Below are 56,698 nucleotides of genomic sequence, written 5' to 3' on the forward strand. Positions count from 1 at the left end.
CAGCATCCAGTTGCGGCAAAAATCCGCCCGCAGCTGGGGAAGCCGTACCTGCCATTTCCGCTGCAGCTCCGCGAGGTTATGCTTCTCCGCCAGCTCCCGGCGGATTTCATCGGCCGCCGTAAGCACGGCATTCAGGATCTCGTCGTCGCCGGCCGGCTTCAGCAGATAGTTCATCACCCCAAGCCCGATCGCCGCTTGCGCGTACGGAAAGTCGTCATGGCCGCTCAAAATGACGATTTTGAGCTGCGGCTCCTTGCGCAGCGCCGCTTCCGCCAATGCCAGCCCATTCATCTCCGGCATCTCGATATCGAGCAGCACGATATCCGGCTTGCGCCGCTCCATTAAGGCGAGCGCTTCTTTTCCGTTTTCGGCCAGACCTACGACCTCGATGCCGTGCCGCTCCCACGGGATATTGTGGGCCAGGCTGTTCAAGATGCGAATTTCGTCTTCCACAATCATCAGGTTCATAACTCCGCCCCCTCTCCTCTTTCCAGCCTGCAAGGTTCCGCCGGAAGGTCGATCGTCGCAACTGTCCCTTCCCCTTCCTTGCTCTCTACCGTAAGCTGCGCCGCCCGGCCGTAATAAATCCGGATTCGCGCCTGCACGTTCAGCAGGCCGAAAAACTCGGATTGCTGTTCGGGCGGCCCGTTGAATTCGCCGGTTTTGGCCCGTTCCAACGCCTGCTTCAGACGGGCCAGCCTAGGTTCGGGGATCCCTTTCCCGTTGTCCGACACCTGCAGGATCAGGCGATCTCCGCGAACCTCCGCCGTAATATCCAGCCGGCCGCCGCTCCTTTGCTTCTCAAGCCCGTGCAGGATCGCGTTCTCCACCAGCGGCTGAAGCAGCAGCTTGAGAATGTGCAGGCTGCCGCTATCCTCGGAAGCGCGGTAAGAAACCGCAAATTGATCGGAGAACCGCAGCTGCTGGACGCGAACGTAATAGTGCAAATGTGTAAACGTCTCTTCCACGGTAAAGGCTTCGCGCCCCTTGCTTAAGCTGAGGCGGAAAAAGTGGGATAAATTCAGCACCATCGCGCTGATCTCCTCCGCCTCGTAATTTTTGGCCGTCCAATAGATGGAATCCAGGGTGTTGTACAGGAAATGCGGGTTGATCTGCGCCTGCAGAAACTTCAGCTCGGTTTTCGTCACTCGCAGCTGCTGTTCGTAGATGTCGCGAATCAAATGCTGCTGCTGGCTGGCGGTTTGGTTGAACGCGTCGGTCAAATAACCCAGCTCGTCCTGGCGCTGATTCGGCAACTGTATGTTCAGATTGCCTTTTCGCAGCTGTCTCATACCGGAGACAAGGCTCGAGATCGGCGATGAAATGCCGCTGTACACGACCCAGGAAATCCAAACGGCCAGCACGAAACTGATGGCGATAATGCCATAGGTAAAAATCTGGAGCGGCCGCGATTTCCGGTAAATTTCGCCCTCCGGCTGGATCAGGACCAGGGACCAGCCGCTGCTGGGCGAGTGGACCCGGAGAATCATATCCTTATCCGGCGAGCCGGCCACCTCCCGCAGGATCACTTGGCCCGGTCTGATCTGCGCGAGCGGCATCGGCAACGGCTCCGTCCCGCTATTGCTGACGACCAAGCGCCCCGCACCGTCGAACAAATACACTTTGGACCCGTCGTTCGGCATCAAATGGGCCAGGGAACGCAGCAGCTTATTTTTCGGAACGGACAACATGACGACGTTTCTCCCCCGCTCCGGACTATATAAATCAAGCAGCCTCATCAGGATCAGATTGTTTTGATTGAAGATCGGGTCCGGCAGTCCGGACAGATTCTCTTCGGTACGGCCCGGCATATAATAAATGCCTGCGCCGTTCGCTTCCACGACCTCCCGGTACCAATCTTCGGAGGCGTAGTTTTCCCGGTGAAGCACCCCCAGTTTGGTGGTGACGAGCGAACCCGATTTGCTGTGAAAAATCATCGCGTCGGTCAAATAGTCGTTGACCATGGTGATGTTGGAGATTTGGTCCAGCACCTTCATGAAATCGATGATCGCTCCCGGCGATAACGTCTCGTCGCCGTAATTCAGGCGGGACGTCAAATTAACGTCGGTGGAAATCAGCGTGGACAGGTTCTCGATCCCGTCCAGGGTCAAATCGACGAACTCCAGCGCGGAGCTCATGGCGCTCATCGTCCGTTCGCCCAACTCCTGCTCGAGGATTTGCTGCGAGCGGAAATTGGCGAACATGCTGAAGCCGACCAGCGGAAGCAAGATAAGGATGAAATAACACGTTAGTTTGACCTGAATCGATTGCTTGAATTTCCCGCGAAGTTTCGCCAGCCAGCTCATAAGGTTCCTCCCACGTTCCCGGCGGTTGCTCGCCTTTATCCGTCCACAATTCTAGTTTATCTTATACCGGCGCGGCTCGTCCGAAAATAGAGGAAAACAGCGCTCTTGAACAAGAGCGCCATCCTCCGGCAACAGGGTTATTTGCTGGCGTACCACGCATTGACTTCCTTGGCGATTTCTTCGCCGCCGTTTTTGCTCCAATCGGCGACGTATTGATCGAAAGCATCCAGCGGAAGTTCGCCCATAATGATTTTCGTAAAGACTTCGATTTCCATCTTGGACAGCTTGGCTCCGTATTTGCCCATGGCCGGCGTCGGCACGCTGAGATATTGATCCCGGATGGCCACGGCATCGATTTTGTCGACGATTTCGTTCAGTTTAAACTCCATGCCAAGCGAGTCAAGCCGGTCGCGGTTTTCTTCCGCCATATAGGGAATGACCGTTTCGCTGAGCGTCTGGCGGTAAATGTGTTTGTTATGCTGCTCGAAATCGGTTACGACCTTTCCGTCCTGCAGGCTCCACACCTCGTTCTCGAAGCCCAGCAGCAAGGTGCGGTAGCCGTCGCCGATCATGAAGTCGAGCATGCGGATGACCGCGTCGGGATTTTTGCTCGTAACCGGTACCACATTGTAGCCGGCCACGTAGCTGTTGCCCCAAGTGCCTTGCTTGCCGTCCAGACCCGTCGGGAAGTCCAGCGTGATCCACTCCGCGTTCGGATCGTTGTTTTGGTTAGTGAGGATCGGCCCCCGCGTATCGTACCAGTTCCCGGCGAACAAGCCGACCTTGCCGCTGGCGATCTTCTCGTCCACATTGGCCATTTTGTTCAACGCCCATTCGGGATCAATCAGTTTCTCTTGATACAAGCCCGCCAGGTAACCAAGCGCCTCCTTCATTTCCGGCAGCGTGCTGGCGTTGACCAACTTCCCGTCCCGCTCCGTCCACTGCCCTTTCTGGATCCCCCATGCTCCGACGAAAGGCGCGATTTTGCCCAGGTTCTCCTGCAGGATCAATCCAAAGGTGTCGGGTTTGCCGTTCCCGTCCGGATCCTGCTGCGCGAAAGCGCGAATGACGTTCTTGTACTCCTCCAGCGTTTTCGGCGGCTGCAAGCCCAGCTTGTCGAGCCAATCCTTGCGCGCGAACATGATTTCGTTCCCCGGAATCGGGTTCAGGTTGGGGATCGCGTAAATTTTCCCGTCCACCGTGACCATTTCCCACGCTTCCGCCGGGATGTTCTTTTTCAGGTTCGGACCGTATTGATCGATCAACTCGTTTAGCGGCGTGAGCGCTTTTTGGCGGACATAACTTTCAAACCAGTTGGCATCGTAAGACAAAATCATATCCGGCAAATCGTCCGAAGCCATAATGACGTTCAAAGCGTCGCCGTAGCCGTCCGCCGGAGGCGTCTTCAACTTGATGTCGAGATTGGTGTTCTCGCGAATGTAGTCGATGTACGGGTTGTTGTTCTCATCCATACCTTCCGGGAACTTGCGCCCGGCGTTGTTCAGGACGATCTCGATCGACTTTTTCTCGAGTGCGTCGCCCGAGCCGGAGCCGGAAGCATTGCCCGTCCCCTCGCTTGCGCCGGGCGAGCAGGCCGACACGGCGATCAGCGCCAGCAGCATGAGGACGGACGTGACGCGTTTGGTTTTTCTGTTTGTTTTCAAATGACATTCCCCTTTCGAAATCGAATTGGCCAGGTGATTAACCTTTGACGGACCCCAGCATAATGCCTTTAACAAAGTGCTTCTGCAAAAACGGGTATACCAGCAGGATCGGTACGGTACTGGCGATCAGCGCCGCCGCCTTCAGCGACTCCAACGCAAGCAGCGTGCTGTCCAAATTGGCGGAATAGCCGTTGTTGTTGCTGATGTTCGACTGGTTGAACATGATCAGCTCGCGGAGATAAACCTGAAGCGGGAACAGGTTCCGTTCCGTTACGTAAAGCACGGTATCGAAAAAGGCATTCCAGTGTCCTACCGCATGGAACAGCGTTATCGTGGCGATCACCGGCATGGACAGCGGCACGACGATGCGCACGAGGGTACCGACATTCGTGGAGCCGTCGATCTTCGCGGATTCCTCCAACTCGACCGGTACGCTTTGGAAGAAGTTCTTCATGATGATCACATTAAACGCGCTGACGGCGCCCGGGATGATATAGACCCAAAACGAATCGAGCAGCCCCACGGCTTTCACGACGAGGAAGGTCGGGATCATCCCGCCGTTGAACAACATCGTGAACACGATCATGAACATGATGGCGGAGCGCCCTTTGATGTATTTTTTGGAAAGCGGATAGGCCAGCATGCATGTAATCACGATATTTATGCACGTTCCGACGACCGTTCGCAGCAAGCTAACTTTGAAAGCGCTGAGGAACGCGTGTTCCGATAGCACTTTGCCGTACGCTTCCCAACTGAAGTCGACCGGCCAAAGATGCACCTTCCCCGATGTAATGGCTTGATGGCTGCTGAACGACTGGGCGACGACATGCAGGAAAGGCAGCAGCGCCAGCAAAGCGATCAGCCCCAGGGCCGCGTAATTCAGTTTTGAGGCGATCCGTTCTCCCCTGGATAATTTCATTTTTTCGCCTCCCTTACCATAAGCCCTCATGCCCCATTTTTTTGGCCGCTTGGTTGGCCGCAACGACCAGGATGAAACTGATCACCGACTTGAATAAGCCGACGGCGGTGGTGAAGCTGAACTCGCCCTGCGTGATGCCGGTGCGGTAGACGTAGGTTTCGATCACGTCCGCCACGTGATAGACCAGCGGATTGTACAGCACGAAAATCTGCTCGAACCCGACATCCAGCACGCTGCCTAACCGCAAAACGAACAAAATCACGATGGTGCCCAACAGCGAGGGCAGCGTGATGTGGATCAACTGCTTCCACTTGCCGGCCCCGTCGACGACCGCCGCTTCATACACCTGCGGGTCTATAGACGACAATGCGGCCAGATAAATGATCGCTCCCCAGCCGACCTCTTTCCAGATGTCGCTGGCGACCAATACGGTTCGAAACCAGTCCGGGTTGCCCAGGAAAAAGATCGGCTCAAACCCAAGCATCGTCAATACTTGGTTAATAATCCCGCTGGACGGGGAAAGCACGTTGATCAAGATCCCGCCGATGATCACCCACGACAAAAAGTGCGGCAGGTAAACCAGCGTCTGGATGGAGCGCTTATACAACATATGTCGAACTTCGTTGAGCATCAGCGCCAAAATGATCGGTCCCGGAAATCCCCACAACAGCTTGTATAAACTGATCAGCAGCGTGTTGCGAAATACCGTGTAAAACTCGTCGTCCATGAACATGTTTTTGAAATGTTCAAGCCCGACCCATTCGCTTCCGCGGATGCCGGCAAAGGCGCTAAAGTCCTGAAAAGCAACGATAATGCCCCCCATGGGCAAATATTTGAAAATGATAAAATAGGCGATGCCCGGCAGCATGATCAGGTACAAATCCCAATATTTCCTTAGCGCGCCGGATCCTTTCGCCTTCGGTACGTGCGGCCGAGCGGGCCGAAACCGCCTCCGGGCCGCCCCAGGCGTCCCGGCCTCCGCCAAATCCCGAGCCATAGGAGCCCCCCTTCCCTTTCTTGGTTGCTATAGCTTGTCCTCCGTACGGGACACTTCCATTGTAATCGCTTCCCGTAGAGCAGGGTAAGGCGATGTCGATGACCTTTTTCGGGAGTTTGATGACTTCTTGGGAAGGGGTTGAGGCGAAAAAACGGCAAGACCTATTGAAATAGCTGGTCGGAATAGAGAGCCGATGCTGTGCAGTGGACAAGAAGTTGTAAGTCCGGTCCCAAGCCTTCGTACAAAGGCTCTCGTGCATCGGCCCAATGCAGGGGGGTGTACGAAAAATCGTACAAACCCTGCTGTATGGCCTTGGGTCCAAAGTTGTCCACCATTCATCGTCCGGCCACATAGAGTCCGGAAGCGGCGAAAGCCACCCGTTTCACGTCCCTCCCCGCACGATGAAGGCTAAAAACGCCGGGTTCAAAGAACCTGGCGTTTTGGCAGTTTTGGCAGTTTTAACGTTTTAATCGTTTAACAGTTCCGGTCCTTCTGCGCCTGCTTTAGCGCGATCCGGCCGCATGGACCGGGCTACTCTTTCAAAAACCGGACATCCTGGCGCGCCAGCTCCCGGTGCAGCTCATCGATATGGATCTCGCTAAGCGGAATGTCATGCTCCGCCGCCAGCGACGCGGCGATGCCGGCCGACTGCCCCAAAGCGTAGCAGGTTGCCTGCACGCGCATGGAGGACATCGCCACATGGGTGGCGGAAATCGCCCGGCCGGCCACAAGCAGGCCGCGGATTCCTTTCGGCAGCATACAGCGGTACGGGATATCGTACCCGCTAACTTTGCGTTCGTCGGTCCCGCCGCGTCCATCCGGGTTATGAATATCGATTTCGTAATTCGTTTGGGCCACAACATCCGGGAATCTCCGGCCGGACACGACATCCTCTTCGGTCAATACGTATTCGCCTTGAATCTGGTTGGTTTCCCGTACTCCGGTCTGTCCCGGCACATGGGAGAGGATGTAATTCTCATACCCGTTGCGCTGCAGATAGTCCGCCACCGAAAACACCTGGCGCAGCGCTTCCTTCTCCGCCCGACTCACGTCCTTCACGCTGGCCCCGTTGCCTTTGACGCGGGTCATGTTGACCAGCAGCGTCCCTTCGTCGCCTTGCTCCCAATGCAGCAGTCTCCCTTGCGGCAGCTCCGATACGTCTTCGTAGCGGTAACACCCTTCGGGCAGTTCCCGCCGAACGGGCTTCCCGGTGTTTTGCATCATGAACATCAGCGTCATCGGCTGCGTCATCCCATCGGATTCCCTTCCCGTCGTATAACCGGCCCCCGCGTCAATCGCGACCCGGCCGTCGCCCGTGCAGTCGATGAAGACGTGGGCCTCCAGGGCGATCAGCCCTTCCCGCGTGTTCAAGACCACGGCCTTCACCCGATCGCCTTCCATGACCGTTCCGCAAAGACCGGCGTGAAACAGCACCTCGACGCCTTCCTTTTCCAGCTTCTCGTTCAGGTAATGACGCAAACGGAACGGGTTGAACTGCGGCCAAATCGAACCCTCATGCTGTTCCGGCAGCGCTTGCTCGGGAAGCACCTCGGACACGATTTCCCGGTAAATCCCCGTCACGTTGCCGACCCCCATGAAAATGCTGACGTTCGCCAACGTCCCCATTCCCCCGAGTTGGCCGGAATGCTCGGCGAGGATAACCCTTTTTCCGCTGCGAACCGCAGCGATCGCCGCGGCCACGCCCGCCGGGCCGCCGCCAACGACGACGATGTCCGCCCGGTCATATACCGGTACTTTCCTTTCAAACGCATAACTTTTCATTGAAAACGCCTCCATCCTTTTTGCTTTCATCTTAGTCCGGGATGGAGGCGCGAGCTAGTTCCATTTTAGTTTCATTTCCTGCGGATCAACAGTCGATACGATACGGCGGACGGTGCTTCCCGCATGCCAGCGGCACTGTAGCCGCGAATGCTCAAACGGCAGATGCGGGTTGGCCAACCGCCACAGCATCCGGTCCGCCGCGCGAGTGCCCGTCTCCCGGACGGGGAGCTCCGGCCGGGTCAGCTCGGGGAGGAAGGCGTTTTCCGACGTTTCCAGGCTGACCAGCGAGACGTCGTCCGGAATGGACAGGCCCAAGCGGCTGCAGGTGTAATAGATCCAAGGCAGCAAGTATTCGATGGCGCAAAGGACGGCCGTCGGACGAAGTGCCTCCCATTTCTCGACGAACGCCTGCGTCCATTGCTCCTGCGTCCCCGCCGGCTTGAGCAGAAGCTCCTCCGCCGGACGCGGGATCCCGCCTGTTTTCAAGGCTTCCCCAAACGCCTGCCACCTTTGCCTGAACCCGCGCTGGGTCTCGATATCGCCGACGTACATGATCCGGGTATGGCCCGCTGCGACAAGGGTGTTGACCGTTTGGGCCATGGCGTCGTTGACGTCCCAAATCACGCTATCCACACGCATGCCCGGTTCGGGGTAGTTGAGCATGATTTTGGGGAGCGGTAGCCCCATAAGCTGGCGCTCCAGCGCGGGCGGTAGCGCCGGCGCGATGAATATGCCGGAGGCATACGGCAAACCCGCCCGTTCAATCCACTCCCGCAGCGGCCCCGGCCGGGTGATTTGGCCGGGAAACAAGGTCAACTCGACCCGGTGGCCGAACTCTAGCAGGCGGTCCTGAATCGCGGCAAACAACAGGTTCGTCACCTCCCCGCTCCACCCGGCCACAAAAGCGAACCGGTGCGCCTTCTGCGCCAAGGGGGCCAGCTTGTCCGCCAGGACCGCTTCCTCCTGGGCCCGCGTCCGATAGCCCATTTCCCGCGCCGTGCGGAACACTCTTCTGCGCGTCTCCTCCGACATCCCCGGCTTTCCCCGGAGCGCCTTGGAGACGGTATGAACGGTTAATCCCAGCCGAGCGGCCAAATCCTGCAGCGTAACGTCTTTTTTTCGGCCCATTCCGACCCCTCCAGATATTCCTTAACGATCATTTCTCTCCAACTAGCTATCTATTATGATTTCTTTTATTTTTCCAATCACCTCTTCAATGCCGGTTTCACTTGTATCAACTTTAGTGGTATCCATATTCTCATACATGCTTAACCGCTCGATGCTCAACTTGATTTGTTCTTTCGAACGATGATCTTGATTCATTCTTTGTCGCAATGCAGCTTCGGAGCACATCAAAGTCACTTTCTTAACCTGAAAATCTAAATCACCAAGACGATCCAGCAAATTATTCAGAATCTCTTCACGATGAATAACCCAATTGAAAATAACATAGTCGAACATGGAGTTTGTCAAAAAGCTTCTAAGTAAATAGGTTATGTTGCTCTCTACCATTCTGATGTTTTCTTCGTTGACTACCCAGGGATTCATCATCCAGCACCAATCCCCATCCAGCCATACCGCTTTATCCAGTGACTTATATAATTCTTTACAGACTGTGGTTTTTCCGACTCCCATTGTTCCGTTGATTACGATCAGTTTCTTCATCGAGTACACCTTCATTGATTGATTTTTCAAAGTATCGAACTACAATGAATATGATTTCACAGACGACTTTCCAAATCACAACCGCGATTAAAAACAAAATTACGCCTTGGAATATACCTAGAGGCAAATTGTTGACTTCTTCTCCAGTATACCAATCGCCAACTTTTATCGTCTTTTGGTAGGTATGGGTTAAATACACCGTTTTTCCGAATAGGACTGATTTATATAGGATCGGGATGAATCCAGTATAAAATAAAACTGTGATTAAAATCTTTGAAGGAATTTCTCCAATTTGGAAAACCTTTTTCCCCATATCATTCCACACCCTTTAGCTTGATTTGCGTTGAATTTTCAGGTTAAAACTTGTTAGTTTGAAGCTCTTGTTATCTTGGATTAACTTTCAATAAAAGCAGTCAAATCAATGGTCTTCAAATCATGGTGTAATCTTGAAAAAGGATAACCGCTGCAATAGCAATTATTAGGGGTTTTGTATAAATCATTTCCAATCCTCTCCGCATTACAGATATTGGAAGCTCGTAACTCTACTGGGATAGATTATTGTTGCGACCTTTGCAGCCATTGTTCGAATTCGGCAGGTGTTCGCACCTGATCGTCCAGTACGGCCGTATAGATGTCATAGCTTTTTACTTGTATTCCGTACTCGCTTCTCGATGCCCAGACGGCTTTAATACTCAGGATAGAAACGACTGCTTCCGAAGTAAGACGACCTGGAATGGTGCGAATATGCTGTAGATCGGGCTGCTTTTCAGGCTCATCTATAAACCAAATATCCAGTCGCCATTCGTTCCCGCGCCGGGATTGATAAACCAGACCGATATAATAACCGTCCGGGTAGACCGGATCGGTGTTCCAATCGCCGGTATCGTTCAGCCATTTCAACTGCCGAACCCGAGGGTTGGACATCAACTCCGAAACCACACTGGTTATTGCAGCGATGTTCAGCTCGGAACAAATCACCGTCATATCGAGATCTCGCCAGACCATTAAACCAAGCGCCGCACTCCCTACTTTTACGGGAGTACCGACGGTCTCCAGCAATCGTTGAAGGTTCAACTCTTCCACAAGCTCAGCCGCTTCAGCTTGCAGGCGCATTTGGCGGGCAAGCAATTCTTCACGTTTCATCATTTCTCGTTTCGCCCCTCTAGATGTCCTTAATTACAAGGACCGCAATTGATGTTAGGTAGTTGCTACAAGAAACTCCTCTCCGCTTGGTAGCCGAAGTCCATCTGTTCGGCCGGTGAAGTAGCGGTTGTTCAGATCGGCCGAAGATACGTGCCTGACTTCTCGAAAGCCGGCTTCACGGGCCATCTCCAACATTTCCGGCGGTGTAAAGAAGCTGATGAAAGGTGTGCCGCTTGCCCTGGCTCCTTTCTTCGCCGTTTCGACCTCGGAATGCTCCTCGGACCCTGTTTGCTCAAACGGCAACAAAAATGTCATGGCCAGAGTGGAACCGGGGGCGAGCCGCGCAACCTGACGAAGCGTCGCAGCGATTGCGTCCTTGGTGAGATATTGCGTGACGCCCGTGGAGGCTACCACGGTTGGACGGCCTGTGTCAAAACCGGCATTTTTCAGTTGCTCCCACCAGAACCAGCCCGCTTCAAAATCGACCGGAACGAGGCGCAGCCATTCTGGGACGCCAAAGCCAAGATCAATTAAACGTTGTCTCTTCCAGGCCTGTGTGCCCGGTTGGTCGACCTCAAAAACCCGCATCCTGGAGGCGATCTCCGGCCGGCGTTGGGCAAAGGTATCGAGGCCGGCCCCGAGGATCACATACTGAGTGACTTCTTGCCCGAGCTGTTCGACGACCAAATCCTCAACGAAACGGGCGCGGGCCACAATGGATGCTCTAAAGCCGCTGCAGAACTGAGGATCCATGTCGGGGCGTTGGTGCCAGTCGTCATCCGGGTCAACCAGCTGTAGGCCGACCTCATCTTCAAGCACATGCGGAGGTGAATCGACCTGCATATGCAAAGCCCGCCACAACGCAACCCGTACTGCCGTATGGTCGGGTTCTGTAAATTGCTTATCATACATGATGTTCTCTCCTTTCGAGCGGATCACTCGTTTTAATATCTTTTGTTGAATTCAATAAATTTTAGTATAATTTCTACTCTTTCATTAACGGATTGATTTCCCTCTATTCGCAATACAGGACAAGTTAAATCTGAAACCCAGTGCGCGTGTAAGGCCCTACTCCTAACCTCAAGCCCGGCCGTGTCATAGAGAGCGGCCCATTCCAAAAATGCCTTGGATGGTTCGTGCTTGTCCCCCCCGGGCCTCCATCAAAGTTCACATGGGGTAAATGTTGAGATAATTCTCTGCCTAATGTCGTTGCACCCAAGCCGGAAGCTCCAAAAATGTGTATCCGATTATACATAAAATCCTCCGGATTGTCCTCCATATTTACTGCAAACTTATGCTTCAGTCCATGTAGTTCTTATGTAACCGATCTATGAAAACCCGACTGATAGAGAAAGTGCGCATCTACAAGCGTCGGGACAATTTCAAATTGTATAATAAATTCATTTCGATTAACTACCAATGGATATATCCCGACTTCTTTAAGATCTTATAGGTCATTGGATTCAACTCATGGATGGGCTCTTTTAAACTAAAATAGTTCAGCTCAAGTCCTTCATCATCATTGATGGTTGGAACCCCGGATACCTTGTGAGCTTCATAAACAATGATTGCATTGTATACTTCATCGCCATGAGGATATTGGTAGTACATATCCCTTCCGGACAAGACCGTTATAAATTTCAGTTCTTCTGCATGTAGACCCGCTTCTTCATATAATTCCCTATATCCTGCTTCTTCAAAAGTTTCAGCCAATTCTAAAGCTCCTCCAATGACTCCCCAATCTCCTGTATCCGTTCTTCTTTGAAGGAGTATATGCTTTTCTTCGTTCAAGACGATAACCGTCACGCCAGTCAAAATTAAAGGTCGAGTACCAACCAATTTCCGGAGTTCTGAAATATATCCCATCTGGATTCCTCTTTCTGTTATTCTTTTTCTGCGATGTCGGATAACTGGGGCATTGTTGGCCGAGCTTACTTCCTCGTTTATTCGTATTAACTTTCCGAATACCATTTCGGTTTAATAAGTCTAAAATATTCATGGTCTTCTAACACTCTATCTATTTTATCCATCATGATATCGGTTTCTTCTGGTTTAACTTTTCTTATCCATACAACCGATGAAATAAGACACATAGCTAAATAAAGCGAATACAATCTCCAGAAAAGATCATCAGGTTCTGAGTCTTGATGATATCCTTTAATCTGACCAATTGAAAATGGAATGCTTACTTCCGAACTAAACATTCCTGCCTTCAGAAATTCATGAATGGGATCTCCCCAATCGTATCTATCAAAATCGATCACTCCCGAAAGTTGATTATCCTTTATTATAAGATTTCCAACATGAAAATCGTCATGCTGAAATAGATTGGGTCTATCCTTCATTAGATGTAAATGATCTTCAATAAAAGATAAAAAACTTGAATCCTTCTTAATTCTAACATCTAACTGGAAATACTTATTAAGGTATTCATTATGCTTCTTAAGTTTTCGCTCATACCAAGGGGTAATATTATTTGGAGCTATATAGTTGTGGATTTTTTGCAATTCTCTCCCTGCTTCAACTCCAATATGGAATTGCTCTGTCAACGAAAGCTTAGAAAGAACTTCAGCGGCATCATCCCCTTCTATGAAAGATAACACCATAAATCCAATTCCCAAGTCTTCTAAAATGCCCACCTCTAGCGGCCTTGAGCATTTCACGTTATATTCCTTCATCCTCAATAAAACCGCAAATTCCATTACTTTTGAAGAATAGTGTTTAGGATCAAAAGTTCTGAGAAGAAACTTCTCATCATCTCTTAAAACAATATATTTCTTATCACTTGAATATCCTTGATGTATTGGTTCAATTTGAACATCGCCTTGTAAAAACGGAATACGTTCTATTAGTAACTGCTCCATGAAATCCCCCCTCACAGGTATATCCCACTTCCTTGAATTGCCTCGGTCAGGCCAAAGAGCGGTAGCCCCCTAGCGTGATTACGGTATTAGGTGATGTCAAATGCTTCCAATCATCTCTCACTCGGGTTTCATATGCCTTCTCCGCATCTACGACGCGACCCGGCTTAAGATACCTCTTATCTTAGGCCGGGTCGTGTGTTGTCTGAACCTTCTATTTGACTTTTGATATTGTTTCATTAGGATTTTTTGGAGAAATGTATTTTAGTCTATGTTTATCAAATAGTTTTTTTTCGTAAGAAATTATATATTCTTTATTTTCCTCTATCAATTTAGATATATCAACAGGTAATAAAACAGTTCTTACTCGGTTGCTTAAATTTACTACAGTTATTTCATTCTTGCTTACATTCCGTATGGTTACTGCTTCAAAAGTTGAAGAACTATATGAATTCCAAAACATGAATAATGCTACAATTATCAAGAATACAATTCCACAATTTTTATATGATTTCATTGTTTACCGCTCCTTTCCGTTTGACGACAACCCCTCGCAGTGAGTGCAGTGTTATGTACCGTTGGGGCTATCAGTGAATTAGCTTCCCAAGCTCTTGTCTTATCTCATCATTGATTCCATTTTGCTTTAGTAGTTCTTTTATTAGATACGCATTTGCTTTGTCTTTATTGGCGTTTAGATATTTCAGCAGAAGATTCGCTTTTTCTTTCCTGCCCATCAGATCGTAAGCCACATACCAAATCTCTGGATTCGATAAATGTATTCCATGCATCTTTACAAAGCTAGAAACCGGTAAATTTATGATATTATCATTAGAATAACAAGCAAATTTTCCTATAAAATCTATATGAAGTGCATTTATGCTTAACCTATACTCACTGGCAAAAGGGGAGTCTCCACTCCTTTGATCAACCCAATCATATCCACGGATGGCCTTAATTAATGTGTCTTTTGGGCACTCAACCGTAATATCCCAATCATGAATTGAATCCGTCAACCCCAAAAAATAGAGCAATCCACTTCCGCCAAGTGCGTATGCAATATTATTCTCTTCTAATCTATTTAGAATTGGAATTATCGCTTCATATGTCATTTTGAATCTCCTCACACTAATGAGTATCGTCCCAATTACACTTCAACGATTCCTCAAACGGAAACTTTATAAGGAACGGATTCAGCAGTTTGGAGCCATTCCACGAATTCAAGGTCTTCTTTCAGCTTTCTTGTTCCCATTCCACCAGGAAGGAACACGAGGTCGTATTTAGACAAATCAGGTTTTATAACATTCACTTTGACTTGCATTCCAAGTTCATCCGTTACTTCCTCGGTTAGCCCACAAATATCCCATGTGGTTTCCCTGGTTTTATCGAACTGTCGTAGTCGATAGATAACGTCATAAAATCCGATAAAATCAAGAAAAGTGAAAATATAATGTTTGTTCTATAAGCAGAACTTCTGCCCCTCTCCGAATGTACTTTCAAAATACGGTCCTGGAATCCCCTTCATATAGTATTCAATTATCCTTCTCATGGGTAGAGGAAGTAGATTATGTTTATCCATCTCACTTATAGGTATCCAATAAAATTCCAAATGACTTTCTTTGGATTCCGGATTTTTTCTATTGTCAACGTTCTCCAACTTAGTCATAAAAACGTGATTGATCTCCTGATGATAGGTTCCTTCATCTTCGTGTTCAGCTTCTACTGCTCCAAGATATGGACCAACCTCGCTTATGAATCCAAGCTCTTCATATATTTCCCGATGCAAAGAGGTTCGAATACTCTCATGAAATTCAACATGCCCTCCCGGTAAAAATGTATTATCCATTCCAATGCAATGAGCAACTAACAGATGATCATCGACTAATATGACTCCACGAGCCAGCACGTGATATTTAGCTGCTTTTTCTTGCATGATTAGTCCGAAGTCTCCTTCTATTATAATCTAAATTCACTTATGCTTAGCGGCTTAGATCCGATCCCCTTTTTCCGGAAATCCCCTCGTACTTGTACGAGATTAATTGATTTGATACTCATATATTTCAAAATCATCATCATGATCTTTCAAATAAATGAACCCACACTTTACGAGACAGGCCTTGCTTGCCAGGTTCCCTTTTTCTACCATTATATTTATCTTACTGCAATAATTACTTTTCAAAATATTATTCACATTGACGATAAAATCTTTAAGTACAGCTGTGCCGTATCCTTTGCCCTGAAGATCAGGGGCAACAATAATAGGGTTAATATGCATCGTCTTATCAATAGGATTTAAATATATACTCATGGCTGCAACTAGCTTGTCTTTCTCAAATACTAACTTACAATAATAATCGTCGTTCAACTTGTAGTAACTCTTTTCTCCATCTTTACCATTCGAATAGTAAAAATCTACGCCATTAATAATATTCAAATATGCAGAATGCCAATCATCAATTTCAAGAAATTTATTAGTCTCCTCATGGGTCAACCAATTATTTATTTCGTTTGCAAATTGATCATTATAGTCCAACCAATTAAGTTCCACTCAGGATCGCTCCTTCTTCTATGAATATGCTCCAATAAAGTCCTTAATCGTCTTATTATTTGCTCCAATCAAATCATGTTTCCGATCACCTATCATCACGGTATTGTCATGTCCCGTAAATTCCATATTCCTTAAAATACTCCCGATATGCTGTTACCGATTCCCATGCTTCTATTTCATTCATGTGATAATACAATGAAAAAGATTCTTGTAATGGAGGTCCAATAAAGCATTCTAGTTTAGTTAAAATCATTCACTATTATGCCTTTTTGTAACAAAGCGTATTGTACTGCTTTAGTAATTCCTTCATAGTAGCTCCTTTTTATACGTCATAGTATTCGTGAAACGCCTTCTGCCATAATTATACATCCGACAACCAAGGGGCGGCAGTATTCGATAATCGTAACCTTTGACGTTAACGATGAACATCGCCATCCTCCATCTCATCTTCAAGCTCGCAAGTCGTACCGCTCACTGTACCGCGCGTCTCCGTCAGTCCCAATTGCAGGCAGAGTCCGTACAACGCGTAAATGCCGTGTGCCTGCGCTTCGTTCATCCGGTCCATATACGCGATCGTCTCCTCTGCGATTTCCCTTAACCGGCTTGTGTCCCCGCTGTCCAGTTCGGCGACCGTTCGCCGAAGCCGAACGACGTTCGTCGAATATACGGTTGCACGCAAAGCACGAATGAGCAGCAGCTTGCGAATGTCGGCCGATCCGTACCGCCGGTAACCGTTCTTCGGGTCGCGGGTCGGCCGCAGCAGTCCCTCCCGTTCCCAGAACCGGATCGCCGTCCGGGATACGCCGGCCGCTTCGGCCGCCTCGCCGATCGTCTTCCACGCCCCCGGATCATCCGCATCCCGGTCGTCTTCCGCAGCGCGGAACGCGTCGATCGCCTGTTCGGCTTCCCGCTTGTCACGGACGAGCGCCGCCTCCCGTTCCTTCAACAGCCAGAGCGCGCCCTGTAAATCTCCGCTGCGTACACGGCGAAGCGTCTCACCCGCGACGTCAGGTCCGAATCCGGGGGAAAGCGCCTGCATGGCCGCCACGTATAACGCGTGCGTTTCCAAATATACCCGATATCCGCTTTGGGTTCGCTCGGCAGGCGGTAGAATCCCTTGCGCTTCATAATTCCGAAGTGTACTGGGGCTGATGCGAAACCGTCTCGCCAGATCAATTGGCCGCATGGGCTCCTCCTCCTGTTTCCATTTAATTATAACATTACATCATAATTGCAAACTTTACGCAATTCTCGCGGCAAAACGCCTTGAAATTTCGCATTCAGATTCGACCAAGCTTCTAATTTGCTTCACTGTTATACAATCAATTTGCAATTGAATTTTAGGTTCTGGGAGGCGGTTTGCAGATGACATTCGTACAATTCGAACAAGGGATGACGATCAAGGCCATCGGCACGGTTTGCGGGGAATACTTGGAGAAGGAATGGCAGCCGTTGTACGAATCAATGCATGAGGCGTTGACGGCCGCATTCGCGGAAATCGAGGATGCGGCGTACGGTCAATACTTGGACCGGCTCATGCCGCCGCTGTTCGTAGCGCTCGAACAAGCGGGATATGCGTTCGCGGACGAAGTGCGGGAGGACGATTTCGTCGTCGGAGGGCGGTTGCTGTTCCGGCAATCACTCGAGAAATGGGGCACGGAGGACAATCGGTCGCGCGTGTTCTGGAACGTCATCCGGGACGCCGATGACCGGACGATCGGCACGCTGCTCACGGAGATCCCCCATTCGCACTTGTCATTCGATATCCCCCGCGGGCCCCGCGTCTTCGCGATCGCCGAGGCGACCAAAACGGTGATCGCCGAACGGATCCACGCGCTTATGGAAGCGCGCTGATTCACGACAATCCCCATTTACGAAAGGAAGATTCCGTATGCTAGGTCCAAACCCTAATGTGAAATACCCAATCCCTGGGGACACGAACGTGCAATTTATTCGAAACACGATTACGAAACCCAATATTATAGTTGGAGATTACTCTTATTACAACGCATTGCACGGGGAATCGTTTGAAGATCAAGTGTTGTACCATTATGAAGTGATCGGGACGAAGTTAGTGATAGGCAAATTTTGTTCCATTGCTCCGGAAGTCAGATTCATGATGGACGGCGGCAACCACCGAATGGATGGTTCGACTTTTCCTTTTAACATCTTCGGAAACGGTTGGGAGAGACATACCCCTTCCCTGGACCAACTGCCGATCAAAGGAGATACGATTGTCGGTAATGATGTCTGGATCGGTAGACGCGCCACGATTATGCCGGGGGTGCGAATCGGCGATGGCGCGATTATCAGCGCGGAGGCTGTGGTCGTAAAGGACGTTGATCCTTATACCGTAGTCGGTGGAAATCCCGCCAGGGAGATCAAACAACGTTACCCGTATGAAGTCATTCAAGAATTATTGGAGATCAGATGGTGGGATTTCGATATCGATCTCATCAATCAGTATATCGGCGCAATCGTAAGCGGAGACATGGCTACTCTTAGAAAAATGAAACAACGTTAATGGTTCAGTTGTTTACTACACCGAACCGTACTCAGATTATCTTTGTTGGGGAATCCTATAGTTTGATTTCAACGGTAAGCGGCCTAATGGGTCAGTTGCCGTTTTTTCTTTTATCTGACTCTTCGATCTACATTACAAGTTATTGTAGCATCTTTATGTAAAATCCCTTCCAACGCCACATCCTAAATCCAATACATTGATTGCATTACTCTTATCTTAGGCTGAGGCGTTTGTTGCCTGAGCTTCTTCCACGATTATGCATCCGGCTCTTCTTCGAGTCTTCTCTTAAGAATTCTTTATCCAATATCTTCTTATTACATTGCCGTCTTCCTCAATGTAATCACGTTGAGTCTGAAACCCATCCCTCCGGCAACCCGACGCCCTTCTCATGATCTTCCAGAAATTCAAGCATTGCCTCAAAGTTTTAAGTCACTCATGTCCTTCCTCCTTTTAGATGTATCTTCAAATATTCTTTATTTCTTCTCTATCATAGTCTAATAATTCCGATTTTTTTAATATTAATTATTATCGTTAAAATACAATTCATAGAAGTGAGCCCCATCCAAATAAATATTGAATACGACATCCACACCCTTATCATCAAATAATTATTGCCTAATAGATAAGGCAAGATCAGTACTAATACCAAAAGGACAATGCTTAAGATTAGTACGATCCTGCTTCCTGTCATTTTTCTGAACCTTGTCTTTTCATCTTTAAGATTTAGCTTTACTCCTCTAACGAGTTTAATGGTTTGGATACAAAAGATAACGACGCCTATTATTACTAAGAATGAAAATACCAAATCAATGAATAGATACACGTCATTATAAATAAATTTTTTCATAGGATTTCCATTCATATTCTCATAAATGTTATTGGCTATTTGCGATGGTGCAGTTGAATTCGAATTAGCCAGAACAAATATGGCCTGCTGATTTTCTAATTCAATAAGAACCTGTGAGGAATAATTCGGATTAGATCCATTATGACTAACAACTCTGTTTTTCGTATCGATACTCCATCCGAATGAGTAGTATTGATTCTCGGCTTCGTATCCCGCCGTTTGGAGGTCGACTTGATGAGATTGTTCGATCGCTTTTGATAAATGACCCGGAATATCGCCAATCCCCATTTGGGCATTGATCCAGCGTTCTAAGTCTTTTGAATTCGTTACCAAATATCCTGCAGCGATATTCCCATAATATCTAGGGGCGTCATATTCTATGCTTCTTCCAAAAAATATGCGATATCCTTTGGTAAGTTTATCCGATCTCTTTTCCTGACCCGTTGAAAAATAACTATCCGTCATTCCTAAAGGAATTAGTATGTTTTCAGTCATGTAATCCTGATAACGTTCGCCTGTAACTTTTTCAATAATCATCGCTAAAATATCATAATTAACTGTGGCATAATTATAGGCTGTCCCAGGATACGTATCTAATACAATGTCTGACACATTATGTATCGTTTTTTCAAGCATATCCTCCGTGGTACCTTCAGGAATTAACCGAATACTCCACGGTGGAATTCCGCTTGTATGAGCTAACAACTGATGAATCGTAATACTAACTTTTTCCCCCTTAATGGTGGGCTCAAACGATGGAATATAATCTGTAATCGAATCTGAAAGAGATAAGTAGCCCTCATTTTCTAATAAAATAACGGCTAGAGCCGTAAATGCCTTTGTAGTCGACCCCAACTCAAATAATGACTCCTTAGTTACCCTCTTCTTATTATGAACATCCGCATACCCGTAATTCTTATATTCTGTCTTGCCCTGCTCTGATACTACCACAGCCACGCCTGGAGTGGCTGATTTGGCCATTATGGTTTCCACCATATGATCCTCATTCTCATAATTTCCTTCCCTGAACAAGGTTCCAAGTTCATTCCAACAAACAATAGTAGTAATTATCACGGCAAACAGGGTGGCACATGCTATCGATGAACCTGTTCTACTTAGCCATTTCTTCATGGTAATTCTCCCATTTTGTGTAGACTTCTAAAAAAAGTTATGCCTAGTTCTTAAAGACACTTCATTCTTTGCGCTGATTTCCGGTAACGTCCTTGTATTCACTGGATATGTTACTGACATCTTGAACTCCTTACGGACCATTCTTTGTCTATTGTGATTATATTCCAGCCGCCAACTTGGGCTATAAATCCACTTACTTCACCAAGTTCTACCCATTTAGTTTGAGCATGATGAAATCTCATCTTCGTATCATCACGAACCTTGCACTTTATCACTTTTATCAACATTGAATGAATTTCCTCACATAGTTAAGATGTCTTCGCCTACCATTGAACCACTGGTTTCAGAACTTCCTTCGGATTTCATTCCGGCATTCCCTTGGTTTTTTTGCAATTGAAATTTCTACAAATAATCCAGACTGCTCATCACGAGGATGACCCCGACAATGCACATCACCCAAGAGAGCGCCGAGCCCGAAAGTTTGGCCACCTTCACCCGCAATCGATCCAGCATCCCCTCCATGCTCCGTCCGAACATCGCGTGGAGCACATACAGAATCAGCGGCGGCAGCACCATGATCCCATTATAGCCGGCTAGTACAGGCATCCATTCATACACCTGCAGACCGGAGTTCGTCATCAGCCCGATCGCGCCGAAATATGGGAAGGCCGTGCCCGACTCGATGAAGGAAGTCGTCAACCCCAGAGCGACCATGGACAGGAGGCTCTTCGATTTTGGCTGCGGCAGCTCGTGTTTCTTCTTCTCCGGGACATAGAAGCTGCCGATGAACAAGACGGCTCCGATGATAAATAGGATCCAACTGACTACCCGATTCTGGAACCAAGAGGCCAATGTATTAAACAAAACATCCAGCCCGAACATCAGGCCGACGCCTAGCACGAAATAGACACCCGCTACCACGCTTAGATACACGAGAAGCCGCGAACCAAGCCGGCCTCTCTCCGTCAGAAGCAAATATACCGTGACCCCGATCGTCGCGGGGCTAAGGGTATCCAGCAGCGCCAAGCCGCCGATAATCGCCAGCAGTTCGATACTCAAGACCCATGATCCTCCCTTTTGCTTTGGCGGCCGGAAGCTCCCCCGGCAGCAGCGGTATAGATGCGCCAAGCCTCATCCATAAATTCCAGCACCTCCGGCTCAATCGGATACAGTCCCAGCTTCTCCGAATCGTCAGGAGATTTTCTAAGCTCCCACAGCTTGTTTATAAATTCCGGATCATTGCCGAACGCTTCGTCTTTTTTCTCAATCATTCTTCTAATAATGCTTTGTATCTGCGGCGAAGCAGGTCCGTCCGGCATATAGCGCTTGATCTGGCCGAGCAAGGCAATCCATTCGAGCGCTTCCGGGTCCTCGCCATTCATGCTCGGCAGGCGCTGCCACATTTCCAGTTCCTTCTCGTTCAGAATAGTCGCCCTATAGGAGCGGATCAGTTCCTTGTCCCGATGGGACAGTTGGATCAGCTTCTGTAAGGCGGTAAGATTTTGCCCCCCTTCAACCGCGATTCCATGGATCAATCCACGCAATGACTGCTCCATCAATTTCAATCTTTTCTGTTCTTCCAGAATGTAGGACAGCTGGCTTTGGAGCGCAGTGGGCCATTTCCATCCCGGGTCCCCCAGCATCGTACGGATCTCCAACAGCCGAAATCCCAGATCCTTCAGGAACTCGATCTGCTGGAGCTTCTTCAGATCTTCCTCGGTGTATAACCGATGGCCGCCTTCCGTTCTTGAGGATGCCTGCAATAACCCGATCTGATCATAGTGGCGCAGCGTCCTGACCGTAAGCCCGGTCTGCTTCGCTATTTGCTGAATGTGTATCATCGACGCACCTCTTTCCTGTCACCCTACCCATACGCATGACCGTCAACTACTCTTTGCTTATAACCTGTTTCAGCAAGTATCCTACGCCGAGACCGATCAAGGCGCCCGGAAACGCAAAGTCCAAGATGAGTCCGATTCCCGCTCCTATGATAACACAAGCGTATATCACGATATCCCCTTTGTTCACAGGTATCCCTCCGTTATTTGTCATGAGTATCACGACATCACATCCCCTGCCTTAGCCGAGCTTTTTCCATTATACAAAATGACGCAACGTCACTTTCAAGACGAAATTCGCCGGTTGAAAATGACGTTGCGTCAACTGCTACAACATCAAGAAATTTATATTATGTGCGGATCTGAATATGACCGACACTGTATACGACACTTGTGACATTCTCCATTACATGTCCGAAAACGTTTAGGACTGCTTAATACTTTTTGCTTTTATACTTTGGTCTTCGTTCTTGTTGGGTTTCTTTTTCCTTATGAAATAAACAAGATAGGTTACCAGAAATACTCCATAAATACTTGCAGTGACAATGTATATTGCTTGATAAGATACGGCTGCTGCTATGAATCCTAGAATTAAGGAACCTCCACCGATGCCTAAATCGAAGAAGTTGAAGAAAGAAGCCATTGCAGCTTCATGCTCATGTTCCTCAACTAAGTTTATACACCACGTTTGAATAGCTGGAAATATCGCACCAAAGCCAAATCCGTAGAAGATAGCTGCTATGAAGAACATGGTCTCGCTATTTGCGGCATAAAGTATCATCATTCCGATAATCGCCAATACGGAGCCTGGGATCAGGATAACAGAGGGTCCGTATTGATCATACAGCTTTCCCGATACGAGTCGTATAGCAAAGCTTGCTGCTGCAATTACTAAGAAAAACAACCCTACTTGATTAAAATTCTTCTCAACTGCATATAAAGAAAAGAAAGACATGATCCCTCCTGCCGCAAGTCCAGTGAGAAGAACTAGCATCGCAGGAAATAGAACTCGTGTTTCCAATATTTTCGCATTATGATGGCCTTGTTGATCTAACGTTTTTGCTTCAGGCGCTCTCCTGATAAAAATGGCCATGATAACAGCTAGGAAAAGTACGGCCATTCCTCCAAAGAATAATCTTTGAAAGTCGTATAATTCCAGGGTCATCATTCCGATCATTGGACCGACTGATATGGCTACCGTTTCTCCGACACCAAAGTAACCGATTCCTTCCCCTCGACGCTCCTTGGGAATGATTTCAGCTGTAAGTGTTGCAAAGTAAGTGGTCGCCAATCCAAACCCAGCCCCATGAATTAACCGAATAATCAATAATACTGATACATGGTTAGACAGATAATAAGCTCCTGTTGATAGAGCCATGACCATAACCCCTAATATCAACAGAACCTTCTTATCCACTTTCGAGGCCAGATATCCCGCAAATGGGCGAATCAGAATAGCAGATAACATAAAGATTCCGGTAACTAACCCAACCTGGTTCGCTCCGCCCCCAATAGCTGTAACAAATAAAGGGAGAGTGGGTAACAACATTTCAAAAACCATAAACACCAAAGCATTGGAAATCAGCACGAATATGAAAGACAAAGACCATATCTTGTTGTTTGTGTGAGTCATTATTTTAGCTCCTTTAGCGTTGAAAATCCCTTTTAAAACCCACACAAATAATAAACCCTCCCGTAAGGGTAGGGTCAACACTTTACTGGAATTTGTATTTCTGTGAGGTAATCTTCTTTGTCTTTTGAGATGTAATGGTCAATGATGGTTCTTTCAATGGAGTCTCCGGTTATATGAAGTTCGTTCTCTTTAATGAAATCCAATAAAATCTTATAATAGGGGGATGAATTATGGTGATCCCCTCTATAATTAATACAGGCATATTTACCTTCTCGAAACGTTGTAACTAATGAATTTTGAATATCTTCCTCCTCGATTAAGATAAAAATAGAAGCATTCATATTCGCCATATTCTCTAATTGTCTCAAGGAAACTTCCATCTCTGGTTCTGTAGTGATTTTCTCCATTAACCTTACTATTCTTCTCTCTTTCATTTCCTTTATTGTCGCTACACCTAAATTCTTTATTTCCCGAGCTGTTCTAATATCCTCGATTCGATTTTGAAATTTGCGGTTAACTCGTTCTAATTCCTTGATCTTATTCTCTGTTAATGTTTTTTGTTTCTCTAATAATGCCAGAAAGCCATCAATATCCCGATGGTCAAGGTGTCTTTTGATTTCCTTCAAAGTAAAACCGATCTCTTTTAAATATTGAATCGTATTAAGTTGTTCAAACTGTTCAGTCGAATAATATCTGTAGCTATTGTTTTGATCAATTTGAATCGGCTTCAGCAACCCAATTTCGTCGTAGTATCTTAAGGTTTTTATGGTGGTATTATGGAGTTTCGCCATCTCTCCTATCGAAAACTTGTTTTTCATTTTCACCTTCCTTCCTCATTTACTGCCCCGCGACAGCGATACCGGCCGAAAGAGCAGTCTGCCGCCTGTGTAAGGGTTAACGGAACTCAGCAACGTTATGGCTCGACTAATAACAGCGCTCAGTTCCGTTGCTTTGAACGTTTTTCTCCTTTATGCTCAACAGAGTCCTGATACCAACTCCAACTTTATTTTTTCTAACTTTTTTGCTTGTGTAAATGCTCTCACTAAAAATTCTTCAACAGACAAGTTAAGATAATCCCAGTTCATGGCTTCAATAGAAATGGGTCCTGAATAATCAGCTTCTACTATTTTTTTCATGATTGCAGCCCATTCAAGTGTGCCATCAAAGGGCAATCCATGTTGAGCGTAGCTTCCGTTATTATCATGCAGATGCATAGCCATTAATCGTCTACCATATATTGACAAAAAATCGTATTCTGGATAATATCGATAGTGGTGACTTACATCGTAACAAAAACCGACTTGTGGTGAACCCACCTCGTTCAATACGTGTGTCAAGTTGGTCAAATTCCACAAATTCTCTAGAGCAAGGTTAACGCCTCGCTGTTCCGCTCTCTCCACAATGTGTTTAAATCTATCCATAGCAAAGGGGTTATGTATATGTTCTTCATCCGGAAGATGTATGACCATTGTTGGTATTTCTAAATTTGAACAGTCTTCAATACATTCCAAATAACAATTGACCAAAGCTTCTCCCGCCAAATTAGCTAACCAAAGATCATTTTGATTTTCGATGGGGGCATGAATATTTTCTATCGTTAGCCCTGCTTCTCGTGCAAGTCGTGCTCCACTTCGATATTCTCCACGACCAAAGCCTTCACTCCACCACAACATCACCCCATCAAAACCTGCTTTCTTGATCAATCGATACCGTTCTTCAATAGGCAGTTCATATCCGAACCAATCATAGATACTAATCATATTAAACACCCCTTTTCCATCGTCTTTCCTATCCCCAAAATAATCCTCGATTATCTTGGTCTACTATTCTTAATTGCTTTTCAAAATTTTCATCGGGAATTATATCATTAACATAATGCCATTTATTTTTGCTATCTCTCCAATAGACCTTCCATTTATTTTCTTCCAGTCGAAATTGGGCGACGTCCAATTCTACCCATTCTTCACTTTGAAATGCAGGTCTTTCTTCAAATAGAGTAACGGTATTCCCTCTGAATTTATAATTGAGTCTTACCTGATTTCTAATATGTTTAGGCACTTTCTGTTCTGTGTAAGCGGTCAGAAGCTTTTCAATCTTCTTTTTTGTAAATGCATCCAGCATATGTACACCTCATTGGTTTGTATGGTTTTAACATTCTGCAATGACTCCACTTTCCGAAAATCCTCGGGCGGACTAAATTCGGCCGCAGCGTGAATGCGGTGTTAGGCGAAGCGATTGACATCATTGAATTACCCGCTAAATATCTTATCTATTCTTTGTCTGTCGTAATCTAAAATCCAATCATTATATCTCATATACATATCTATCAAAGTTTCTTTATCGGGGGCCACAATATCCATTCCTCTATCATCATACATATGCATGACAATGTTCTTAGTTGGGTGAATGAAGTAAACTCGATCTGAAATATAATCACCTTTCGATGTAAAGTCAGCAAAACTGATTGCTTTAAGTGCCCCTTTATAATCTAATTCTGATAAAGAACAATACAAAACGTAACTTCTGGAATAACCACAGAGTTTTTGTGTGTCCTCATCAATATCGGGCACTTCTTCGTAGCATTCTACTTGGTCTAAGCACTTGTTATAGAGGTAATTAGAAAATAGATTAAGCCCTGGATTAATCACCTCAAATGGCGGTAGTGGCTCAAAACCTTTGCATACTATGTACAATTTCTTACAGTCATTAAAAGTAAATTCAAATAGTTCTATAGCTCGTTTATTCACAATATCAAAATAGTTTGAATTATACTTATCTCCTATATCTCCCCTATACGGTACACCAAGTTCAAAACGTATCCCAACATCATTATTGTAAAATAAAGGTGGTTCAAGCAATAAGTCTTTTAATTTGCCATGGAGGCTTGTCCGCCTGATCCCACTTCTCGAAATACCCCTAGCGGGCCAAGGGACGGCGCTAGCTAGCCCGCCGACGCGAAAATTCGTGCGTCTTTTTCAGTTGCATTTCGAATAACCAAATTATTGTGTTCTAAATACATATTCATAACCTCCCTAAGCTAACGTTCTTGCATTAACGACGGACGCCCACCTTAAATAGTCTCTTATCTTAGGTGGGCGTCTGTGTTAGTGAGCTTACTTCTCTGCTATTTCTTCTTCCAATCGAGGATCGTATGCGACGGTACGTTAATGTTGTGGTAGCTGAAGTACGGAGGTTCCTAGATTAATCACACAAATATTTTTTGAGAAATCCTACTGTTTTCTCAAACGCAATTTTAACCTGTACATCATTTATGTTTTGATCAAATCCATGATCAGCACCATTCACTGTAATTAGGTCAGTTTCAACACCAACTTTTCGTAATTCTTCATACATTATCAGAGACTGTTCATAAGGTACATCAGTATCTTTGTCCCCATGCAAAAAGAGTGTTGGGGGAAAGGACTTAGAAATATTATCGATAGGGTTATACTTTCTTAATAACTCACGATCTATATCTCGATCAAAACCTGTTACCTTTTCAACCCAAGTTCCATGCTGACGGCACCAAAGATAGTAATTAAACCTTTCCCACGAGCCTTCTGATACTTCAGAGTCACTAAGATATTTTTCAGCTTCTACAAGATTAGCAATTGGTTTTTTGCAGTAAAATTCGCTAGGCTCAGAATACCACTTTCCTAAGATATCACCGTAACCGTAAAAGGAAACTATTGCATTAGGTCTATATTCCATTGTTCCACTGACCAAACTAAGGTAAGCTCCCGCTGAACTTCCAATAAGAGCAAGCTTCTCCGTATTGAAATCGTACATTTTTGATGCAGTCGATCTAACCCATTAGTTTTGGTAGCATGTCTCATACTTTCCTGTTATCAATACGCTTTTACAAGCCAAACCACTTTCATGATAAATCTCCTTACCAATTTTTAAACTGATACTTCTATTCGATTTTGGATGATTAGGTTCTTCATTTTGAATGAACAGTGTATCCTCATCCACCCATTCCATAGAAAATTTACTTTTTGCATCACTGAAATAAACAATTTGAACTTTATTTTTGTCATTATTGTTTGTGACTTCCACCCAAACGTTTACACCGCCTGCGGCACCACCATACATTTCATAATAAGAGTTAGCCGTATATTTATCAGTGGGGGATATTACGGGTCCAGGTCCCCTCTGGGCGGATTCTCTATCAATACCACTAAATGTAAAGAAATAGGTATTATAAATATAGATGGAAGAAACCAAAACAACCCCTGACAACGTTGCAATCATCAATTTTTTAGGAAAAGCTCTCTTCTTGACAAGAGAAATTATTAGGTTAACACAGAGCATAAAAAATAATATGGCGGTAATGAGAGAAATTACTAAACCAAATAGAATTAGAATGACGTTAGGCATATAAGCCCCCCTTATTTTAACTTCGCCATTATAACCTAATACGCGGAAGACGTAGGTATTGTTACGTTAATACAGCCTGCGATGCGGTTAAATGGTGCGGGTGTGTCCCGGTAATCGCCTTTCGACTTATCTTCCGGGACTCATGTCTGCCGATGCGTGAACACATTGTTATATGAGCTCCATACTTCTGTTTTATATACCCAAAACCGATATGAAATCATGGTTTAGCCGGTGGATTGTGTCCGCCCTTCCAGGCAGGCGGCATCCGGATGATGATTTCTCTCGTTAAATTATCGTATTAGCAGAAGATATGTACAAAAAAACAGAAAGGCAATGAACACTTTTCCGCTATCCTAATAATCACTTTAAAATTGGTGGTCAGGCGAGCTAAAAAACATAAGCTTCGATCCTCAATCAGGATATGGAAGGCGCAACGTGCCAAGGGACTCGCCCATGCGAACCTTCTTGCCCGGAATCAAATCTCCGCGAAGAGTAAATGTGTGATCCTCGGTGAGAAGCACCACGGTGGAGCCGAATTTGAAATAAGCCAGTTCCTGGCCTTTCTCGACATCCTTATTCAGCGGCTCCACGTATTTGATACTGCTGACGTTCATAGCGCCTACCTTGATGACCGCGATCTCGCCGCCGGAATGGCGGATATAGGTCGTCAGTCGCTCATTGCGGCTCAGCACCCGCTTCGCGTGTCGAAGACCAAACTCGTTCACCGGGTAAACCTTGCCTTGGATATGCACACGCTCGATGATCGTGCCGTCGACAGGGATGTGAATCCGGTTATTCGTCAATCGGCTTCTCCGCTTCCTGAATCTGGATTCCATAGATTCGAGCGAACGAAGGTATAAACCCCCGACTGACCCTAGACTGAGCCAGCTTCCCGGTCATACGGGAAATCCATTTACGCGAACTGAGCTCGGTCATGGATCGCAACAGCCATCTCATCATAAAGGTTGCTCCGCGTCCTTTCTGCATTGATTCCACCCGTTGATAAGCAGTTTGGCAGCAACGGCTGAACGCTTGGAAATCTGTTCCTTTGACAAATTCAACTGAGAAAAATAACCTTCATAGAACATATCTGTAAATCCCTGAACGAGAGCGAGCAGCGATTCCATAAGCTCGAGCAGTTCATTCCATGTTGCTTCAGGTACGGCTTCCTGCGTTAATGTAAAAAGAAAATGGATCATCTCGCGGCTTCGTTCCTGGAATGCGGTTAGCTGGGATTCTCTGGCTGCAGCAAACAAATGAAAACTGACATTATGTTCAAGTGCATACTGCACATAAGCGCCAGCTACAGAAGCTACACGCTCAATTGGATCGTCACCTGCTTCGGTTGCGGCAGACCGCATTCTCGACGTGAGGTCCGTAAGAAAAACTATTCCGGTTTCCGCAAGCAAACTTTCTCGATTGGGAAAATGACGATAGGGAGCGCTGATCGCAACTCCTGCTTTTTTGGCGACCTTGGCCACGGAAAAACCTTGAATGCCATGTTCAGCAATCATTTCAAGGGAGGTTCGAATTAGCGTTTCTTTTAAGTTTCCATGATGATAATTTCGCTTGCCGTTCTGCATGTTTACATCCCCTTTTTTCATCATTGTATCACAATAACAAACAATGTGATAGACGTATCACATTCGTTGTGTTGTTATGTGATAGGTATATCACATTAACAAAAAAGGAGTTGTTTGAATTGACAGTTACATTAATTACAGGCGGAAACAAAGGTCTGGGCTTCGAAACGGCACGACGATTGATCGCATATGGTCACATGGTGTATATTGGTGCTCGCAGTGTAGAACGCGGTAAAGAATCGGCCGACAAGCTTGGCGCAAAGTTTGTGCGGCTAGATGTGACCGATCATGTATCTATACATGAAGCAGTTGCCGAAATTAAGCAGAATGAAGGTCACTTGGATGTCCTTATCAATAATGCGGGAATAACAAGGGGACTCCTGGGCACTGATGATGTGACTGCAGATGACTTCCGCACCGTTTATGACACCAATGTCTTCGGTATGGTTCGTGTGACACAAGCCTTTCTTCCTCTGCTGCACAAGTCGACGATGCCTGTTATCGTTAATGTCAGCAGTGGATTAGGTTCCTTTGCTCGCGTGACGAATCCTGAAAAGATTGAATCCCGAGTAAACGATTTGATTTACTCTTCATCCAAAGCGGCAGTCACGATGCTGACTGTGCAATATGCCAAGGCTTTGCCCCAATTCCGTATTAATGCCGCAGATCCCGGCCCGACAGCAACCGACCTTAATGGACACCGCGGCTACCAAACCGTCAGTGAGGGTACAGATGTCATTGTGAAGCTTGCAACTCTTGACGACAGTGGACCTACGGGTACGTTTATGGATCGGAATGGAATAGTTCCTTGGTAAAAAACCGGTAAATAATCATTCGATATGTATAGAAAAGGGGCCTTGTATTTCCGTACTAGAGAGGAGACTATGTTGTGAGTAGCTTTATTGCGGCAATGCTCCTGATGCTCTTTATCCCGGCGTTCGGTAGAAAGCCGGACAGAAAAACGCAATCACGCATAAAAAGATCTATTCATTACAAAAATCACAAGTTTGTGAATGATATCCCTACTTCAACCAGAATGTCTATGCACAATCAACTATCTGTTCTTTGGGATTTTGCTCGCGGGAAGCCTGCCGATGGCAGGCCTTCCTCGCCAATTGAGCTGGTTATGACGGATATCGAGAATACGAAACCATTGTCTGATTTCAATCAGGCCATCTGGTTCGGTCATTCAAGCGTACTCATTGATTTAGACGGCGAACGATTACTATTCGACCCGATGTTTGGACGGTCTCCGTTCCCTTTTCCTAAGCTGGGAAGCAAACGATTTAACGACAACCTGCCGATTGATGTCAAAAATATGCCTGCCATTGATGCAGTATTTCTTTCCCATGCTCACTATGATCACCTGGATTATTATTCAATAAAACATTTAAAAGATAAGGTTGGTCATTTTTTTGTCCCGCTGGGAGTTGCGGGCCATCTTGAACGCTGGGGTGTCCCTCGCTCAAATATCACCCAGATGGACTGGTGGGAGGAACTAGAGTGGGAAGGGTTGAAGATCGTCTGCACGCCTGCACGTCACGTGTCGGGGCGAAGCTTCTTGCATAAAAATCGAACTTTGTGGTGTTTATGGTCAATCATCGGCTTATCGGGAAGCGTGTTTTTTAGCGGAGACAGCGGGTATGGCCCTCACTTTCGTCAAATCGGGGAAAAATACGGACCCTTTCAACTTACTCTTGTGGAGTGTGGACAATATGACGAACGTTGGCCGGACCTCCATATGTATCCAGAAGAATCAGTACAAGCCCATATGGACTTAAGAGGTGAATTAATGCTTCCGATTCATTGGGCTGCCTTTCAATTAGCACCCCACGGGTGGCTTGATCCAATCCATCGCGTAATGATTGCGGCTAAAAAACAATCGATCACAATTACAGTTCCTAGTATGGGGGAATCTGTATCGCTACAAGGAGACAACTACCCCGTTAATGAATGGTGGGGTAAATAAATACGTATCACGGCTTAAAACGGACTGGAAAGAGGTGAATGACTCATTACAAAAATCATACCGAGCATCACATTGACTATAATTATTATCACTCACAGCAACTACAGTACCGTCAGATTTGAGACCGTTTGTATGGGCATTACCCGTGTTCGTAGCCATAGCATTACCAGCAACGACTGCGACGATAGTATCGTTACGCAATCGTTTCGCCTTAAACACTGCTTCCTAGGGCCGAATGGCCCGCAGTGTGAATACTGTGTTATGGGATGTTGACGATTCCCCAGAGTTACATACAAATCAGCATTCATAAATTCTTCTTGTCAGCTCTTCTTATAATTCCATCGTGAAAAATCTCAATCATACATTCATTCTCTTTATATAGCCATATGTCAGGTGAAACTGCTGTCACATCATCTAAATGCTCTAATACTTTTTTGATACTTGCTTGAAAATGTTATGTTATAAGATGTTGGCGGCTTCTTGAATATCTCACATAATCTTCTTAAAATAAAAAGAGCCCTAACTTTATTGCTAGGGCTTTGATGTCATTATATATGTCTCCTCTAGGTCCTATACGAACTACAAAGATGATTAATTCATTATTAAGAACAAGGGATATAAAGATTCTTCCTGCGGTAACTCGGTCTATTTTCCTAAGGTTCTTTTCAGCTTCACTTGAAAATGTGACTTTATATTTCAAGTTCACGTTTTAAATCCTCCAAGGATTTAGTCTGACCATTTTGATATTCAATACGCCCCTGTTCTATCGCTTGAATATCTTCAGGTGTCAGACAGTCATCGTCTTCATCAAGCTGTTTTTCAAGTAACCATGATAAAAAGCTCTTTGCGACAACCTTATTTTTCTCATTTAAATTGCTTAATATGTTTTCCAATTCATCATTCGGGACACTCATCAACTGTACCCCCTTTATTTAATCATCCTTATTATATCTCAATATATAAGGATGCTCCAGACATAGCTTTTTCACTACATCGATGTATTAGCCTTCTTTATCCGCTCTTACGCCAATTTCTTATAACGTTCTTGTATTCACGAACCCCCACCGACTTAAGGCCCGTAAGGGCCGGCCGCGACTTGGTTAGCCAGTGCAGGGTTGTCCGGCTGAAAATACTTCACTGCTACTGAATATTCCAACCGAATCCGCTTCAAATTCTTCGGTCCGGACCAAGGACCGTAGGCCGCAGCGTGAATAAGGTGTTATGTGAAGTTATTGCCTTCTGAGAACACGCTTTCAACATTCACTAAAAGTAATCATCGATTCTTATAAATCCATTTATTTGATCTGCAGTCCTTTCAAATATTCCTGATTTATTATGAAAAATTCCTTCTGCTGTAATAATCTTATCTTGTTCAGTTCTTAATACGACTCCGATATGATCATTCGGTCCATTTCCCAAAATGTTGTCAAATACGACAAGATCACCTTTCTCCGGGAAAAACAAAAGTTCACTATTCGGATGATAAAAGCTATATAACTGCCCCCATTCTAACCATGCTTCTACCCATGCAAAATTTCTTGTTACTGGCTCTGGAAATCGAATAGGCAACTTGACGCCAGCTTCAATACAGCAATGATATACAAACGCAGCACACCAATCGAAACCTATGTTAGAGTTCTCTCTTGGAAAACAGTTAAGTATTGGTTACAAATCCGGACCATACTTATCTTCGTTACCTATCAATGGTCTTGAGGCTAGTCTTTCAGCAATTTCAGCTATCAGTTCTTTTCTGCTCACAGGTTCTTTCCTCCTTGAGTTTTATCACTGCAATAATTTCACATAACGTTCCCGCATCTATGACGCGCCCCGGCCTTAGATAGCTATTATCTTAGGCCGGGGCGTGTGTTGTCTGAATCTATGTCTGTGAGTTTGCTTTTGCTTCTGACAACCAAGGGGCGAATGCCACGCAGCATAGATGCATTGTTAAGTGATGTTACTGCCTTCTGTGTGTTTACATTTCTCATATACGGTTTTGTTTCCTATGTATTCTAGATAATGATAGTATATTAATGGTATCTGATCATGTCTGATATGTTATAATTTTCTAGTACAATATACGGCTATAAGGGCGGTCGGCTAATCTCCCGGAAGGGAGGTGATGCCCATGGAGGTCAAAGATGCACTTTCCTTAATGTTCATGTTCGGCATGTTCATTCTGGCATTGCTTACCTACATGAAAAAGAAATAGACCGCCCTGCCTAAGGAAACGGTCTATTCTGCGACCTGACTAGTGTGGCCGACTGCTCTTTATGCAGTTATTGTACTTTGGAGTCGTGTTCGCGCACGGCTCCTTACTTATTCTTACCTCAGTATAACTCATTTTATAACGCTTTTATAGATTTTTGCGTTATTTTTATTTTTATTTATTTAAGGTTTGTAATGTTGTCTGTAGTAATTTCACTTAACGTTTTGTATTCACGACGTCCGACGGATGTCGGATGTGTCCCGCAGCCTATACTTCCCTGCCGATAACTTCTGCGGACCGAGGGCGAATGCCCGATGCGTGAATATGGTGTTAGACGAGGTTAACGCTTCTTTGCGCTGCTAACAAACGATTTGATAGTCTTTCAATATGCTTCTATTACGCCTTTCATACGCCTTTTAATACGATTTGCTATTCCAGTTTTTTATCGCCTTTACTATGCTTTTTAATATTCTTTAAACGCTTTTCCAGTTCACTTCTTTTTCCAATTGTGTTATCATACTTTGTAAAGAAGCCGAGCGCGGCTAACACTCGGCTTAACAATTGGCTTGGATGGGGTATCCCTTCTTAGTCGAATGGATAGAAAAACCCACCTTCGGCGGTCAACCTTGGGGTGGGTTTTTATTTTCTCTTGTTGTTAGAGTTAATGTATGTTAAAAGTGCCAGAATAAACGATCCGAATAAAAACATGATCGTGATTGCATCCTTAACTTCCATGGCTTCACCTCCTTTCGAAGGGAAACCATGCCCAACCAAGATTCAATTGTACTTCCTCATTCTACCACATATACCCATTCATTAATAGAATGTTTGTTCGTATTTTGTTTGTATATATTTTGCCGGAGTTTCCTATAAAGTTCTTGTATTCGCGACGTCCATCCCTCTTAGATAGCTCTTATCTTAGGGGGATGGATGTGTCCGGCTGATTCCACTTCTCCGAAATCCCACTGCCGGACCGAGGGACGAATGTCCCGATGCGCGAATATGGTGTTATTCGTAGTTACCGTCTTCTTGAATTACTTACAAACTGTTTCTTTATCTCTCAATGTAAAATAATTAGATTGTCCTTCAATTCACTCTCTTGATTAAATCCCATCTTCTCTAAAAGCCTCTGCGACTGGAGATTTTCTACTTCCGTTGTCGCTTCAATATAATCTAGCTTCATTAAGTCAAATCCGATTCGGGTAATCTTCATCAAAGCTTCCTGCATCAGTCCCCTACCCCAGTAATTCGGAGATAAATCAAAACCTATTTCAGCTTTTGTTTCTAAACGCTCTGTTGACCAGCAATGAAAACCGCAAGTCCCGATAAGTTCATCATTCTCTTTATTAAATAACCCATATCTACAGCCTGAGTCATGTATATGGAAATCAATAATTTCTTCTGCCTCTCGTAAATCTTTACATACCTCAATATCCATAAATCTCGTTACCTCAGGATATGAAAAATGTTTATAAACTGCTTCAACATCATCTAAAGTAAGTTCTCTCATGAATAGTCTTTCGGTTTCAATATTCGGGTAATTCACTATAAACTACCGCCTTTGTTTTTGATTTATAGGTTTAGATCTTTATAAGCCTTACGGTAATTACGCATAACGTTTCCGTGTTCACGACGTCCCACCACCTTAAGGCCCGTAGGGCCGGCCGCGATGCGGTTAGGTGGTGCGGATGTGTCGCCTGAGTTCACTTCTGCGAAATGATGCCCTGGCGACCGAGGCAGCTTGTCTGCCGATGCGTGAATACATTGTTAGGCGAAGTTAATTCGCATCCTCGAACATTGCTCACAATAAATACTCATAGATTGCCCATGGCAACCAGAACGCTGGTTCAGCACCCGCTTCGTCAGAAACCGTATAGTAAACTGCTTTATCAGCCTCTTCATAGGTATTAATAAGTCCATGTTCATTCAAACTAATTCCCAATTTATCTTTAAAGTCAGTTTCCAATCCATTGCAAGCAAAGGAACAGAATGAAGAAAACGTCTCTCCTAATATTTCAAACCCGAGAAAGTGACCACTCTTATCGACTTCTTCCTTTCGACGTAAGCACAAATAGTTTCCAGGCTTCCCAAGCTTCTCGTCTTTCTCAAAGTATCCCTCATATTCTTTAAGATATAGCTCAGCATCTTCATCCTGCAATGCAACACCAAGTAATTTGACCCGAGTAAGTCCATTCGCACTGCTTAGAAAAATATTATAAAAATCTCTGGCGGTTTTGAGGTCTGTGAAAACATTTGGCCAACCAAATAATTCTTCTTCGAATTTCTTATCAAGCCATATGCGCAGCTTTTGTAGCTGATCCTCTCCGAACAATAACTTATCTATAATCGAGCTATCTCCTTGAGTGGGAGCAACCCAAGATAGTCCCCAACTCCCTGGTACCACATCACTGATACAATTACTAATTGAATAGAAGGTCTCTGGAAATTCAGGATGAGACCTACATATCTCGGTAGATCCACTTACAAGATAAAATCCGCCTTGAATATGCATCCTTATTATCCCTTCGAATTAATTTCGCATAACGTTCTTACATTCACGAACCCTCACCGGCTTAAGCGACCAACGGGAGCGGCCGCGATGCGGTTAAGCAGTGCAGGGTTGTCCGCCTGATTCAGCTTACTCGAAAACCCTCGGGCGGACCAAGGGACGCGATAGCGGCCTGCAGCGTGAATGCGGTGTTATGTGCAGTACCCTGCTTCGGAGCTAATCCCCTAGGCTGACTTTACTTGTTTCTTTTTTGTAGATCCTTGTCTTATGTCCATTAAACAAGTACCCATAATCAAGAAATTTCCATCCAAGTCTTTCATAATATCCTTCTAGATCAGTGCACAAATAAAGATCTTTAAACCCCATCTTATCCGTTTGGTTGATTGCATGATTCTGCAGTAAGTCCCCGATTTTGTTACCTCGATAATCTCGTGATACATGCAGACATGCAAACCACGGAAATAAATCTTGTCTACTATTCAGATCACTTCTTAATATTGCATAACATCCCACAATTCGGTCATCCTCAATGACAACATAGAACTTGGGTATATCCTTGCTATCAGAGGAATGGTCTATACAGTTCTTATAGAAGTTAAAGTTATTCTGCTCCCCCCAGTGTTTCCAAATATATTCAACAAACTGTTCATATAAATCTTGTCTTTCATGAACTTCAACTATTTGGGCCATCAGTTTCCACCTCACTAAATAAGATGAATTTATGGATTCAGGGTATTGCACATAACGTTCCTGTATTCACGACTCAGCGCATGCTGAGTGTCCGGCGCATGCCGGACCAAGGACGTATGTCCGCAGCGTGAATATTATGTTATGTGCTGTTGCCGTCTTCGAAGCACAACATCAGAATACACTATTCCTGTGTCTTCTTTTACAATTTCTTTTACTAATCATTCCGTAATATTTCATTATATATTTCTATCACTTTTGCAAATCCAATTAATCTTGAACCTTCCTGTATTCGTATAATCTTTTCTAGCCAAAGGCTCTTAGGGTAAGCTTCAGGACTTAGAAATCTTATGGTTCCAATAACTGTGTCTCCAGGTTGTACCTCGTCCTTTTCGTAATGATGAATACCTGTAGTTAAATAGTTATCTTTTACTAGATGAGCTGGGCGATATCCTGAATAAATGGGTCTAGTCCGACCACCTTCAGCAGAAGTCAGAAAGGTAATCTCCGCTTTAATATCCGCTTCTAGGTCCATAATGGAATCCCGCCTTTTACAAATATTTTTCTACGGCAATTACACATAACGTTGTTGTATTCCTGAATCCGAGAGGCTTAAGGCCATTAGGCCGGGTGGCTCCGCCACTTAGCCTCGCAGGGTTGTCTGCCTGATTCACTTCACCGAAAACCCTCGGGCAGACCAAGGTTGGCGTAGCTAACCGCAGCAGGAATACGGTGTTAGGTGAAGTCTTGGACTTCTTCGATTTCCTTACAGAATAATATTAAATTTTTCATTCGGATAAAATTCACTTAAAAGCGTTCTTAATTGGATTACTATGGGTTAATTCTATTATTTTTATTCCAAAGAATTTCTCTAATTCTTCATTTGTAAGTGCCGTAGATTCATTATGTATCACATTTGGTTTAGTACTATATCTTTCTAAATATTTTATTTCAGGTTTTTCTGATGTAGAGCCTGTTGGATCTCCCATAAAATAAGTTGCAGAACCATAATTGTAAAACACTTCAATTCTAGAATTAACTCTATTGGGTTTCAATACTGATTTTACGTTCATTTCAGATAATATTGTTATTCTATTATTTCCACTTTTTAATTTTTCGTCCCAAGTTCGATAAGAATATCCGAATCCACTAGCTAAAGAGATGCCGCGGTAATCGCAAATAACAGTGTCATACACTTTTCCGTTCAATTCATACTTTAAGTGAAAAGGAAATTCCCCATGTTTTATTGTTGGAGGCAATGTGGCTTCTCACAACCGATTAAAAAAGAAATGAAGAATATAGTAATTGTAATTGATGCGATTCTTCTCATAAGCACCTCAAGGTTTGATGTTTTTCAAAGAGAATTTATCCAAGATTTCACCTAACGTTCTTGTATTCACGAACCCGAGAGCCTTAAAGGGGCGTAGCGACTGGGTCCGTCAGGGCTTAGGCTCGCAGTGGTTGTCGCCTGAATCCGCTTCCCTGCTACTGAATTCACCTCGTCATGATTCTGCTTCTTCCACTTCCGAGGCGACCGAAGAACCTACAGGTTCTGATGCGTGAATATGGTGTTATATGCTGTCGGGGCCTTCTTCGGTTGGTCTTAAAAATTCTCTTATTATTTGCTTTTTCTAGTGCTGTATCCTTGTATGCTAATGATTTATACATCCTTGTAACTAATAGTTTTTTATTGTCCCTTTTTCTTCTTTTGTTTTTAGCCTCTATACAGCTATATCTATTTTTACTATTTTCGTTTTTCCATGTACTGTGTATATCAACAGCAATACTCAAGAAGATATAAATTGGAGTACTCCAATAACGATCAGAATGAGTACAATAGCTACTACGCTTACGACCAAACCAATTAAAAATTTTATGGCTTTTGATTTCCTGGGCTTTTCCAGAAGTTGATTTTCCAGCTTAGTTACTCTTTCTTTTATGTCTTGTAATTCTCTATTGTTCTCCATGAGACCACTCCCCATAATTTAATTTTGCCCCGATTTCACATAACGTTTTTGTATTCACGAACCCTCACTGGCCTAAGGGGCGTTAGCCCCGGGTCCGACGGACTTATCCAGTGCAGGGTTGTCCGGCTGCTCCAACCTCCTCGAAATGCCCTGCCGGACTGAGGGCCGAATGGCCCGATGCGTGAATATAGTGTTATCCGAAGTCCTCTTCTTCCTAGAGATAACTATATTTGTCCTTTAAATTGATTTCTAAAATCATTTTGAATTCCCCATATTTCATTTAATGGGATGGCTTTTTTATAGCTCTTTTCAATATTTTCGCCTTCATTTGACCATAAATACGGAAATACTGATATTCCTTGATCGTAATTTACTTCTTTCAAATCATTAATCCAGTTATCCCATCTAAATGCCTCATAGTACTTATTTAGATCTCCATTAAAAATCCAATAAATAAAGTCTGTATATCCTTTCCCCGTATCTTCCCACTCTAGAGTATCCGGAGCAAAATAAAATATATTGCGTGAATCACTACCAAACTGACCTGTATTTATTGCAAATAATCCTCCTACTACGTCATAAGCTACTACAAATCCCTCTTCGAAGAGCGGACTATGCTTATTAATAACAAGGGATCCGTATATTCTAGGATGCCCTGAACCAAGTATGTAAAGCCAACCATTATCAACTATTAAGCCACCGGATTCTAATGCAATAGCCCCCATTGTTGATCTGTTGGTTATTTGCAATTTATAGAGAACTTCTTCACTTTGAGTTCTATTGTTCTCTAGAATTTCTATATTTAATTGTGAATTGCGAATCAAGTCTTGAACAATCGTCCATGAATCAGCTTCAAAAATAAGTTCTGAAATTGCCTTCATCATTTCACTCCTTAAGAGGATTTCGGATAACGTTTTCGCATTCATGAACCCGAGAACCTTAAAGCCGTTAGGCCGGCTGCGCTTGCGCAGTTAGGTTCGCAGGGTTGCCCGATGAATCTGCTCCTTCGAAATTACCTCTTGCGGGCCGAGGGCCGTCAGGTCCGATGCGTGAATGTAGTGTTATCTGATGTCGACGACTCCCTCGAATAACCTAAATACCCAAAACTGAAATGTAATCTTGTGTTTGGAATTGTACTCTAATCCAATCTTGAAATTCCTTTATTAGTACACATAGTTTATGAACATTATTATCAAAATCTTGTTTGAATTCATCCTCAGAGCTAACAAAAACAAAATATACATGGTCCTTAAATTCCTCAATTGTTGCATTATCATCAAGTAGACTAACCAAAATATTTAATCTCTCGAGAATCCTCAACCATGTCTCTTTATGTATTTCACTAAATGCGTAATGATCGTATTCCGGATATTCTCTTTCTATCGATTTTTCTAAAAAACCAAACACTTCTTCACTAAAGAAAATTGAGTCATCACTCCAGCATTTGCCATTATATTTACCAGGTAAAACTTCAATATAACAAGTTCCCTCTAATTCATCTTTTGATCTAATTATCTTCATTGATCTCACCAACTTTTAAGTAATCCGTCGATTTCAGATAACGTTCGGGAATTCACGAACCCTCACCGGCTTAAGCGCGTAGCGCGGGTCGTCAGACTTAGCCGGTGCAGGGTTGTCCGCTGAATCTACATCTTCGAAAATACTTCTTGCGGACCGAGGGCGAATGCCCGATGTGTGAATGCGGTGTTATACGATGTTTGAGCCATCTTCGAATTTCTTACTAGTTATCTTTGCACTGCCCATGTTACTACGTCGCCACGAAGTAATATTCGTCTACCATCTCTTTCGATCTCAACTTCATATGGTTTTACTGTTAGTTTTAAGATCTCCCATTGAACATACGCTGCTTGAAACTTCTTAATTAAATATTCAGTTTCAAAGTTCAGCTCGTATATCGGCTCAATTTCATTACCAGAATCAATGATTGTTTCAGAAACATTTGTGCTAATTATAAAACAGTTAATTCCACCGACTCTGGTGCCAGATATCATGTCCGAGACAACTTTATCAAAGGTAGCTTCATTCTCCAAGTGTTCAATACTTGAAACTCCAAAAATAAAATCATAATGATTTGGATCTATTAAATAATCCCCAATATCGTTTAGTCTGCATTCAATCTTATCAGTCACACCAAATTCACTCGAATAAATCTTCAATTTGTCAATCGCGGATTGCAATAGATCAACACAAACTACCTTGCCCTTCCGTTCACCAATTCTTTGAGCCAAAGGAATACTATTCCTACCTATCCCACAACCTAAATCTAAGACATGAACTTCATTTTTCTCGTTAAGGAGTGAGAACAAATCCAGAATAGTTTTGACTGGCTTATGCAACCAAGATCCTTGCTCAAATAACTTGTAGTTTTCGTAACAATGATCATGATATTCTTTTTCTTTTAATCTTATTTCATCAATTCGATTTATAACGAATCCCCCCCTGATCTTCTTATGTTGTTGGCTCAAATTTCGTATAACGTTCTTGTATTCACGACATCCCACCGACTTAAGGCTCCGCCAGGAGCCGGCTGCGCTTGCGCAGTTAGTCGGTGCGGATGTGTCCGGCTGATTCTGCTTCTCTGCTACTGAAATGCCTCATCGAATCCACTTCTAACTTCTGCCGGACCAAGGGCCGAATGGCCCGATGCGTGAATATGGTGTTATACGAAGCATGCTTGACCAACCTAAAAAAAACAAAAAAACATCATCGATCTCACTTATGAAGTCATGATGTTCTATAACCTTTTCATTTATGAAGTCTTCTAGTTTGATGTAATACTGTTAATACTTCTATTCCATCTGTACTGATTCTGTATATAATTCGATAGTTCTTATACAACTTTTCTCGGATCCTATGCTCTTTATATTCTGGCACTTTTCTACCCGCCAATGGAAATTCAGTGATGTCTACTGTTGCGGTTATCAATTACCTAATGAAATCCCCTGCATTTTCTTCCGAATCCTGTTTTATATATTCATGTATAATTTCTAGATCATTTAATGATCTAGGCGACCATGTTAATTTAGCCATTTAGAGATTTTCTCCATCGCTTCATTATGTGGTATGCCTTGCCCTTCGTTTAGTTCATTTAAACCTTCTTCGATCTTCGCCCGAACATATAGTTTATAAAGGATGTCCTCCATCGTTGCATCTTCCGGCAATTCCTGTATAAGTTTAATCACTTTACCCTTAATGCTCATATACTTCACCTCACGCGTTTCTGTATTATCTACAGTATAAACCACAACCAAAGATGTGTGTTATTATTTATGGGTTTAAATATTGGTTTTTATAAGCTAGCCTCCAATGTTTCGTATAACGTTTCTGTGTTCACGACGTCCCACCACCCTAAGGAACTTTAGGTCCAGCCGCGATGCGGTTGGGTGGTGCGGATGTGTCCCGGCAACTACTCCTTCGGCTTATCTTCCGGGACCGAGGGGACGTAGTCCCCCGATGCGTGAACACATTGTTATAAGATGTATCCGCCTTCTTGAATTGCCCACAAAGTGTCTCTAACTGTTTCCATTCCTTTTATTTATTTCACTCTTAAATAGATATCGGATTCCTTTGCCTGCATAAGGTTCATCCGAATATCTTGGTATGACGTGTAAATGAGAATGAAATATATGTTGTCCTCCTACTGACCCACAGTTCCAACCCACATTATATCCATCTGGTTTATATTTATTGTCTATATAGAATTTGACCTCATGAAGTAACAGATAAGTCGCATTCCACTCTTCCTGGCTCAAATCAAATACTGTTTCCTTGTGGCTTCGAGGCACAATTATCCCAGCCCCTTGTTTTTCCTGATCTTTCATTAATGAGTAAATACACAAATCATTTTCTAATAGAATTTCATGATTACTTTCTTGAGTAATATTGCAGTAGATACAATCTTCCATGCTTCACCCCAGGATGGTTTTATTGTGTTTGCGGATATTTCCTATAACGTTCTCGTATTCACGACGTGACCCAGCCTTAGATAGCTCCTATCTTAGGCTGGGTCATGTGTTGTCTGAGCTTCTTCCATGATTATATATCTGACAACCAAGGGGCGATAGCTCCGCAGCGTGAATACATTGTTATCTGATGCCGTTGCCTTCTTCGAACTCTCCCACAAAATGCTCATGAATATGATTATTCAAGGAGGTATTTTGAAAGTTCAGTCCATCCAACAAACCCTGTCTATAGATTATTTCGTTTGCAAACGCCACCTGATAGTTTACTTTATCTTCGAAATCAAATAACAATTCTCGGCATGAATCCGGAATGCTCTTCAACATTTCCTCGAACGAACATCTTTTACCATTCACAAGCTTCCTGTAGTATAAATTTTTCATTAAAATCACTTGTCCAATTTCTTCAGTTCTTTTTCTAACAAAACAATCAAAATAACACTCTAATTCTTTAAGCATTAAATCCCCTCCAATTAGTGATGTCACTTCGAAATCACCCGACATTTCCATTCTATGGTGATTTCATAGTGATGTCAATATGATTGTATTCTTTGTGACTTCTAAGTGATAATATAGTGCTATCACCAATAAGGAGAGACAATTGTGGCAACTAATAAAAGAGTCTTCACTTTAAGATTAGAGGATACGAATTTTCAAAAAATTAAATATATTGCAGATAAAAATAAACGTTCAATTGCTATGCAAATTGAATATCTAATTGAGCAGCATATCCATGACTATGAGAAGAAAAATGGTCCCATTCCTACAGATAATTAGTTTAATCTTCTAGTATCATTCTGTGTGTTGCACCGGTTTCAGATAACGTTCCTCGCATTCACGAACTCCCGGAGGGAGTTGTCGCAGCATCCACTTCATCGAACTCACGTCTGCGACCGAGGGCTTCAGCCCGATGCGTGAATGCGTTGTTATCAGATGTCATGTGCCTTCTTCGAATTCACTCTACAAATGCTTCCACCATATCCCTGCACACTCAGGTAAAATTGACCATTGATTATCTTCGATTGTTTTGGCAATATCAGTTCCAAAGAAAAACTCGGTACTCTGCTTAGCCTCTTCCACACTAGTAAAAACATAGTCCGTACGAATCCACCGGTGACTAAATCCATATTTATTTTGTAAGGCCTCATAATAGGGCTTCAAAAATCCTGGTGGTTTCGGATACTCGGTTCCGGTTCCCATAGTCTCAAGTATAATAATCGTTCCTCTAGCTCTCATTACTCGGGTCAATTCAGAAATAATCTTATCCAAATTCTCTTCCCAGTTCTCATTCTCTGTGTTTGTTAAGTAACAAATACTCCAACCGGAAACCACTAGGTCAGTAGAGTTATCAGTAATCGGCAAATGCCTATGATCTGTAACAACAAGCTTCCAATTACAATCTATCCCTAGTTTCTTTAACTTATTATCCAGAACAGATAGCATCGAAGATGAAATATCTGTACATATCAATGACTTCGCTTCTTTTGCAATATTTAATGATAACCTGCCTGTCCCAGCCCCTAAATCTAATATATCTAATCCTTGATAAGGTCTAATCTCGTTTATTATTTCAGTTAAATCTGGTTGCTTGCTAATCATGAATTCATATAATTCCGCTTGATCTTTATAAATCTGCTCATGGGTAGCCATTGGTATCTCCTCTTTTTATTTTGGTTTTGGTCTTGCACATGATTTCTTATAACGTTCTTGTATTCGCGACGTCCATCCCCCTTAGATAGCTTTTATCTTAGGGGGATGGATGTGTCCGGCTGATTCCACTTCTCCGAAATCCCACTACCGGACCGAGGGACGAATGTCCCGATGCACGAATATGGTGTTATTCGTAGTTACCGTCTTCTTGAATTACTTACAAACTGTTTCTTTATCTCTCAATGTAAAATACATTAGATTGTCCTTCAATTCACTCTCTTGATTAAATCCCATCTTCTCTAAAAGCCTCTGCGACTGGAGATTTTCTACTTCCGTTGTCGCTACTTCAATATAATCTAGCTTCATTAAGTCAAATCCGATTCGGGTAATCTTCATCAAAGCTTCCTGCATCAGTCCCCTACCCCAGTAATTCGGAGATACATCAAAATCTATTTCAGCTTTTGTTTCTAAACTCTCTGTTGACCAGCAATGAAAACCGCAAGTCCCGATAAGTTCATCATTCTCTTTATTAAATAACCCATATCTACAGCCTGAGTCATGTATATGGAAATCAATAATCTCTTCTGCCTCTCGTAAATCTTTACATACCTCAATATCCATAAATCTCGTTACCTCAGGATATGAAAAATGTTTATAAACTGCTTCAACATCATCTAAAGTAAGTTCTCTCATGAATAGTCTTTCGGTTTCAATATTCGGGTAATTCACTATAAACTACCGCCTTTGTTTTTGATTTATAGGTTTAGATCTTTATGAGCCTTACGGTAATTACGCATAACGTTTTTGTATCTACGAACCCGAGAGGCTTTAAGGCGCTTAGCGCCGGGTCCAACGGACTTAGCCTCGCAGGGTTGTCTGCCTGTTTCGCTTCTTCGTTTTACACTTCGGGCAGACCAAGGGGGCTTGTCCCCCGCAGCGTAGATATGATGTTATATGACGTACTCTCTTCACTGAAATACTCTACTTTTGTCTTTATTAACTAGATGATGTGCTAATAACAGAAGCGGGAAACTCAAATATAAATTTCAGTAACATTTCGGTAAAGACAATAATACTTTCAGCTTGTTCTCTAGTTTTCATTTCAATTTCATGAGTTGCCTGATTTCCATGTTTTCTTATTTCATCAACCCATGTTCGTCCTCCAGGAGGAATATAACCCCTACTCTCCAGGAAATTTATATACTCAACAAAACTTTTCCCTTCTTCTGCTCTAGTAATTTTCTACAAGCAAGAACGCTAGAAGTAAACGCTCCTATACTTGTACATTTTCTTGCTTCTTCATACAATTCCCTTACTGCATCATTAGGCAAGTACTTGACTTCACGCCCGAACTTAAAACCGGGTACTTGTTCATTTTCCGATTTATAAGTAGGTTTATTGCAATTTGGACATATATAAATTCTTGCAGTTGTTTTTGATGATGTTGATGATTGTTTGATAACGCAATAATAATAAGCACTTGGCGCAGCAGTAGTACCACAAAATCCACAATAATAAGATACTCCACTAGTAGTCCTAGCGTTTTCCCAACTTCCAAGCAATCTCATATCGAGTTCGCCTCCATATTTGATATTGTTTGATACTAATAAAATCATTCTAATTATATTAGTTTGAACTGTTTGGTTTTTTAGGGTATGTCTTATAACGTTATGTATTCACGAAACCGAGAACCTTAAGGCCCAGAGGGCCGGGCGCGACTGCGGTTAGGTTCGCAGGTTTGTCCGGCTGAATAATCTCACTGTTACTGAAATACTCCTATTGCATAGGCTTCTACATCCGCCGGACCAAGGAGCCACAGCGACGCAGCGTGAATATTGTGTTATAGGATGTTCCGGCCCTCTTCGATATCTCATTCAAATTACTTCATACGGGTTATAAGGCTTTTATACAGGTTTTTATAAATTTCATCCTTATAGTTTTCAGTCAATTCAGTATATGTTATGATCGTTATAAGAAAACCGAGTGCGTCAACACTCGGCTATACAATTGGCTTGGATGGTTTATTCCCCTCTAAGTCATATAGGGAACAAAACCCACCTTTGGCCGTCAACCTTGGGGTGGGTTTTTACTTTCTCTTGTTGTTGGAATTAATGTATGTTAAGAGGGCAAGGATAAACGTTCCGAAAAGGAACATGATTGTCAATGCATCTTTAACCTCCATGGCTTCACCTCCTTTTTGAAGGGAAACCATGCCCACCCAAGATTCAATTGTACTTCCTCATTCTACCACATATACCCATCCATTAATAGAATGTTTGTTCGTGTTTTATGTTTGAATATGTTTTTCCGGAATTTCCTATAACGTTCAGGCATTCACGAACCCTCACCGACTCAAGTGACCGAAGGGAACGGCCGCGATGCGGTTAGTCGGTGCAGGGTTGTCCGCCTGGTCCAACCTCGCTGAATTTCCTCGGGCGGACCAAGGGGCGCGACAGCGACCCGCAGCGTGAATGCGGTGTTATCAGATGTCAGTGCCCTCTTCGTATCTACTTTCAGAATTGATTTATTTTAGATGATCCAACAATTTCCAAAAATTCCTTTGGAGCGGTGGTCATTTGGAGTTTGGTGTAGTCCTTATGCGGCATATGTTTTTCTAAAATAAGTAGCGATTCCTTTAAATCATTATATCTATTACCTATTATCGGGTCAGTTAGTAGACAGAATCCAAAATCAGAATATAGCTTTATTGCTCGATAACTAGATGGTTGAGTGTGGAGGTAAATTGGAAAATCTTCTTCGCCTAGGTTTTGCAGTACAATTGAAAGCAGAGCTCTTCCAATGCCTAATCCTTCATATTCCTTAACCACCTTAAACCAATGCAGCGTGTTAATCTTGTTATATGCTTTCCATATAAAACAGGTTCCGATTGGGTGATCATTTTTATCGCAAACGAACAAACATTCCTTGAAAAACAAGTCAGCTTTGTATGAGTATACTTTATCAAAGTAATTTGTCATAAATTCATAATACTTCTGAGCTGTAATTGCATCATCAAAATGAATGGCCTTCCAGGTGTCTAATTCTGATCTCCGGCAATTCCTGACATGAAACCCTATAGGCATTTCACGAATCGCTGATTTATTAATAGCTCTGCATATCATAAATAAATTCAAATCAGGAATATCCAAATCATCACAACCTATCAGTATTTTTTTGTAGACTTTTATTTGTTTGCACTGGTTTCTGATAACGTTGTTGTATTCACGAAATGCCCCAGCCCTAGATAGCTCCTATCTTAGGCTGGGGCGTTTGTTGTCTGAGCTACTTCCATGATTATACATCTGACAACCGAGGGGCGATAGCACCGCTGCGTGAATACGGTGTTATAGGATGTTATCGCCTTCATCGAGTTACTTACACATCAATTCTTATCTTATTTTCTATATAGTCATATATCATTTTTATATCTTCTTCATAATCTTGATCGATTTCAAAATATTTAACCTTAGCTTCTTGGCATATTATTCTGAATTCGTTGTGTTCATTAATAAAATCATTAATTGTCCGTTCCTCTTGATAGCTCCGTGTTTCTATAGCGTTTCTGTTATTAATTATGTTAGTAAATTTCTCATTAATATATTTATTGGTAAATCCAAGGAAAACTGAAACAATCTCACCCGGGTACATTGTTTCTATTTCTTTCAAATAATTTGGAAACAAATAGCACCCCTCCACTATAAGACTCTGCTTGTTCTCTATACTAGTCATAATAATTCCTTTAATAATAGGCCATAATTTATCTCCAATAACCTCATTACTATCCAATGGTGTAAACCCACAATCACTAATCCCCCTATAAAGCCCCATCTTTAAAAGATCTATAGAAAAGTATGGGATTTTATATTTCTCGAGCAATTTTTGAGCCATTAATGTTTTACCAGTACAACTGTTGCCTGATATTATAATAATCACGAGAGCAAAGCTCCTTCGAATATATTGTATTAATGTTTTTATTAAGGTTTTACGATGATTTCCTATAACGTTCCTGTATTCACGACCCAACGAATGTTGGGTGTCCGACGAATGTCGGACCCAGGACGAATGTCCGCAGCGTGAATATTATGTTAGGCGAAGTTTGAATTTATTTAATCAATCTTTAATTTATAAATGATAATGTTTAGATAATCCAAGTTATAAGGGTTTACTAATATAAAGCAAAGCATTCTATATAGTTATCGATTTAATTCTTCAATTATTGAATCTAACATGTTCACTAGGACATTTTGTATATCTGGAAGTACAGTGCCTTCGGAATCTATTAATTCGGTTCTAGCTTGGCATAACATACGTTCTAAAAACCAGTTTTGCTCGTCTTTAATTTCACTATCCAGTAATAAAAATTCAAAAATAATCTCAACAAAAACAATCAGTTTTGAAATATGCAATCCCCAATATCGTGAATAATCTATTAGTCCTCTATCATTAGTAAAGAATGCATCTGATTCTTCTTCATCTTCTTTATCCATAGCGTCAGTGGTCATTACTTTAAATTTCAAGTTTTCTTTGTCACCAAAAACCAAACAAGTAGCCCCATCATGAATAATCAGATCTCTTTCAATTCTGAGCTTTTGAAACCATTCCATGTTTAGCAAAACATTTTTCTCATCGACATTATCCGCAATATACTTTAATAAAAAATTATACTTTTTGTAATATTTTTTGAGATCATTATACTTATCTTTTTCTTTATCATTAAGCCTTGGTGGAATACAAATTTCTAAAATCTGCTGAACATACTCCAATATTACACGATATTTTGCAAATAAATATTCGATAAAACATCCTAATTCGGAAATGGCTTGGTCATTACTAATGGAATAATATGATGAATTATATTGTTCTCTTTGGTAAGCTAAATAGGTCTTATCGATACTATTCATAATTACAAGAATCTTAGAGAAATCTTGACGGATAGCCTTTAATTTATAATCTAATACTTTATAATGTTCATCTTCTAATCCTTTGATGAATGACATTTGTGTACGTATAGTACAATTATGAAAAGCATAGCTATTCTCCAAGATCGAATGAGCTTTTTTTACAATTTCTTCTTCATCTTTGAAGTTCATATAGTTCTGCATAATAAGCTCCTTTTCATGTTAATTGGTTGATTAAAAATCCAGTTTTTAAGGACAATAACTTCTCCTATTTGTTTTTAAATTTCGCCTAACGTTCTTGTATTCACGAACCCTCACTGGCTTAAGGGGCGCTAGCCCCGGGTCCGATGGACTTAGCCAGTGCAGGGTTGTCTGCTGATACCGCTTCTCTGAAAATCCTCTTTCAGACCAAGGGACCGTTAGGTCTCGCCGCGTGAATACGGTGTTATAGGATGTTCCGGCCATCTTCGCGTTGCTTCATAATTCCCTTATAAGGTTAGTTGGATTTTATTCAGGTTTTTATTCAGGTTTTGCAATCAGAGTTTTCATTGCCTTTTTGATATGGTATCATTTATATAAGAAAACCGAGTGCTGTGAACACTCGGCTATACAATTGGCTTGGATGGTTTATTCCCTTCAAGTTCCAGGTAATAAAAACCCACCTCTGGCGCTAACCTTTGGGTGGGTTTTTACTTTCTCTTGTTGTTGGAATTAATGTATGTTAAGAGGGCAAGGATAAACGTTCCGAAAAGGAACATGATTGTCAATGCATCTTTAACCTCCATGGCTTCACCTCCTTTCGAAGGGAAACCATGCCCACCCAAGATTCAATTGTACTTCCTCATTCTACCACATATACCCATTCATTAATAGAATGTTTGTTCGTGTTTTATGTTTGTATACAGTTTGCCGGAATTTCCTATAACGTTCTTGTATTCACGAAACGCCCCAGCCTTAGATAGCTCTTATCTTGGGCTGGGGCGTTTGTTGTCTGAGCTTCTTCAATGATTATACATCTGACAACCGAGGGGCGATAGCCCCGCTGCGTGAATACAGTGTTATGTGAAGTCCGTGTCCTCCTGAGATACCCGTCACAATCTTACCTGTTGTTTCGTTATAATTCTTACCATTCAATTTCTTCATATATATCCTTTATTAATTTGTCTTCTATACTCGCCTTTTCAAATAGTTCTTCTGAATTCATAAAATCTTGAGAGTAACTATCAGTATTTCTTGTAAAATATACTCCATCTTTATTTCTACTTATCCAATACCCAATATTGTTGTGATATATTAAAAATTCTTCCCCCCAACCAACCCTTTGTTTTAGTTCTTCGAATTCATGTTTTGTCATGTTTTTATTCCTTTCGGTTTGGTTGATACGATTTCACGGATTTCACATAACGTTCCCGCATCTATGACGTGACCAATCTCATCTTGACCCGGGGATTTATGTACTCGTTCGCCCCCCCTTAATTATACCTCCATTTCTTGATTATGTAATTTCAAATCTGCGACCCGGTAGGAAGCTGCTACTCCCCCTTCTGATCACGTACAATACGGTCAAGCGGACTCTGAATCCGTTTCAGATTCTTGGTGCTGACATGGGTGTAGCGTTCGGTGGTAGAGGGATTAGCGTGGCCCAGAAGCTCCTGGATATAACGGAGATCGGTGCCGTTCTCGAGCAAATGGGTTGCGAAGGAATGCCGCAGGACATGGATGCCCGCCTGCTTCTGGACGCCGGAGGTTTCTAAGGCTTCCTTAAAGACCTTTTGTAAGGAGCGTTCATGCAAGTGGCTCCCCGGATGCTGCCCCGGAAACAACCACATGGAGGAAGGGAGTCGCTCCGCATCTACATATTTTCGGATCATCTCCCAGGCCGTTTGAGACAGCGGCGTGTGTCTATCCTTTTTGCCCTTTCCTTGCCGGACTCGAAGGATGCCGCATTCCGGGTCGATATCCGTGATTTTCAACCGGACAACTTCGCTCACCCGCAGCCCTGAAGCGTAAGCCAGATACAGCATCGTGCGGTGCTTCAAATTAGCCGGAGCTTGGATCACGCGAAGCACTTCCTCCTCCGAGAGGACATAGGGCAGCTTTTTCTCTTTTTTCGGTCGAATATAGCTGGTTTGTTCGGCGGGTTGTTTAAATACCTCGGCGGCAAGAAACCGAAGGGCACTGATGGCTTGATTCACATAGGCAGGGGAATGTCCCTGCTCATGCAACTGCAAAGCATATTGTTGGGCATGGGCCGAGTCGATCGTCATGGATTTGGAAAAATCTTCGTCCTTCCGGGCTTCCGAACTTCTCACCTCCGAGAGATCCGCCAGACTCTGCAAAAATCGTCGAACATGCCCCCGGTAGGCCTTGCCCGTTTTGTGGCTATATCCCTTTAGTTTGAGCGCGGTGAGCAGCTTCTGTTCCAGGGCGAGAATCAATGCTTCGTCGTTGGATAGCTTTGACGACACGGTAAGCCCGTCCACTCGAATCTCCACTCCCGGAAAGCATTCGGCGATTTGCCGAAGCTTCTCCTCCGTGCAAGGAAAACGCCAGAATTCTCGCTCAGGATCCCACTTCCCTCCCCCTACCGCCCGTAGCTTACCTACATCCTCCATCGAAAAATCCAAGAGCTTCACGGATAGCTGATCTTGTTCGATCCGGTGAATCTGAATGTTCATTCCTTGTCCCTCCTTCTATTCCATTACTTCGCCGGGCGAAAAACAAAAAAAGAGACAGCCCCTCACGAGGTCTGTCTCCGATTCTTTCGGATCACGGCGATACTATATTGGTATGAATCTATCAGACTCTATTATTGCGTGAACCATGTTTTGAACATATGCTTTGTGGTCGCTTTGTTCATTTCGGCGATGGAGGTGGTCAGCGGGATGCCTTTCGGGCAGGCGCGCACGCAGTTTTGCGAGTTGCCGCAGCCTTCGATGCCGCCGTCCTCCATCAGCGCCTCCAGACGTTCATCGGCGTTCATTTCCCCCGTCGGGTGCGCGTTGAACAGGCGCACTTGGGAAATGGCCGCCGGGCCGATGAAGTCCGTCCGCTCGTTGACGTTCGGGCAAGCCTCCAGGCAGACGCCGCAGGTCATGCACTTGGACAGCTCATACGCCCATTGACGTTTCTTCTCCGCCATCCGCGGACCCGGCCCCAGATCGTACGTGCCGTCGATCGGAATCCAAGCTTTTACCCGCTTCAACGCGTTGAACATCCGGCTACGGTCGATCACCAGGTCGCGCACGACCGGGAACGTCCGCATCGGTTCGACGCGAATCGGCTGCTCCAGATTATCGATCAAGGCCGCGCAAGCCTGGCGCGGTTTGCCGTTGATCACCATCGAGCAAGCGCCGCACACTTCCTCCAGGCAGTTGGACTCCCAGCAAACCGGCGAGGTAGACTCGCCTTTCTCGTTCACCGGGTTCCGCTGGATTTCCATCAAGGCGCTGATTACGTTCATGCCGGGGCGATAGTCCAGCTCGAATTCCTCCGAATACGGCTTCGAGTTCGGATCATCCTGGCGCGTGATGATGAATTTGACTTTTTTGGCCGTAAGTTTTTGGGCCGATACATCCGTTTCCGCCATTGCCATGGGTATCCCCTCCTATTTGTCCTTCGAGTAATCGCGAATCCGCGGCGGGATCAGAGAGACGTCGACCGGTTCATACGAAATTTGCGGGCCGTCCGGCGTCCATGAAGCTTTGGTCGTCTTCAGGAATTCCTCGTCGTTCCGATCCGGGAATTCCGGTTTGTAATGCGCGCCCCGGCTTTCGTTGCGCAGCAGCGCACCCAGCGTCATTGCTTCGGCCAGCTCCAACATGTTCCACAGCTGGCGGGTGAACGCCGCTCCCGTATTGTTCCAGCGGGACGTATCGTTAATATTGATGTTCTTATAGCGCTGCTTCAGTTCCTTAATTTTACCGATCGTCGCTTCCAGTCTGTCGTTGTGACGCACGACCGTCATATTCGCGGTCATCCACTCGCCCAACTCTTTATGGATGACATAAGCGTTTTCCGTGCCGTTCATCGCCAAGATGCCTTCGTATTTCTCCTCCTGCGCCTTGCGATAGCTATCGAACACGCCCGAACCGAGGTCTTCCGTCGATTTCTTCAGGCCGCGAAGATACTCCACCGCTTTCGGCCCGGCCACCATACCGCCGTAAATCGCCGATACCAGCGAGTTGGCGCCCAGCCGGTTGGCTCCGTGATACTGGTATTCGCATTCACCCGCCGCAAACAGGCCGGGAATATTGGTCATTTGATTGAAGTCGACCCACATGCCGCCCATCGAATAATGGACCGCCGGGAAAATCTTCATCGGAATTTTGCGCGGATCGTCGCCCATGAATTTCTCGTAAATTTCGATGATGCCGCCGAGCTTCACGTCCAGCTCTTTCGGATCCTTGTGGGACAGGTCGAGATACACCATGTTCTCGCCGTTAATACCCAGCTTCAAGTCCACACATACATGGAAAATCTCCCGCGTCGCGATATCCCGCGGCACGAGGTTGCCGTAAGCCGGGTATTTCTCCTCGAGGAAGTACCACGGTTTGCCATCCTTGTACGTCCAGATCCGTCCGCCTTCCCCGCGTGCCGATTCCGACATCAGTCGCAGCTTGTCGTCGCCCGGAATCGCCGTCGGGTGAATTTGAATGAACTCGCCGTTCGCGTACGTCACGCCTTGCTGGTACACGGCGCTGGCCGCCGTCCCCGTGTTGATGACCGAGTTCGTCGTTTTGCCGAAAATAATCCCCGGCCCCCCCGTCGCCAAAATCACCGCATCGGAAGGGAACGTAGTAATCTCCATCGAGCGGAGGTTCTGCGCCGTAATGCCGCGGCAGACGCCTTCATCGTCCAGCACGACGGACAGGAACTCCCAGTTTTCGTATTTCGTGACCAGCCCGGCCGCTTCATGGCGGCGCACCTGCTCATCCAGCGCGTACAGCAATTGCTGTCCGGTCGTCGCTCCGGCGAACGCCGTGCGGTGATGCTTCGTCCCGCCGAACCGGCGGAAATCAAGCAGGCCCTCCGGCGTACGGTTGAACATCACGCCCATCCGGTCCATCAGGTGAATGATGCCGGGCGCCGCCTCGCACATTGCCTTCACCGGCGGCTGGTTGGCCAGAAAGTCCCCGCCGTATACCGTATCGTCAAAATGCTCCCAAGGCGAGTCGCCTTCCCCCTTCGTATTCACGGCCCCGTTAATGCCGCCCTGCGCGCACACCGAGTGGGAGCGTTTGACCGGCACGAGCGAAAACAGCTGCACCGGCACGCCCGCTTCAGCCGATTTGATCGTAGCCATCAGGCCGGCCAGGCCGCCGCCAACGACGATTAAGCTTTGTTTAGCCATTTGATTTCAACTCCTAAAAGTTTTGTGAGCGTTACATCATCGAAAGCCCTACGAACAAAACTTGCTTCGTAAGCATCTGCTTCATTTTGTGAGCGTTCCATAAACTTGCCTCATAAGAAGCCTTCATTTATCTTATTCCTAAGCCAGCCAAGCCTTCGCCGTCTCCAGCAAAGCCGCGCCTTCCGCCTGGAACTCCGCGCCGCGGAACGCGATCAGCGACCACACGAACATGACCGCTACGATCACGAACAAGCTCATGCAAATATAAGAGGATACGCGCTGTGCGCGCGGACCCACCGTCACGCCCCAGCTGACCAGGAATGACCACAACCCGTTCGTAAAGTGGAACGCCGCCGAGACAACCCCGATCAGATAAAGCACGAAAAAGACCGGTTGACTAACGATGTCATGCATCAAACCGCCCAATTCCTCATGCGTGACATTGCCCAGCGCCACCTGCACGCGGGTTTCCACCACATGCCAGATCACGAAGACAAACGCGATCACGCCGGTAATCCGCTGCAGCAAATAACGCAGATTGCGTTCGGTCGGGAACCGCCCGTTGTTCGGCTTCGCCTGGAACGCGATATAAAGACCGTAAACCCCGTGATACAACAGCGGCAGCCAAATCCCGAAAAGCTCCAAGGCCAAGACGAGCGGCAGGCTGTTCAGAAATGCCACGGCCTCCTTGAACCCCTCGCTCCCCCCCTCGACCGCCGAGAAGTTGGTAATCATGTGCTCGATCAGGAAAAAACCCAGCGGAATGACGCCCAGCAGCGAGTGCAGTTTTCTGGAATAAAACCCTTTCATAAGTGCGTGTACCCCTTTCTCATTCCATCATCCGTTTCAAATTGCGCAAAATCATTCAAGAATCGACCTTATCAGGCGTGGACGTTGTATATGATAAATACCACACCGGAGCCAGTGAAACCCGTTTGTGCCAAAGGTAACATGTGAACAACTTGTGTCACTTTTCATGTTACTCCTTTTTATCTTATAATGGAATTGCAATATATTTATTAATCATTATAACCAATTCACATAAGCAAACCTGTCGAACCCTGTCATTCACCCGGAAAAAGGAGGTCACCCCGTGCTGGAGGAACTGTTGGTGTTCACCACCGTCGTGGAGCAATCCAGTTTGAACAAAGCATCCAAGCTGCTGAACCTGTCCCAACCCGCGCTTTCGCGGAAAATCGCCAAATTGGAGGAGGAATGGGGGGTCTCCCTGTTTCATCGCAAAGGGAAAAGACTCGAGCTCACCCGCGTCGGGCAGGAGGCTTACCAATATGCGCTCGAGCAGCGGCAGCGCCATCAGAACTTCCTGCAGGCCGTGTCCCGCTTCAAGGCCGCGGAGCGCCGCATCGTGACGCTGGGCGCCAGTCTGACGACGATCCAAACCACGCTCCCGCCGCTCGTCACCGCGCTGATGGAGAAGTTTCCGGATATCGAATTAAAGCTCGTCACCGGCAAAACCCACGAAATCGTCTCTTACATCCGCGACAAAAGAGTCGATATCGGCGTCGTCGCCTCCATGGTGAACGAAACCGGCCTGAAGTGCCTGCCGCTGTTTAAGGACCACCTTGAGTTGGTCGTGCCGAAAGGGCATGATCTGGCCGCAGCCGGACAAAAACGTCGCCTCGTGATGGACGATCTGAACG

At 44.7% G+C, this 56,698-nt stretch carries 68 protein-coding genes and 3 pseudogenes (2 of these 71 cut by a window edge); 7 read left to right on the forward strand and 64 right to left on the reverse strand.

Annotated features, from left to right (window positions below):
* The 19 genes and pseudogenes from ACZF99_RS20980 to ACZF99_RS21070 form a co-directional block, all read right to left on the reverse strand.
* Positions 1-468, reverse strand: the beginning of a protein-coding gene (locus ACZF99_RS20980; RefSeq protein ID WP_483606901.1) for a response regulator. The gene continues 1,134 nt to the left of window position 1, outside the view; only the first 468 of its 1,602 coding nucleotides appear in the window; it begins with the start codon at positions 466-468; the stop codon falls past the left edge of the window.
* A complete protein-coding gene (locus tag ACZF99_RS20985; RefSeq protein ID WP_483606902.1) occupies positions 465-2,306 on the reverse strand; it encodes a sensor histidine kinase in 1,842 nt (613 codons plus the stop codon). Before ACZF99_RS20985 ends, ACZF99_RS20980 begins: the two co-directional genes overlap by 4 nt.
* Positions 2,307-2,443: 137 nt before the next feature.
* Complete coding sequence (locus tag ACZF99_RS20990) at positions 2,444-3,970, reverse strand: extracellular solute-binding protein (protein ID WP_483606903.1); 1,527 nt, start codon at positions 3,968-3,970, stop codon at positions 2,444-2,446.
* A gap of 37 nt (positions 3,971-4,007) precedes the next feature.
* Complete coding sequence (locus tag ACZF99_RS20995) at positions 4,008-4,889, reverse strand: carbohydrate ABC transporter permease (protein ID WP_483606904.1); 882 nt, start codon at positions 4,887-4,889, stop codon at positions 4,008-4,010.
* 13 nt (positions 4,890-4,902) lie between these two features.
* Positions 4,903-5,886: an ABC transporter permease gene (locus ACZF99_RS21000; RefSeq protein ID WP_483606905.1), complete on the reverse strand. Its 984-nt coding sequence runs from the start codon at positions 5,884-5,886 to the stop codon at positions 4,903-4,905.
* A gap of 531 nt (positions 5,887-6,417) precedes the next feature.
* On the reverse strand, positions 6,418-7,668 hold the full coding sequence (locus tag ACZF99_RS21005; RefSeq protein WP_483606906.1) for an FAD-dependent oxidoreductase: 1,251 nt from the start codon (positions 7,666-7,668) through the stop codon (positions 6,418-6,420).
* 54 nt (positions 7,669-7,722) lie between these two features.
* On the reverse strand, positions 7,723-8,796 hold the full coding sequence (locus ACZF99_RS21010) for a LacI family DNA-binding transcriptional regulator (RefSeq protein WP_483606907.1): 1,074 nt from the start codon (positions 8,794-8,796) through the stop codon (positions 7,723-7,725).
* A 42-nt stretch (positions 8,797-8,838) separates the two neighbouring features.
* On the reverse strand, positions 8,839-9,333 hold the full coding sequence (locus tag ACZF99_RS21015; RefSeq protein ID WP_483606909.1) for an AAA family ATPase: 495 nt from the start codon (positions 9,331-9,333) through the stop codon (positions 8,839-8,841).
* 555 nt (positions 9,334-9,888) lie between these two features.
* Positions 9,889-10,479, reverse strand: coding sequence for a hypothetical protein (locus tag ACZF99_RS21020; protein WP_483606910.1), 591 nt, complete (start codon positions 10,477-10,479; stop codon positions 9,889-9,891).
* A 51-nt stretch (positions 10,480-10,530) separates the two neighbouring features.
* Positions 10,531-11,388, reverse strand: a complete 858-nt coding sequence (locus ACZF99_RS21025) for a class I SAM-dependent methyltransferase (RefSeq protein ID WP_483606911.1) — start codon at positions 11,386-11,388, stop codon at positions 10,531-10,533.
* A 32-nt stretch (positions 11,389-11,420) separates the two neighbouring features.
* A pseudogene (locus ACZF99_RS21030) lies at positions 11,421-11,627 on the reverse strand (hypothetical protein); the annotation flags it as partial.
* A gap of 262 nt (positions 11,628-11,889) precedes the next feature.
* Positions 11,890-12,342 carry an NUDIX hydrolase gene (locus ACZF99_RS21035; protein ID WP_483606912.1) on the reverse strand — a complete coding sequence of 151 codons (453 nt, stop codon included), beginning with the start codon at positions 12,340-12,342 and terminating at the stop codon, positions 11,890-11,892.
* Positions 12,343-12,428: 86 nt separating this feature from the next.
* Positions 12,429-13,340, reverse strand: a complete 912-nt coding sequence (locus tag ACZF99_RS21040; protein ID WP_483606913.1) for an aminoglycoside phosphotransferase family protein — start codon at positions 13,338-13,340, stop codon at positions 12,429-12,431.
* A gap of 211 nt (positions 13,341-13,551) precedes the next feature.
* Entirely contained in the window at positions 13,552-13,854 is a 303-nt protein-coding gene (locus ACZF99_RS21045) for a hypothetical protein (RefSeq protein WP_483606914.1), read from the reverse strand.
* A gap of 70 nt (positions 13,855-13,924) precedes the next feature.
* Positions 13,925-14,446, reverse strand: coding sequence for a hypothetical protein (locus tag ACZF99_RS21050; protein ID WP_483606915.1), 522 nt, complete (start codon positions 14,444-14,446; stop codon positions 13,925-13,927).
* Between the two features lie 53 nt (positions 14,447-14,499).
* On the reverse strand, positions 14,500-14,655 hold the full coding sequence (locus ACZF99_RS21055) for a hypothetical protein (protein WP_483606916.1): 156 nt from the start codon (positions 14,653-14,655) through the stop codon (positions 14,500-14,502).
* Between the two features lie 138 nt (positions 14,656-14,793).
* The gene (locus tag ACZF99_RS21060; protein ID WP_483606917.1) at positions 14,794-15,267 is read right to left on the reverse strand and encodes an NUDIX domain-containing protein; all 474 of its coding nucleotides are present in this window, start codon (positions 15,265-15,267) and stop codon (positions 14,794-14,796) included.
* A gap of 102 nt (positions 15,268-15,369) precedes the next feature.
* Positions 15,370-15,882: a GNAT family N-acetyltransferase gene (locus tag ACZF99_RS21065; protein WP_483606918.1), complete on the reverse strand. Its 513-nt coding sequence runs from the start codon at positions 15,880-15,882 to the stop codon at positions 15,370-15,372.
* 415 nt (positions 15,883-16,297) lie between these two features.
* Positions 16,298-17,068, reverse strand: a complete 771-nt coding sequence (locus ACZF99_RS21070) for a MerR family DNA-binding transcriptional regulator (RefSeq protein WP_483606919.1) — start codon at positions 17,066-17,068, stop codon at positions 16,298-16,300.
* A gap of 179 nt (positions 17,069-17,247) precedes the next feature.
* Between ACZF99_RS21070 and ACZF99_RS21075 the strand changes: the two genes are divergently transcribed.
* Together ACZF99_RS21075 and vat(I) are read left to right on the forward strand one after the other, a co-directional pair.
* Positions 17,248-17,736, forward strand: a complete 489-nt coding sequence (locus ACZF99_RS21075) for a DUF6022 family protein (protein ID WP_483606920.1) — start codon at positions 17,248-17,250, stop codon at positions 17,734-17,736.
* 37 nt (positions 17,737-17,773) lie between these two features.
* Positions 17,774-18,406, forward strand: coding sequence for a streptogramin A O-acetyltransferase Vat(I) (gene vat(I) / locus ACZF99_RS21080; protein WP_483606921.1), 633 nt, complete (start codon positions 17,774-17,776; stop codon positions 18,404-18,406).
* Positions 18,407-18,893: 487 nt separating this feature from the next.
* Here the strand turns inward: vat(I) and ACZF99_RS21085 are convergent, their stop codons facing one another.
* The 13 genes and pseudogenes from ACZF99_RS21085 to ACZF99_RS21145 form a co-directional block, all read right to left on the reverse strand.
* Entirely contained in the window at positions 18,894-20,384 is a 1,491-nt protein-coding gene (locus ACZF99_RS21085; protein ID WP_483606922.1) for a serine hydrolase domain-containing protein, read from the reverse strand.
* 110 nt (positions 20,385-20,494) lie between these two features.
* The gene (locus ACZF99_RS21090; RefSeq protein ID WP_483606923.1) at positions 20,495-20,671 is read right to left on the reverse strand and encodes a DUF4937 domain-containing protein; all 177 of its coding nucleotides are present in this window, start codon (positions 20,669-20,671) and stop codon (positions 20,495-20,497) included.
* Positions 20,672-20,786: 115 nt separating this feature from the next.
* Positions 20,787-21,443 carry a GAP family protein gene (locus ACZF99_RS21095; RefSeq protein WP_483606925.1) on the reverse strand — a complete coding sequence of 219 codons (657 nt, stop codon included), beginning with the start codon at positions 21,441-21,443 and terminating at the stop codon, positions 20,787-20,789.
* The gene (locus tag ACZF99_RS21100; RefSeq protein WP_483606926.1) at positions 21,440-22,225 is read right to left on the reverse strand and encodes a MerR family transcriptional regulator; all 786 of its coding nucleotides are present in this window, start codon (positions 22,223-22,225) and stop codon (positions 21,440-21,442) included. Before ACZF99_RS21100 ends, ACZF99_RS21095 begins: the two co-directional genes overlap by 4 nt.
* Positions 22,226-22,646: 421 nt before the next feature.
* Positions 22,647-23,855 (reverse strand): MFS transporter, encoded by a 1,209-nt coding sequence (locus ACZF99_RS21105; protein WP_483612869.1) that lies wholly within the window; start codon positions 23,853-23,855, stop codon positions 22,647-22,649.
* A gap of 74 nt (positions 23,856-23,929) precedes the next feature.
* Entirely contained in the window at positions 23,930-24,673 is a 744-nt protein-coding gene (locus ACZF99_RS21110) for a MerR family transcriptional regulator (protein WP_483606927.1), read from the reverse strand.
* A 156-nt stretch (positions 24,674-24,829) separates the two neighbouring features.
* Positions 24,830-25,615, reverse strand: a complete 786-nt coding sequence (locus ACZF99_RS21115; protein WP_483606928.1) for a sugar phosphate isomerase/epimerase family protein — start codon at positions 25,613-25,615, stop codon at positions 24,830-24,832.
* A 28-nt stretch (positions 25,616-25,643) separates the two neighbouring features.
* Positions 25,644-25,976 carry a DUF3024 domain-containing protein gene (locus ACZF99_RS21120; protein ID WP_483606929.1) on the reverse strand — a complete coding sequence of 111 codons (333 nt, stop codon included), beginning with the start codon at positions 25,974-25,976 and terminating at the stop codon, positions 25,644-25,646.
* A gap of 128 nt (positions 25,977-26,104) precedes the next feature.
* Positions 26,105-26,713 (reverse strand): DUF3885 domain-containing protein, encoded by a 609-nt coding sequence (locus tag ACZF99_RS21125; protein ID WP_483606930.1) that lies wholly within the window; start codon positions 26,711-26,713, stop codon positions 26,105-26,107.
* A gap of 343 nt (positions 26,714-27,056) precedes the next feature.
* Positions 27,057-27,644 carry an alpha/beta hydrolase family protein gene (locus ACZF99_RS21130; protein ID WP_483606931.1) on the reverse strand — a complete coding sequence of 196 codons (588 nt, stop codon included), beginning with the start codon at positions 27,642-27,644 and terminating at the stop codon, positions 27,057-27,059.
* Between the two features lie 24 nt (positions 27,645-27,668).
* Positions 27,669-28,235, reverse strand: coding sequence for a DUF5412 family protein (locus ACZF99_RS21135; RefSeq protein WP_483606932.1), 567 nt, complete (start codon positions 28,233-28,235; stop codon positions 27,669-27,671).
* A 410-nt stretch (positions 28,236-28,645) separates the two neighbouring features.
* Positions 28,646-29,195, reverse strand: a pseudogene (locus ACZF99_RS21140) (phosphatidylserine decarboxylase).
* Positions 29,192-29,818: a TetR/AcrR family transcriptional regulator gene (locus ACZF99_RS21145; protein ID WP_483606933.1), complete on the reverse strand. Its 627-nt coding sequence runs from the start codon at positions 29,816-29,818 to the stop codon at positions 29,192-29,194. Before ACZF99_RS21145 ends, ACZF99_RS21140 begins: the two are co-directional and overlap by 4 nt.
* A gap of 119 nt (positions 29,819-29,937) precedes the next feature.
* On the opposite strand from ACZF99_RS21145, the gene ACZF99_RS21150 reads away from it, so the two are divergent.
* Positions 29,938-30,633: an SDR family oxidoreductase gene (locus ACZF99_RS21150; RefSeq protein WP_483606934.1), complete on the forward strand. Its 696-nt coding sequence runs from the start codon at positions 29,938-29,940 to the stop codon at positions 30,631-30,633.
* Between the two features lie 74 nt (positions 30,634-30,707).
* A complete protein-coding gene (locus ACZF99_RS21155; protein WP_483606935.1) occupies positions 30,708-31,787 on the forward strand; it encodes an MBL fold metallo-hydrolase in 1,080 nt (359 codons plus the stop codon).
* 66 nt (positions 31,788-31,853) lie between these two features.
* On the opposite strand, the pseudogene ACZF99_RS21160 reads toward ACZF99_RS21155, so the two are convergent.
* The 4 genes and pseudogenes from ACZF99_RS21160 to ACZF99_RS21175 all read right to left on the reverse strand — a co-directional run.
* Positions 31,854-31,973, reverse strand: a pseudogene (locus ACZF99_RS21160) (chromosome condensation regulator); the annotation flags it as partial.
* Positions 31,974-32,091: 118 nt separating this feature from the next.
* On the reverse strand, positions 32,092-32,196 hold the full coding sequence (locus ACZF99_RS21165; protein ID WP_483606936.1) for a hypothetical protein: 105 nt from the start codon (positions 32,194-32,196) through the stop codon (positions 32,092-32,094).
* Between the two features lie 280 nt (positions 32,197-32,476).
* Positions 32,477-32,701, reverse strand: a complete 225-nt coding sequence (locus ACZF99_RS21170) for a hypothetical protein (RefSeq protein WP_483606937.1) — start codon at positions 32,699-32,701, stop codon at positions 32,477-32,479.
* Positions 32,702-33,050: 349 nt separating this feature from the next.
* Entirely contained in the window at positions 33,051-33,449 is a 399-nt protein-coding gene (locus ACZF99_RS21175) for a CHAP domain-containing protein (RefSeq protein WP_483612871.1), read from the reverse strand.
* Between the two features lie 463 nt (positions 33,450-33,912).
* Between ACZF99_RS21175 and ACZF99_RS21180 the strand changes: the two genes are divergently transcribed.
* Positions 33,913-33,996, forward strand: a complete 84-nt coding sequence (locus tag ACZF99_RS21180) for a putative holin-like toxin (protein ID WP_220687457.1) — start codon at positions 33,913-33,915, stop codon at positions 33,994-33,996.
* Positions 33,997-34,632: 636 nt separating this feature from the next.
* Here ACZF99_RS21180 and comI (ACZF99_RS21185) read toward each other — a convergent pair.
* The 14 genes from comI (ACZF99_RS21185) to ACZF99_RS21250 form a co-directional block, all read right to left on the reverse strand.
* Positions 34,633-34,728, reverse strand: coding sequence for a competence inhibitor ComI (comI, locus tag ACZF99_RS21185; RefSeq protein WP_219930309.1), 96 nt, complete (start codon positions 34,726-34,728; stop codon positions 34,633-34,635).
* Positions 34,729-35,053: 325 nt separating this feature from the next.
* Positions 35,054-35,539 carry a GNAT family N-acetyltransferase gene (locus ACZF99_RS21190; protein ID WP_483606939.1) on the reverse strand — a complete coding sequence of 162 codons (486 nt, stop codon included), beginning with the start codon at positions 35,537-35,539 and terminating at the stop codon, positions 35,054-35,056.
* A 255-nt stretch (positions 35,540-35,794) separates the two neighbouring features.
* Entirely contained in the window at positions 35,795-36,505 is a 711-nt protein-coding gene (locus tag ACZF99_RS21195; RefSeq protein ID WP_483606940.1) for a hypothetical protein, read from the reverse strand.
* A 213-nt stretch (positions 36,506-36,718) separates the two neighbouring features.
* Complete coding sequence (locus tag ACZF99_RS21200) at positions 36,719-37,192, reverse strand: GNAT family N-acetyltransferase (RefSeq protein WP_483606941.1); 474 nt, start codon at positions 37,190-37,192, stop codon at positions 36,719-36,721.
* A gap of 214 nt (positions 37,193-37,406) precedes the next feature.
* Positions 37,407-37,724 (reverse strand): hypothetical protein, encoded by a 318-nt coding sequence (locus ACZF99_RS21205; protein ID WP_483606942.1) that lies wholly within the window; start codon positions 37,722-37,724, stop codon positions 37,407-37,409.
* Between the two features lie 268 nt (positions 37,725-37,992).
* Positions 37,993-38,397, reverse strand: a complete 405-nt coding sequence (locus tag ACZF99_RS21210) for a hypothetical protein (protein ID WP_483606943.1) — start codon at positions 38,395-38,397, stop codon at positions 37,993-37,995.
* Between the two features lie 579 nt (positions 38,398-38,976).
* Positions 38,977-39,156, reverse strand: a complete 180-nt coding sequence (locus tag ACZF99_RS21215; protein WP_483606944.1) for a hypothetical protein — start codon at positions 39,154-39,156, stop codon at positions 38,977-38,979.
* Between the two features lie 224 nt (positions 39,157-39,380).
* The gene (locus ACZF99_RS21220) at positions 39,381-40,037 is read right to left on the reverse strand and encodes a DUF2625 family protein (RefSeq protein ID WP_483606945.1); all 657 of its coding nucleotides are present in this window, start codon (positions 40,035-40,037) and stop codon (positions 39,381-39,383) included.
* Positions 40,038-40,248: 211 nt separating this feature from the next.
* Positions 40,249-40,677 (reverse strand): hypothetical protein, encoded by a 429-nt coding sequence (locus ACZF99_RS21225; RefSeq protein WP_483606946.1) that lies wholly within the window; start codon positions 40,675-40,677, stop codon positions 40,249-40,251.
* A gap of 224 nt (positions 40,678-40,901) precedes the next feature.
* Positions 40,902-41,642 carry a class I SAM-dependent methyltransferase gene (locus ACZF99_RS21230; RefSeq protein WP_483606947.1) on the reverse strand — a complete coding sequence of 247 codons (741 nt, stop codon included), beginning with the start codon at positions 41,640-41,642 and terminating at the stop codon, positions 40,902-40,904.
* 280 nt (positions 41,643-41,922) lie between these two features.
* Positions 41,923-42,051: a type II toxin-antitoxin system RelE/ParE family toxin gene (locus tag ACZF99_RS21235; RefSeq protein WP_483612874.1), complete on the reverse strand. Its 129-nt coding sequence runs from the start codon at positions 42,049-42,051 to the stop codon at positions 41,923-41,925.
* Positions 42,052-42,194: 143 nt separating this feature from the next.
* Positions 42,195-42,377, reverse strand: a complete 183-nt coding sequence (locus tag ACZF99_RS21240) for a hypothetical protein (RefSeq protein ID WP_068783343.1) — start codon at positions 42,375-42,377, stop codon at positions 42,195-42,197.
* A gap of 312 nt (positions 42,378-42,689) precedes the next feature.
* Positions 42,690-43,082 carry an HIT family protein gene (locus ACZF99_RS21245; RefSeq protein ID WP_483606948.1) on the reverse strand — a complete coding sequence of 131 codons (393 nt, stop codon included), beginning with the start codon at positions 43,080-43,082 and terminating at the stop codon, positions 42,690-42,692.
* Between the two features lie 180 nt (positions 43,083-43,262).
* A complete protein-coding gene (locus ACZF99_RS21250) occupies positions 43,263-43,646 on the reverse strand; it encodes a hypothetical protein (RefSeq protein ID WP_483606949.1) in 384 nt (127 codons plus the stop codon).
* A 93-nt stretch (positions 43,647-43,739) separates the two neighbouring features.
* Between ACZF99_RS21250 and ACZF99_RS21255 the strand changes: the two genes are divergently transcribed.
* Positions 43,740-43,913, forward strand: coding sequence for a hypothetical protein (locus ACZF99_RS21255; RefSeq protein WP_036642512.1), 174 nt, complete (start codon positions 43,740-43,742; stop codon positions 43,911-43,913).
* Positions 43,914-44,096: 183 nt separating this feature from the next.
* Here ACZF99_RS21255 and ACZF99_RS21260 read toward each other — a convergent pair whose 3' ends face one another.
* The 14 genes from ACZF99_RS21260 to ACZF99_RS21325 all read right to left on the reverse strand — a co-directional run bounded on the left by ACZF99_RS21260 (position 44,097) and on the right by ACZF99_RS21325 (position 55,847).
* A complete protein-coding gene (locus tag ACZF99_RS21260) occupies positions 44,097-44,786 on the reverse strand; it encodes a class I SAM-dependent methyltransferase (protein ID WP_483606950.1) in 690 nt (229 codons plus the stop codon).
* A 213-nt stretch (positions 44,787-44,999) separates the two neighbouring features.
* Positions 45,000-45,515 carry a GNAT family N-acetyltransferase gene (locus tag ACZF99_RS21265; protein WP_483606951.1) on the reverse strand — a complete coding sequence of 172 codons (516 nt, stop codon included), beginning with the start codon at positions 45,513-45,515 and terminating at the stop codon, positions 45,000-45,002.
* A 267-nt stretch (positions 45,516-45,782) separates the two neighbouring features.
* Positions 45,783-46,025 (reverse strand): DUF4145 domain-containing protein, encoded by a 243-nt coding sequence (locus ACZF99_RS21270; RefSeq protein WP_483612876.1) that lies wholly within the window; start codon positions 46,023-46,025, stop codon positions 45,783-45,785.
* Positions 45,983-46,402, reverse strand: a complete 420-nt coding sequence (locus ACZF99_RS21275; protein ID WP_483606952.1) for a hypothetical protein — start codon at positions 46,400-46,402, stop codon at positions 45,983-45,985. Before ACZF99_RS21275 ends, ACZF99_RS21270 begins: the two co-directional genes overlap by 43 nt.
* Positions 46,403-46,872: 470 nt before the next feature.
* A complete protein-coding gene (comI, locus tag ACZF99_RS21280; protein ID WP_229752580.1) occupies positions 46,873-46,968 on the reverse strand; it encodes a competence inhibitor ComI in 96 nt (31 codons plus the stop codon).
* Positions 46,969-47,299: 331 nt separating this feature from the next.
* Complete coding sequence (locus ACZF99_RS21285) at positions 47,300-47,935, reverse strand: GNAT family N-acetyltransferase (protein WP_483606953.1); 636 nt, start codon at positions 47,933-47,935, stop codon at positions 47,300-47,302.
* A gap of 226 nt (positions 47,936-48,161) precedes the next feature.
* Positions 48,162-48,719: a P-loop nucleotide/nucleoside kinase family protein gene (locus ACZF99_RS21290; protein ID WP_483606954.1), complete on the reverse strand. Its 558-nt coding sequence runs from the start codon at positions 48,717-48,719 to the stop codon at positions 48,162-48,164.
* Between the two features lie 260 nt (positions 48,720-48,979).
* On the reverse strand, positions 48,980-49,876 hold the full coding sequence (locus ACZF99_RS21295; RefSeq protein ID WP_483606956.1) for a hypothetical protein: 897 nt from the start codon (positions 49,874-49,876) through the stop codon (positions 48,980-48,982).
* A 497-nt stretch (positions 49,877-50,373) separates the two neighbouring features.
* Positions 50,374-50,469 carry a competence inhibitor ComI gene (gene comI, locus ACZF99_RS21300; RefSeq protein ID WP_229752580.1) on the reverse strand — a complete coding sequence of 32 codons (96 nt, stop codon included), beginning with the start codon at positions 50,467-50,469 and terminating at the stop codon, positions 50,374-50,376.
* Positions 50,470-50,807: 338 nt separating this feature from the next.
* Positions 50,808-51,038 (reverse strand): hypothetical protein, encoded by a 231-nt coding sequence (locus ACZF99_RS21305; protein WP_483606957.1) that lies wholly within the window; start codon positions 51,036-51,038, stop codon positions 50,808-50,810.
* A 178-nt stretch (positions 51,039-51,216) separates the two neighbouring features.
* Positions 51,217-52,362 (reverse strand): tyrosine-type recombinase/integrase, encoded by a 1,146-nt coding sequence (locus ACZF99_RS21310; RefSeq protein ID WP_483606958.1) that lies wholly within the window; start codon positions 52,360-52,362, stop codon positions 51,217-51,219.
* Positions 52,363-52,493: 131 nt separating this feature from the next.
* Complete coding sequence (gene sdhB, locus ACZF99_RS21315; protein ID WP_483606959.1) at positions 52,494-53,279, reverse strand: succinate dehydrogenase iron-sulfur subunit; 786 nt, start codon at positions 53,277-53,279, stop codon at positions 52,494-52,496.
* Between the two features lie 12 nt (positions 53,280-53,291).
* Positions 53,292-55,037, reverse strand: coding sequence for a succinate dehydrogenase flavoprotein subunit (gene sdhA / locus ACZF99_RS21320; protein ID WP_483606960.1), 1,746 nt, complete (start codon positions 55,035-55,037; stop codon positions 53,292-53,294).
* Between the two features lie 138 nt (positions 55,038-55,175).
* Complete coding sequence (locus ACZF99_RS21325; RefSeq protein WP_483606961.1) at positions 55,176-55,847, reverse strand: succinate dehydrogenase cytochrome b558 subunit; 672 nt, start codon at positions 55,845-55,847, stop codon at positions 55,176-55,178.
* A 283-nt stretch (positions 55,848-56,130) separates the two neighbouring features.
* Between ACZF99_RS21325 and ACZF99_RS21330 the strand changes: the two genes are divergently transcribed.
* A protein-coding gene (locus ACZF99_RS21330; RefSeq protein WP_483606962.1) for a LysR family transcriptional regulator crosses the window boundary here: on the forward strand, positions 56,131-56,698 show its 5' portion. 344 nt of this gene lie beyond the right edge of the window; the window shows 568 of its 912 coding nt (coding positions 1-568); the start codon lies at positions 56,131-56,133; its stop codon lies off the right edge, out of view.

It is taken from the genome of Paenibacillus sp. JL3B1040, assembly GCF_057063165.1.

What these genes read in the sequence shown, in the direction of transcription:
- ACZF99_RS21225 (WP_483606946.1), bottom strand. Translation starts at nt 40,677, where the DNA reads ATGAAGATAATTAGATCAAAAGATGAATTAGAGGGAACTTGTTATATT.
- ACZF99_RS21195 (WP_483606940.1), bottom strand. Translation starts at nt 36,505, where the DNA reads ATGCATATTCAAGGCGGATTTTATCTTGTAAGTGGATCTACCGAGATA.
- ACZF99_RS21295 (WP_483606956.1), bottom strand. Translation starts at nt 49,876, where the DNA reads ATGAACTTCAAAGATGAAGAAGAAATTGTAAAAAAAGCTCATTCGATC.
- ACZF99_RS21180 (WP_220687457.1), top strand. Translation starts at nt 33,913, where the DNA reads ATGGAGGTCAAAGATGCACTTTCCTTAATGTTCATGTTCGGCATGTTC.
- ACZF99_RS21025 (WP_483606911.1), bottom strand. Translation starts at nt 11,388, where the DNA reads ATGTATGATAAGCAATTTACAGAACCCGACCATACGGCAGTACGGGTT.
- ACZF99_RS21075 (WP_483606920.1), top strand. Translation starts at nt 17,248, where the DNA reads ATGACATTCGTACAATTCGAACAAGGGATGACGATCAAGGCCATCGGC.
- comI (WP_229752580.1), bottom strand. Translation starts at nt 50,469, where the DNA reads ATGGAGGTTAAAGATGCATTGACAATCATGTTCCTTTTCGGAACGTTT.
- ACZF99_RS21275 (WP_483606952.1), bottom strand. Translation starts at nt 46,402, where the DNA reads ATGATTTTATTAGTATCAAACAATATCAAATATGGAGGCGAACTCGAT.
- ACZF99_RS21250 (WP_483606949.1), bottom strand. Translation starts at nt 43,646, where the DNA reads ATGGAAATGTCGGGTGATTTCGAAGTGACATCACTAATTGGAGGGGAT.
- ACZF99_RS21135 (WP_483606932.1), bottom strand. Translation starts at nt 28,235, where the DNA reads ATGCCTAACGTCATTCTAATTCTATTTGGTTTAGTAATTTCTCTCATT.
- ACZF99_RS21010 (WP_483606907.1), bottom strand. Translation starts at nt 8,796, where the DNA reads ATGGGCCGAAAAAAAGACGTTACGCTGCAGGATTTGGCCGCTCGGCTG.
- ACZF99_RS21260 (WP_483606950.1), bottom strand. Translation starts at nt 44,786, where the DNA reads ATGGCTACCCATGAGCAGATTTATAAAGATCAAGCGGAATTATATGAA.
- sdhB (WP_483606959.1), bottom strand. Translation starts at nt 53,279, where the DNA reads ATGGCAATGGCGGAAACGGATGTATCGGCCCAAAAACTTACGGCCAAA.
- ACZF99_RS21105 (WP_483612869.1), bottom strand. Translation starts at nt 23,855, where the DNA reads ATGACTCACACAAACAACAAGATATGGTCTTTGTCTTTCATATTCGTG.
- ACZF99_RS21045 (WP_483606914.1), bottom strand. Translation starts at nt 13,854, where the DNA reads ATGAAATCATATAAAAATTGTGGAATTGTATTCTTGATAATTGTAGCA.
- ACZF99_RS21035 (WP_483606912.1), bottom strand. Translation starts at nt 12,342, where the DNA reads ATGGGATATATTTCAGAACTCCGGAAATTGGTTGGTACTCGACCTTTA.
- ACZF99_RS21310 (WP_483606958.1), bottom strand. Translation starts at nt 52,362, where the DNA reads ATGAACATTCAGATTCACCGGATCGAACAAGATCAGCTATCCGTGAAG.
- ACZF99_RS20985 (WP_483606902.1), bottom strand. Translation starts at nt 2,306, where the DNA reads ATGAGCTGGCTGGCGAAACTTCGCGGGAAATTCAAGCAATCGATTCAG.
- comI (WP_219930309.1), bottom strand. Translation starts at nt 34,728, where the DNA reads ATGGAAGTTAAGGATGCAATCACGATCATGTTTTTATTCGGATCGTTT.
- ACZF99_RS21050 (WP_483606915.1), bottom strand. Translation starts at nt 14,446, where the DNA reads ATGACATATGAAGCGATAATTCCAATTCTAAATAGATTAGAAGAGAAT.
- ACZF99_RS21070 (WP_483606919.1), bottom strand. Translation starts at nt 17,068, where the DNA reads ATGCGGCCAATTGATCTGGCGAGACGGTTTCGCATCAGCCCCAGTACA.
- sdhA (WP_483606960.1), bottom strand. Translation starts at nt 55,037, where the DNA reads ATGGCTAAACAAAGCTTAATCGTCGTTGGCGGCGGCCTGGCCGGCCTG.
- ACZF99_RS21220 (WP_483606945.1), bottom strand. Translation starts at nt 40,037, where the DNA reads ATGAAGGCAATTTCAGAACTTATTTTTGAAGCTGATTCATGGACGATT.
- ACZF99_RS21090 (WP_483606923.1), bottom strand. Translation starts at nt 20,671, where the DNA reads ATGTTGATAAAAGTGATAAAGTGCAAGGTTCGTGATGATACGAAGATG.
- ACZF99_RS21170 (WP_483606937.1), bottom strand. Translation starts at nt 32,701, where the DNA reads ATGAGTGTCCCGAATGATGAATTGGAAAACATATTAAGCAATTTAAAT.
- ACZF99_RS21200 (WP_483606941.1), bottom strand. Translation starts at nt 37,192, where the DNA reads ATGGCCCAAATAGTTGAAGTTCATGAAAGACAAGATTTATATGAACAG.
- ACZF99_RS21120 (WP_483606929.1), bottom strand. Translation starts at nt 25,976, where the DNA reads ATGCTGGATGCATTTACAAAAAAGAAGATTGAAAAGCTTCTGACCGCT.
- ACZF99_RS21205 (WP_483606942.1), bottom strand. Translation starts at nt 37,724, where the DNA reads ATGGACCTAGAAGCGGATATTAAAGCGGAGATTACCTTTCTGACTTCT.
- ACZF99_RS21110 (WP_483606927.1), bottom strand. Translation starts at nt 24,673, where the DNA reads ATGAAAAACAAGTTTTCGATAGGAGAGATGGCGAAACTCCATAATACC.
- comI (WP_229752580.1), bottom strand. Translation starts at nt 46,968, where the DNA reads ATGGAGGTTAAAGATGCATTGACAATCATGTTCCTTTTCGGAACGTTT.
- ACZF99_RS21325 (WP_483606961.1), bottom strand. Translation starts at nt 55,847, where the DNA reads ATGAAAGGGTTTTATTCCAGAAAACTGCACTCGCTGCTGGGCGTCATT.
- ACZF99_RS21100 (WP_483606926.1), bottom strand. Translation starts at nt 22,225, where the DNA reads ATGATACACATTCAGCAAATAGCGAAGCAGACCGGGCTTACGGTCAGG.
- ACZF99_RS21055 (WP_483606916.1), bottom strand. Translation starts at nt 14,655, where the DNA reads ATGCAAGTCAAAGTGAATGTTATAAAACCTGATTTGTCTAAATACGAC.
- ACZF99_RS21145 (WP_483606933.1), bottom strand. Translation starts at nt 29,818, where the DNA reads ATGCAGAACGGCAAGCGAAATTATCATCATGGAAACTTAAAAGAAACG.
- ACZF99_RS21060 (WP_483606917.1), bottom strand. Translation starts at nt 15,267, where the DNA reads ATGCAAGAAAAAGCAGCTAAATATCACGTGCTGGCTCGTGGAGTCATA.
- ACZF99_RS21005 (WP_483606906.1), bottom strand. Translation starts at nt 7,668, where the DNA reads ATGAAAAGTTATGCGTTTGAAAGGAAAGTACCGGTATATGACCGGGCG.
- ACZF99_RS21015 (WP_483606909.1), bottom strand. Translation starts at nt 9,333, where the DNA reads ATGAAGAAACTGATCGTAATCAACGGAACAATGGGAGTCGGAAAAACC.
- ACZF99_RS21085 (WP_483606922.1), bottom strand. Translation starts at nt 20,384, where the DNA reads ATGAAGAAATGGCTAAGTAGAACAGGTTCATCGATAGCATGTGCCACC.
- ACZF99_RS21305 (WP_483606957.1), bottom strand. Translation starts at nt 51,038, where the DNA reads ATGACAAAACATGAATTCGAAGAACTAAAACAAAGGGTTGGTTGGGGG.
- ACZF99_RS21115 (WP_483606928.1), bottom strand. Translation starts at nt 25,615, where the DNA reads ATGATTAGTATCTATGATTGGTTCGGATATGAACTGCCTATTGAAGAA.
- ACZF99_RS20995 (WP_483606904.1), bottom strand. Translation starts at nt 4,889, where the DNA reads ATGAAATTATCCAGGGGAGAACGGATCGCCTCAAAACTGAATTACGCG.
- ACZF99_RS21000 (WP_483606905.1), bottom strand. Translation starts at nt 5,886, where the DNA reads ATGGCTCGGGATTTGGCGGAGGCCGGGACGCCTGGGGCGGCCCGGAGG.
- ACZF99_RS21020 (WP_483606910.1), bottom strand. Translation starts at nt 10,479, where the DNA reads ATGATGAAACGTGAAGAATTGCTTGCCCGCCAAATGCGCCTGCAAGCT.
- ACZF99_RS21240 (WP_068783343.1), bottom strand. Translation starts at nt 42,377, where the DNA reads ATGAGCATTAAGGGTAAAGTGATTAAACTTATACAGGAATTGCCGGAA.
- ACZF99_RS21130 (WP_483606931.1), bottom strand. Translation starts at nt 27,644, where the DNA reads ATGTACGATTTCAATACGGAGAAGCTTGCTCTTATTGGAAGTTCAGCG.
- ACZF99_RS21040 (WP_483606913.1), bottom strand. Translation starts at nt 13,340, where the DNA reads ATGGAGCAGTTACTAATAGAACGTATTCCGTTTTTACAAGGCGATGTT.
- ACZF99_RS21215 (WP_483606944.1), bottom strand. Translation starts at nt 39,156, where the DNA reads ATGGAGAACAATAGAGAATTACAAGACATAAAAGAAAGAGTAACTAAG.
- ACZF99_RS21245 (WP_483606948.1), bottom strand. Translation starts at nt 43,082, where the DNA reads ATGGAAGATTGTATCTACTGCAATATTACTCAAGAAAGTAATCATGAA.